54 protein-coding genes (2 of these 54 only partly in view) are annotated in these 56,405 nt (G+C 71.0%); 28 read left to right on the top strand and 26 right to left on the bottom strand.

What is annotated here, in order from left to right; genetic code table 11:
• The 4 genes in view from BGO46_RS11595 to BGO46_RS11580 are tightly spaced (at most 50 nt apart) and all read right to left on the bottom strand, a layout consistent with a single transcriptional unit that may run on beyond the window.
• Window positions 1-123: the beginning of a hypothetical protein gene (locus BGO46_RS11595; protein ID WP_292673758.1), read on the bottom strand. It extends 627 nt beyond the left edge of the window; the window shows 123 of its 750 coding nt (coding positions 1-123); it begins with the start codon at window positions 121-123; the stop codon falls past the left edge of the window.
• Window positions 120-1,358, bottom strand: a complete 1,239-nt coding sequence (locus BGO46_RS11590) for an amidohydrolase (protein WP_292673761.1) — start codon at window positions 1,356-1,358, stop codon at window positions 120-122. Before BGO46_RS11590 ends, BGO46_RS11595 begins: the two co-directional genes overlap by 4 nt.
• Before the next feature lie 43 nt (window positions 1,359-1,401).
• Complete coding sequence (locus BGO46_RS11585; RefSeq protein WP_292673763.1) at window positions 1,402-2,436, bottom strand: LacI family DNA-binding transcriptional regulator; 1,035 nt, start codon at window positions 2,434-2,436, stop codon at window positions 1,402-1,404.
• Window positions 2,437-2,486: 50 nt separating this feature from the next.
• Window positions 2,487-4,154, bottom strand: coding sequence for a glycoside hydrolase family 13 protein (locus tag BGO46_RS11580; protein ID WP_292673766.1), 1,668 nt, complete (start codon window positions 4,152-4,154; stop codon window positions 2,487-2,489).
• Window positions 4,155-4,276: 122 nt separating this feature from the next.
• On the opposite strand from BGO46_RS11580, the gene BGO46_RS11575 reads away from it, so the two are divergent.
• From BGO46_RS11575 to BGO46_RS11565, 3 genes are all read left to right on the top strand, one after another.
• Window positions 4,277-4,795, top strand: coding sequence for an adenine phosphoribosyltransferase (locus BGO46_RS11575; protein WP_292673769.1), 519 nt, complete (start codon window positions 4,277-4,279; stop codon window positions 4,793-4,795).
• Window positions 4,796-4,978: 183 nt separating this feature from the next.
• The gene (locus BGO46_RS11570; RefSeq protein WP_292673772.1) at window positions 4,979-6,436 is read left to right on the top strand and encodes a chromosome partitioning protein; all 1,458 of its coding nucleotides are present in this window, start codon (window positions 4,979-4,981) and stop codon (window positions 6,434-6,436) included.
• Window positions 6,437-6,696: 260 nt separating this feature from the next.
• Complete coding sequence (locus tag BGO46_RS11565; RefSeq protein WP_292673775.1) at window positions 6,697-8,190, top strand: nucleobase:cation symporter-2 family protein; 1,494 nt, start codon at window positions 6,697-6,699, stop codon at window positions 8,188-8,190.
• 9 nt (window positions 8,191-8,199) lie between these two features.
• Here BGO46_RS11565 and BGO46_RS11560 read toward each other — a convergent pair whose 3' ends face one another.
• The 4 genes from BGO46_RS11560 to uraD form a co-directional block, all read right to left on the bottom strand.
• Complete coding sequence (locus tag BGO46_RS11560) at window positions 8,200-10,611, bottom strand: hypothetical protein (protein ID WP_292673778.1); 2,412 nt, start codon at window positions 10,609-10,611, stop codon at window positions 8,200-8,202.
• 74 nt (window positions 10,612-10,685) lie between these two features.
• Entirely contained in the window at window positions 10,686-11,879 is a 1,194-nt protein-coding gene (gene hpxO / locus BGO46_RS11555; protein WP_292673781.1) for an FAD-dependent urate hydroxylase HpxO, read from the bottom strand.
• 63 nt (window positions 11,880-11,942) lie between these two features.
• Entirely contained in the window at window positions 11,943-12,263 is a 321-nt protein-coding gene (gene uraH, locus BGO46_RS11550) for a hydroxyisourate hydrolase (RefSeq protein WP_292673784.1), read from the bottom strand.
• Between the two features lie 3 nt (window positions 12,264-12,266).
• Entirely contained in the window at window positions 12,267-12,764 is a 498-nt protein-coding gene (gene uraD / locus BGO46_RS11545) for a 2-oxo-4-hydroxy-4-carboxy-5-ureidoimidazoline decarboxylase (protein WP_292673787.1), read from the bottom strand.
• 127 nt (window positions 12,765-12,891) lie between these two features.
• Between uraD and allB the strand changes: the two genes are divergently transcribed.
• From allB to BGO46_RS11520, 5 genes are read left to right on the top strand one after another with little or no spacing between them, the layout of a single operon-like run.
• Window positions 12,892-14,253 (top strand): allantoinase AllB, encoded by a 1,362-nt coding sequence (allB, locus tag BGO46_RS11540; protein ID WP_292673797.1) that lies wholly within the window; start codon window positions 12,892-12,894, stop codon window positions 14,251-14,253.
• A complete protein-coding gene (locus BGO46_RS11535; protein WP_292673799.1) occupies window positions 14,250-15,335 on the top strand; it encodes an acetamidase/formamidase family protein in 1,086 nt (361 codons plus the stop codon). The genes allB and BGO46_RS11535 overlap by 4 nt, the downstream gene beginning before the upstream one ends.
• On the top strand, window positions 15,332-16,906 hold the full coding sequence (locus BGO46_RS11530; protein ID WP_292673802.1) for an AtzH-like domain-containing protein: 1,575 nt from the start codon (window positions 15,332-15,334) through the stop codon (window positions 16,904-16,906). Before BGO46_RS11535 ends, BGO46_RS11530 begins: the two co-directional genes overlap by 4 nt.
• Window positions 16,903-18,165, top strand: coding sequence for an alanine--glyoxylate aminotransferase family protein (locus tag BGO46_RS11525; protein WP_292673804.1), 1,263 nt, complete (start codon window positions 16,903-16,905; stop codon window positions 18,163-18,165). Before BGO46_RS11530 ends, BGO46_RS11525 begins: the two co-directional genes overlap by 4 nt.
• Window positions 18,162-19,553, top strand: coding sequence for a Zn-dependent hydrolase (locus BGO46_RS11520; protein ID WP_292673806.1), 1,392 nt, complete (start codon window positions 18,162-18,164; stop codon window positions 19,551-19,553). Before BGO46_RS11525 ends, BGO46_RS11520 begins: the two co-directional genes overlap by 4 nt.
• Window positions 19,554-19,611: 58 nt before the next feature.
• Here the strand turns inward: BGO46_RS11520 and BGO46_RS11515 are convergent, their stop codons facing one another.
• A complete protein-coding gene (locus BGO46_RS11515; protein ID WP_196323523.1) occupies window positions 19,612-20,229 on the bottom strand; it encodes a TIGR00730 family Rossman fold protein in 618 nt (205 codons plus the stop codon).
• Between the two features lie 93 nt (window positions 20,230-20,322).
• Between BGO46_RS11515 and BGO46_RS11510 the strand changes: the two genes are divergently transcribed.
• Window positions 20,323-21,690: an amidohydrolase family protein gene (locus BGO46_RS11510; RefSeq protein WP_292673808.1), complete on the top strand. Its 1,368-nt coding sequence runs from the start codon at window positions 20,323-20,325 to the stop codon at window positions 21,688-21,690.
• A 389-nt stretch (window positions 21,691-22,079) separates the two neighbouring features.
• Here BGO46_RS11510 and BGO46_RS11505 read toward each other — a convergent pair whose 3' ends face one another.
• Genes BGO46_RS11505 through BGO46_RS11480 form a run of 6 tightly spaced genes read right to left on the bottom strand, consistent with a single transcriptional unit; the run spans window position 22,080 to window position 29,336 of the window.
• Window positions 22,080-22,973, bottom strand: coding sequence for an ABC transporter permease subunit (locus BGO46_RS11505; protein WP_292673810.1), 894 nt, complete (start codon window positions 22,971-22,973; stop codon window positions 22,080-22,082).
• Window positions 22,973-23,788, bottom strand: coding sequence for an ABC transporter permease subunit (locus BGO46_RS11500; protein ID WP_292673813.1), 816 nt, complete (start codon window positions 23,786-23,788; stop codon window positions 22,973-22,975). The genes BGO46_RS11505 and BGO46_RS11500 overlap by 1 nt, the downstream gene beginning before the upstream one ends.
• Before the next feature lies 1 nt (window position 23,789).
• Complete coding sequence (locus BGO46_RS11495) at window positions 23,790-24,611, bottom strand: ABC transporter ATP-binding protein (protein ID WP_292673815.1); 822 nt, start codon at window positions 24,609-24,611, stop codon at window positions 23,790-23,792.
• 4 nt (window positions 24,612-24,615) lie between these two features.
• Window positions 24,616-25,722 carry an ABC transporter substrate-binding protein gene (locus tag BGO46_RS11490; protein WP_292673817.1) on the bottom strand — a complete coding sequence of 369 codons (1,107 nt, stop codon included), beginning with the start codon at window positions 25,720-25,722 and terminating at the stop codon, window positions 24,616-24,618.
• 45 nt (window positions 25,723-25,767) lie between these two features.
• On the bottom strand, window positions 25,768-28,536 hold the full coding sequence (locus BGO46_RS11485) for a molybdopterin cofactor-binding domain-containing protein (protein WP_292673819.1): 2,769 nt from the start codon (window positions 28,534-28,536) through the stop codon (window positions 25,768-25,770).
• Window positions 28,533-29,336, bottom strand: coding sequence for an FAD binding domain-containing protein (locus BGO46_RS11480; RefSeq protein ID WP_292673820.1), 804 nt, complete (start codon window positions 29,334-29,336; stop codon window positions 28,533-28,535). Before BGO46_RS11480 ends, BGO46_RS11485 begins: the two co-directional genes overlap by 4 nt.
• 125 nt (window positions 29,337-29,461) lie before the next feature.
• Here BGO46_RS11480 and BGO46_RS11475 point away from each other — a divergent pair, with 125 nt between their 5' ends.
• From BGO46_RS11475 to BGO46_RS11455, 5 genes are all read left to right on the top strand, one after another.
• Window positions 29,462-30,667, top strand: a complete 1,206-nt coding sequence (locus BGO46_RS11475) for an XdhC family protein (RefSeq protein ID WP_292673823.1) — start codon at window positions 29,462-29,464, stop codon at window positions 30,665-30,667.
• On the top strand, window positions 30,631-31,239 hold the full coding sequence (locus tag BGO46_RS11470) for an NTP transferase domain-containing protein (RefSeq protein ID WP_292673826.1): 609 nt from the start codon (window positions 30,631-30,633) through the stop codon (window positions 31,237-31,239). The genes BGO46_RS11475 and BGO46_RS11470 overlap by 37 nt, the downstream gene beginning before the upstream one ends.
• A 9-nt stretch (window positions 31,240-31,248) precedes the next feature.
• Window positions 31,249-31,554, top strand: coding sequence for a nucleotidyltransferase domain-containing protein (locus tag BGO46_RS11465; protein WP_292673829.1), 306 nt, complete (start codon window positions 31,249-31,251; stop codon window positions 31,552-31,554).
• On the top strand, window positions 31,544-31,891 hold the full coding sequence (locus BGO46_RS11460) for a HepT-like ribonuclease domain-containing protein (RefSeq protein ID WP_292673832.1): 348 nt from the start codon (window positions 31,544-31,546) through the stop codon (window positions 31,889-31,891). Before BGO46_RS11465 ends, BGO46_RS11460 begins: the two co-directional genes overlap by 11 nt.
• A gap of 200 nt (window positions 31,892-32,091) precedes the next feature.
• Window positions 32,092-32,523, top strand: a complete 432-nt coding sequence (locus tag BGO46_RS11455) for a DUF1761 domain-containing protein (RefSeq protein WP_292673833.1) — start codon at window positions 32,092-32,094, stop codon at window positions 32,521-32,523.
• Between the two features lie 180 nt (window positions 32,524-32,703).
• Here BGO46_RS11455 and purQ read toward each other — a convergent pair whose 3' ends face one another.
• Together purQ and purS are read right to left on the bottom strand one after the other, a co-directional pair.
• Complete coding sequence (gene purQ, locus BGO46_RS11450; RefSeq protein WP_292673834.1) at window positions 32,704-33,411, bottom strand: phosphoribosylformylglycinamidine synthase subunit PurQ; 708 nt, start codon at window positions 33,409-33,411, stop codon at window positions 32,704-32,706.
• Window positions 33,408-33,653 (bottom strand): phosphoribosylformylglycinamidine synthase subunit PurS, encoded by a 246-nt coding sequence (gene purS, locus BGO46_RS11445; RefSeq protein WP_292673836.1) that lies wholly within the window; start codon window positions 33,651-33,653, stop codon window positions 33,408-33,410. Before purS ends, purQ begins: the two co-directional genes overlap by 4 nt.
• A 254-nt stretch (window positions 33,654-33,907) precedes the next feature.
• Between purS and BGO46_RS11440 the strand changes: the two genes are divergently transcribed.
• From BGO46_RS11440 to BGO46_RS11420, 5 genes are all read left to right on the top strand, one after another.
• Window positions 33,908-35,188 carry an ABC transporter substrate-binding protein gene (locus BGO46_RS11440; protein WP_292673837.1) on the top strand — a complete coding sequence of 427 codons (1,281 nt, stop codon included), beginning with the start codon at window positions 33,908-33,910 and terminating at the stop codon, window positions 35,186-35,188.
• 154 nt (window positions 35,189-35,342) lie between these two features.
• A complete protein-coding gene (locus BGO46_RS11435; protein ID WP_292674242.1) occupies window positions 35,343-36,380 on the top strand; it encodes a sugar ABC transporter permease in 1,038 nt (345 codons plus the stop codon).
• Window positions 36,377-37,279, top strand: a complete 903-nt coding sequence (locus BGO46_RS11430; RefSeq protein ID WP_292673839.1) for a carbohydrate ABC transporter permease — start codon at window positions 36,377-36,379, stop codon at window positions 37,277-37,279. The genes BGO46_RS11435 and BGO46_RS11430 overlap by 4 nt, the downstream gene beginning before the upstream one ends.
• A 28-nt stretch (window positions 37,280-37,307) precedes the next feature.
• A complete protein-coding gene (locus BGO46_RS11425) occupies window positions 37,308-38,789 on the top strand; it encodes a GH1 family beta-glucosidase (protein ID WP_292673841.1) in 1,482 nt (493 codons plus the stop codon).
• A gap of 9 nt (window positions 38,790-38,798) precedes the next feature.
• Entirely contained in the window at window positions 38,799-39,812 is a 1,014-nt protein-coding gene (locus tag BGO46_RS11420) for a LacI family DNA-binding transcriptional regulator (protein ID WP_292673845.1), read from the top strand.
• 6 nt (window positions 39,813-39,818) lie between these two features.
• Here the strand turns inward: BGO46_RS11420 and BGO46_RS11415 are convergent, their stop codons facing one another.
• The 4 genes from BGO46_RS11415 to BGO46_RS11400 form a co-directional block, all read right to left on the bottom strand.
• Window positions 39,819-40,697 carry a VOC family protein gene (locus tag BGO46_RS11415; protein ID WP_292673848.1) on the bottom strand — a complete coding sequence of 293 codons (879 nt, stop codon included), beginning with the start codon at window positions 40,695-40,697 and terminating at the stop codon, window positions 39,819-39,821.
• Between the two features lie 52 nt (window positions 40,698-40,749).
• A complete protein-coding gene (locus BGO46_RS11410) occupies window positions 40,750-42,105 on the bottom strand; it encodes a solute carrier family 23 protein (protein ID WP_292673850.1) in 1,356 nt (451 codons plus the stop codon).
• A 135-nt stretch (window positions 42,106-42,240) separates the two neighbouring features.
• Window positions 42,241-43,203: a phosphoribosylaminoimidazolesuccinocarboxamide synthase gene (locus BGO46_RS11405; RefSeq protein ID WP_292673852.1), complete on the bottom strand. Its 963-nt coding sequence runs from the start codon at window positions 43,201-43,203 to the stop codon at window positions 42,241-42,243.
• A gap of 104 nt (window positions 43,204-43,307) precedes the next feature.
• Window positions 43,308-43,652 carry a hypothetical protein gene (locus BGO46_RS11400; protein WP_292673854.1) on the bottom strand — a complete coding sequence of 115 codons (345 nt, stop codon included), beginning with the start codon at window positions 43,650-43,652 and terminating at the stop codon, window positions 43,308-43,310.
• A gap of 66 nt (window positions 43,653-43,718) precedes the next feature.
• Here BGO46_RS11400 and BGO46_RS11395 point away from each other — a divergent pair, with 66 nt between their 5' ends.
• Complete coding sequence (locus BGO46_RS11395; protein WP_292673855.1) at window positions 43,719-44,339, top strand: PadR family transcriptional regulator; 621 nt, start codon at window positions 43,719-43,721, stop codon at window positions 44,337-44,339.
• Entirely contained in the window at window positions 44,336-45,844 is a 1,509-nt protein-coding gene (locus BGO46_RS11390) for a DHA2 family efflux MFS transporter permease subunit (RefSeq protein WP_292673857.1), read from the top strand. The genes BGO46_RS11395 and BGO46_RS11390 overlap by 4 nt, the downstream gene beginning before the upstream one ends.
• A 196-nt stretch (window positions 45,845-46,040) precedes the next feature.
• On the opposite strand, the gene purD is transcribed toward BGO46_RS11390, so the two are convergent.
• Complete coding sequence (gene purD, locus BGO46_RS11385; RefSeq protein ID WP_292673859.1) at window positions 46,041-47,321, bottom strand: phosphoribosylamine--glycine ligase; 1,281 nt, start codon at window positions 47,319-47,321, stop codon at window positions 46,041-46,043.
• 323 nt (window positions 47,322-47,644) lie between these two features.
• On the opposite strand from purD, the gene BGO46_RS11380 reads away from it, so the two are divergent.
• Together BGO46_RS11380 and BGO46_RS11375 are read left to right on the top strand one after the other, a co-directional pair.
• Entirely contained in the window at window positions 47,645-48,013 is a 369-nt protein-coding gene (locus BGO46_RS11380; protein ID WP_292673861.1) for a sterol carrier family protein, read from the top strand.
• A gap of 130 nt (window positions 48,014-48,143) precedes the next feature.
• Window positions 48,144-48,512 carry a potassium transporter Trk gene (locus BGO46_RS11375; RefSeq protein ID WP_292673863.1) on the top strand — a complete coding sequence of 123 codons (369 nt, stop codon included), beginning with the start codon at window positions 48,144-48,146 and terminating at the stop codon, window positions 48,510-48,512.
• 287 nt (window positions 48,513-48,799) lie between these two features.
• Here BGO46_RS11375 and BGO46_RS11370 read toward each other — a convergent pair whose 3' ends face one another.
• Window positions 48,800-49,399: a zinc-binding alcohol dehydrogenase gene (locus BGO46_RS11370; RefSeq protein ID WP_292673866.1), complete on the bottom strand. Its 600-nt coding sequence runs from the start codon at window positions 49,397-49,399 to the stop codon at window positions 48,800-48,802.
• A 73-nt stretch (window positions 49,400-49,472) separates the two neighbouring features.
• Here BGO46_RS11370 and purM point away from each other — a divergent pair, with 73 nt between their 5' ends.
• The 3 genes from purM to BGO46_RS11355 all read left to right on the top strand — a co-directional run bounded on the left by purM (window position 49,473) and on the right by BGO46_RS11355 (window position 53,651).
• Window positions 49,473-50,594: a phosphoribosylformylglycinamidine cyclo-ligase gene (purM, locus tag BGO46_RS11365; protein ID WP_292673869.1), complete on the top strand. Its 1,122-nt coding sequence runs from the start codon at window positions 49,473-49,475 to the stop codon at window positions 50,592-50,594.
• Between the two features lie 26 nt (window positions 50,595-50,620).
• Entirely contained in the window at window positions 50,621-52,102 is a 1,482-nt protein-coding gene (purF, locus tag BGO46_RS11360; RefSeq protein WP_292673872.1) for an amidophosphoribosyltransferase, read from the top strand.
• A gap of 196 nt (window positions 52,103-52,298) precedes the next feature.
• Entirely contained in the window at window positions 52,299-53,651 is a 1,353-nt protein-coding gene (locus BGO46_RS11355; RefSeq protein ID WP_292673874.1) for an MFS transporter, read from the top strand.
• 89 nt (window positions 53,652-53,740) lie between these two features.
• Here BGO46_RS11355 and BGO46_RS11350 read toward each other — a convergent pair whose 3' ends face one another.
• Window positions 53,741-54,307 (bottom strand): DJ-1/PfpI family protein, encoded by a 567-nt coding sequence (locus tag BGO46_RS11350; protein WP_292673877.1) that lies wholly within the window; start codon window positions 54,305-54,307, stop codon window positions 53,741-53,743.
• 127 nt (window positions 54,308-54,434) lie between these two features.
• Between BGO46_RS11350 and BGO46_RS11345 the strand changes: the two genes are divergently transcribed.
• The gene (locus BGO46_RS11345; RefSeq protein ID WP_292673879.1) at window positions 54,435-55,205 is read left to right on the top strand and encodes an IclR family transcriptional regulator; all 771 of its coding nucleotides are present in this window, start codon (window positions 54,435-54,437) and stop codon (window positions 55,203-55,205) included.
• A 23-nt stretch (window positions 55,206-55,228) separates the two neighbouring features.
• On the opposite strand, the gene BGO46_RS11340 is transcribed toward BGO46_RS11345, so the two are convergent.
• Window positions 55,229-55,411: a DUF3073 family protein gene (locus tag BGO46_RS11340; protein ID WP_292673882.1), complete on the bottom strand. Its 183-nt coding sequence runs from the start codon at window positions 55,409-55,411 to the stop codon at window positions 55,229-55,231.
• Between the two features lie 180 nt (window positions 55,412-55,591).
• Here BGO46_RS11340 and BGO46_RS11335 point away from each other — a divergent pair, with 180 nt between their 5' ends.
• Window positions 55,592-56,113, top strand: coding sequence for a universal stress protein (locus BGO46_RS11335; protein ID WP_292673884.1), 522 nt, complete (start codon window positions 55,592-55,594; stop codon window positions 56,111-56,113).
• Between the two features lie 197 nt (window positions 56,114-56,310).
• Here the strand turns inward: BGO46_RS11335 and BGO46_RS11330 are convergent, their stop codons facing one another.
• Window positions 56,311-56,405 carry the 3' end of a PadR family transcriptional regulator gene (locus BGO46_RS11330; protein WP_292673887.1) on the bottom strand. Its footprint extends 529 nt past the window's final position, so the window shows 95 of its 624 coding nt (coding positions 530-624); its start codon lies off the right edge, out of view — the gene reads right to left on this strand; it ends in the stop codon at window positions 56,311-56,313.

Raw genomic sequence — 56,405 nt, 5'->3', positions numbered from 1 at the left:
CGTGAGCGCGATCGCGAGCGTCACGATGACGGCGATCAGCAGGATGCCCGCGATGACACCCAGCACGATCGGCGTGCGCGACCCCTGCGTGTCGCCGGTCTCCTCATCCCAGCCGCCGCTCACGCGAGGAACTCCCGTGCCGCCACGACGAGCGCATCGACGCCGTGCTCGATCGTCGGGTGCAGGACCGGTGCGAAGTACGGCGAGTGGTTCGTCGGGATCTCTTCGTTGACGGCTCCGCGTGCGAGCGCGTCGGCGTACTGCTGCGGGTCGAGACCGCCCCAGAACCAGAAGACGAGCGGCACACCGGCTTCGCGCGCGAACCACGAGACGTCCTCGCTGCCCGTGAACATGCCCGGGTCGATGACGGTGCCCTCGCCGAAGGCGCGATCGAACGCCGCGGTCAGGCGCGCCGTGGCATCCCGATCGTTGATCGTCGGCGGCAGCGAGTGATCGATCGTGATGACCGGCTCGGCCTCGGCGCCGGATGCCGCAGCCTCGGCCCGCACGATGCGCTCGACGCGCGCCATGACGTCGACCCGCGCGGCGTCGTCGGGGTAGCGCAGGCTCAACTCGAGCGTCGCGTCGGCGGGGATGATGTTGTTCTTCAGGCCCGCGTGGATCGATCCGACGGTCACGACCGCCATTTCGCGCGGGTCGACCTCGCGCGAGACGACCGTCTGCAGGCGCATGACGGTCGCCGCCGCCATCACGACGGGGTCGATCGTGGCGTGCGGCCGCGAGCCGTGGCCGCCGCGGCCGAGCAGCTTCACCGTCAGGCCGTCGCTGGCCGCCATCTGTGTGCCGGGACGCACGCCGATCGTTCCGGCAGGCAGCGGGGTGAGGTGCTGGCCGAGCACGATGTCGGGCTTCGGGAAGGCATCCAGCACACCGTCTGCGATCATCGCCTGCGAGCCGGCGCCGTACTCCTCGGCGGGCTGGAAGACCGCGACGACGGTGCCCGACCACTCGTCGCGCGTAGCGAGCAACTTCTCGAGTGCGCCCAGCATCGCGGTCACGTGCATGTCGTGGCCGCACGCGTGCATGACGGGGACGTCGGTGCCGGCCGGGTCGACTCCGCGCGCCGTGCTCGCGTAGGCGAGCCCGGTCTGCTCTTGCACGGGCAGGCCGTCCATGTCTGCGCGCAGCCACACGACGGGGCCGTCGCCGGTCCCTCCTGTGCCTGTCGAAGGGTTGCTGATGCTCGTCACGACGCCGGTGCGGCCGAGGCCCTCGACGTAGGACAGGCCCAGCGCGTCGAGCTCGCGCGTGATGACGCCGGCCGTCCGTGTCTCCTGGAACGACAGTTCGGGGTGTCGATGCAGGTCGATGTACAGGGCCTCGAGATCGATGCTCATGCCCTCGACCTTACGGGGAACCACCGCGCTCGCTCGGTTTTCGCTACGACGAGCGCGGTGGCGCGGTCGTGCCGCGCACGACGAGCTCGAAGGGGAGGGATGCCGGGGCATCCGGCACCGGGGCCAGCACGTGGGCATCCTGTGACGTGCCGTCGAGGGCCGCCAGGATCGCCTCGCCCGCGCGCTGCCCCTGTGTGTGCGGGAACTGGTCGATCGTCGTGAGGTCGAACAGCTCCGCGAGATCGTGCCCGTCGACGCCGATGACCGACAGGTCGGTGGGCACGGCGAGGCCCAGCTCACGCGCCGCGGCGAGCACGCCGTAGGCCATCTCGTCCGACGCGGCGAAGATCGCCGTCGGCGGGTGCGGCCCGGTGAGCAGGTCGTGTGCGACGCGCTGAGCGCCCGCCACCGTGAAGTCGGCGTCGGCGAAGGGAGCGGATGGCAACCCGGCATCCGCCATCGCCTGCTCGAAGCCGCGGCGCCGCCGCGTGGGGATGTCGAGCACGGTGTCGGCGCCGGCCGGAGGCGTGTTGCCGATGAGGGCGATCTCGCGATGTCCGAGCGCGAGCAGGTGCTCGGTCGCAACCCGGCCGACGGCGGTGTCGTCGACCCGCAGCGCCGCGATCTCGGCGCGCGGCACACCGAGACCCAGCACCGGGATCGGCAGCGCGCGCAGGTGCGCGACCTCGGCATCCGCCAGCAGGATCGACAGCACGATCAGTCCGTCGACGCGGCCGCGCCGCAGCGACGTCTCGAACAGGTGCGCCCGCTGCGCCGGGTCGTCGGTCACGTTGTACAGCGTGAGGTCGTAGCCGCGCGCCGCGAGCGTCGCCGAGATGCCGTCGAGCACCGTTGCGAAGAACCAGCGGTCCATGAGCGGCACCACGACGCCGACGTTCTCGGCACGACCGGATGCCAGCGACGACGCGGTCGCCGATGCGACGTACCCGAGCTCGTCGGCGGCGCGCCGCACTCGTTCGCGCGTCGCGGCCGAGATCCGACCGCGCCCGCTCAGAGCCCGCGACGCCGTCGCCGTCGAGACCCCAGCCGTGCGGGCGACGTCATCGAGGCTCGTCACGTCGGTCCTCCGCTGGTCGGTCTGCGTCCCTCAGGTCTCGTCAGCTCTCGTCAGCTCTCGAGCAGCCAGACAGCGGTGTCGACCGGCAGCTCGGCCCCTTCGAAGGGCTCGCTCGCCACGAGGACCGTGCCCGCGTCCTGCAAGGGTAGCGGCACCGGCGTCGTGCCGACGTTGGCCACCACGATGACGCGGCCGTTGCGGAACGCCAGCACGTCGTCGCCGTAGCCGTCGAGCCACGTGAGCGCGCCCGCACCGAGGTTCTCGCTGCGACGGGTTGCCAGCAGCGTGCGGTACAGCCACAGCGTCGACTCGGGGTCGTCCTCCTGCGCGTCGCGAGCGAGCGTCGCCCACTCGGCGGGCTGCGGCAGCCAGCTCTCGCCCGTCGCGTTGAAGCCGTAGGCGGGGGCATCGGCCGTCCAGGGGAGCGGCACGCGGCATCCGTCACGGCCATAGCGCTCGCCGTCGGTGCGGAACCAGGTCGGATCCTGCCGCGACTCGGCGGGCAGGTCGATGACCTCGGGCAGCCCGAGCTCTTCGCCCTGGTAGAGGTAGGCCGAACCGGGCAGCGCGAGCATGACGGCCGTCGCGGCGCGGGCGCGGCGCAGCCCCACCTCGGGGATCGGCTGGCCGGGCGAGTCCGGTCCGATGCCGTGACCCTGCGGGTTCTCGGCCGTCAGCGCGAGGCGCGACGCGTGCCGGACGACGTCGTGGTTGGACAGGACCCACGTCGCGGGGGCGCCGACGGCGGGGAAGGCGCGCAGCGACTCGGAGATCACCTCGCGGATCGCGGGGGCATCCCACTCGGTCATGAGGTACGGAAAGTTGAACGCCTGGTGCATCTCGTCGGAGCGCACCCACTCGGCGGTGCGGTCGACGGTGGGAAGCCATGCCTCGGCGCACAGGGCGCGGTCACCGTCGTACTCGGCGAGCACGCGGTGCCAGTCGCGGTAGATCTCGTGCACGCCCTCCTGTCCCCAGTACGGGACGTCGTCGTCGGAGCCGCCCATACTGTCGGCATCCACCGCGGGAAGGTGGTCGGGCAGACCATCGGTCTTGACGAGGCCGTGCGCGACATCGACACGGAAGCCGTCGACGCCGCGGTCGAGCCAGAACCGCAGGATGCCGCGGAACTCCTCCTGCACCTCGGGGTTGGACCAGTCGAAGTCGGGCTGGCTCGTGTCGAACAGGTGCAGGTACCACTGCCCCGGCGTGCCATCGGGGTTCGTCGTGCGCGTCCACGCGGGGCCGCCGAAGACCGACTCCCAGTTGTTCGGGGCCTCGTTGCCCGCGGGGCCGCGGCCGTCGCGGAACAGGTAGCGCGCGCGGGCGGCGCTGTCGGGGGCGGATGCCAAGGCTTCTTGGAACCACACGTGCTGGTCGGAGCTGTGGTTGGGGACGAGGTCGACGATGATGCGGATGCCCCGGGCGTGCGCCGCCGCGAGCATCTCGTCGAAGTCGGCGAGCGTGCCGAACAGGGGGTCGACGTCGCAGTAGTCGGCAACGTCGTAGCCGGCATCCTTCTGCGGAGAGCGGTAGAAGGGGCTCAGCCACACGGCGTCGACGCCCAGGGCGCGCAGGTCGTCGAGGTGCGCGGTGACGCCGGGCAGGTCGCCGATGCCGTCGCCGGACGCGTCGGCGAACGACCGGGGGTAGATCTGGTAGATCACGGCGGTGCGCCACCACTCGGAACCCGGGTGGGTCTCGCTGAGCTCTGGCACGGGGGAAGGCTGGGGGGAAGTCAGCTGCGACGTCATGCGCTCCAGCGTAGCGCAAGCGCTTGCGCATCGGGTGTTCTCTTCTCGTGAACTTCGCTTCTTTGCTCGCGGCGTAGGGTGGGGCGGTGACCTCAGAGGCCCTCGCGCGCGCCGAATCCCTCATCGCGACCATTCCCGATTTCCCCGAACCGGGCATCCTGTTCCGCGACATCTCGCCCCTGCTGGCCGACGCGGCGGCCCTGCGCGCGGTCGTGGATGCGCTCGTCGAACCCTTCGCCGACTCGTTCGACGTCGTCGCGGGCGTCGAAGCGCGCGGCTTCATGCTCGCCGGTGCCGTCGCGATCGCCGCGGGAGTCGGCATGGCCCCGATCCGCAAGGCCGGAAAGTTGCCGCGCCCTGCGGCATCCGTCGAATACGCCCTCGAGTACGGCACCGCCGCGATCGAGATGAGCGACGACCTTCCGCGCGGCACGCGCGTGCTGCTCGTCGACGACATCCTCGCGACCGGCGGCACCCTGCGCGCCGGTCAGCGCCTGCTCGAGCAGCTCGGACTCGTGCCCGCCGGCACCGCCGTGCTCATGGAGCTCGCCGACCTCGGCGGCCAGGCCGTCTGCGGCCCCGTCCACGCGGTCTTCCGCATCTAGACAGCTCACACGCGCGCGCCGCTGCGGCGCGGCACGGCGCGGGATGCCGGGTCGGCAACCGCCCCGATGCGATACTCAAAACGCTTCGCGCATCCGCCGATCGCGCCCGATCGCGCCCGATCGCGCCCGAGAACGCCCGGCACCACGCGCCAACGCTTGACACCGCCCGACAGAAAGGGTCCCGTGGGAACCGCCACCTTCGAACCCACCGTGCACTTCACCTCGAACACCGTGGCCCAGATCCACGTCGCGGGAGAGGTCGACGAGGTCTTCGCCTCGACCGAGGAAGGCCTGCGCGAGCGCATCGTCGAGTCGATCCGGCTACTCGCCGCGTCGGCGGGCGAACCGGTGACGGCCACCGTCGTCGAGGGCGACCTGCGCTGGCCGCTGATCGTGCACCCGGATGGCAGCTTCATCGAGGCCACCGTGCTCGCCGAGACCGAAGGCGGCGAGCCCGCGTCGGCGCCGCGCCGCATCCGCACGGGTGAAGTGCCGATCATCACGCAGAGCGAGCAGGATGCCCCTGTCGCGGCCGACCCGGCGCCGGCCGCCGTCGCCGAGTCGGCACCGGTCGCCGCCACGCCCGCGCCCGTCGCCGCCACCCCGGCCCCCACCCCCGAGCCGACCCCGGCCCCGCTGCGCAGCGACCCGGCCCGCAGTGACCTCGCGCGTCGCGAGAGCGCGCACCGCGATCCGATCCAGCGCGTCACGCCGACCGTCGAGGATCTGCTCAACTCGCGCACCGACCGCGCCAAGCCCCGTGCCACAGAGGGCTGGCAGGGCACCGTGCGCCGCGCGACGGGCGGAGCGATCTCGCCGCGTCCCGGCAAGGCCGAGCAGTCGCGGCTCGATCGCGAACGCATCGTGCAGCGCCGGCTCGACGCTCCGCGCACGATCGTCGTGCTCAATCCGAAGGGCGGTGCGCATAAGACGACGTCGACGCTCCTGCTCGCGGCCACTTTCGGAACGCAGCGCGGCGGGGCGACCCTCGCGTGGGACAACAACGAGACCCGCGGAACGCTCGGCTGGCGCGCGCAGAACGCGCCGCACCACAGCACTGCGGTCGACCTGCTCGAGCACCTCGACCAGTTCACCGAGCCGAGCCAGGCGAGCCTCGCCGCCCTCGACACATACGTGCGCACGCAGGTCGATGCGCGATTCGACGTGCTGGCATCCGATGAGGATGCCGCGGCATCCTCTACGATCGACGCCGCCGCTTTCGACCGTCTGCACGGTGTGCTCTCGCGCTACTACCGCCTGCTGATCGTCGACACCGGCAACAACATGCGCGCCTCGAACTGGGTCGCCGCCGTCGCGGCGGCCGATCAACTCGTGATCGTCTCGACGGTGCGCGAAGACACCGCGGCGAGTGCCGCCTGGCTGCTCGACGGACTGCGCGAGAAGGGCTTCGACCGCAAGATCGATGAGGCCGTCACGATCCTCGCGGCGCCCTCGGCCAAACCCGACCGCAAGCTCGCCGAGCGCCTGGAGCGTCACTTCGCGCAGGTCACCGCCGGCGTGGTGCACGTCCCGTTCGACCCCGCTCTCGTCGACGGCGGCCCGATCGACTTCGACGCACTCTCGCCGCAGACGCGGGATGCCTGGCTCACCGTCGCCGCGGCGATCGCGCAGCGGCTGTAGTTCGCGCCGGCGTTCGGCGGCTGTAGCTCGCGCCCGCGTTCATCCGTCCCATGTTGTCGCTGCCGCGTGCATGCAGCGACACTTTCGGCCGGGTGAACGCGCCCGCGCGCGGTTTTCGGGCTTGTTTCGGCCGGTAAAAGCTGTGCGACAGGCGCGCGCGGCTCCTTCCGCGCGCTGACCCGGCACCCCTAGAGTCACGGCAACAGCGACGGCGCGAGCGCGTCGGTGCGGCGCCTCCGCTTCGAACGAGAGGGATGCCGATGACCGACACCGCTGAGAAGTCCGCCCCCGCGACAGCGCGCGGAGAGAACACCGTCGACACGATCCCGCCGCTCGCGCGGCTGTTCCCGCTCGGCCTGCAGCACGTGCTCGCCCTGTACGCAGGCGCCGTCGCCGTGCCGCTCATCGTCGGCGGCGCGCTCGGGTACAGCTCGGCCGACTTGGCGTTCCTCATCAGCGCCGACCTGTTCATCGCCGGCATCGCGACGATCGTGCAGTCGGTCGGGTTCTGGCGGTTCGGCGTGCGCCTGCCGCTCATGCAGGGCGTCACCTTCGCTGCGGTGGGCCCGATGATCGCGATCGGGCAGCAGCACGGCATCACGACGATCTTCGGATCGGTGATCGCCGTCGGCCTGTTCATGATCCTGATCGCGCCGTTTTTCGCGCAGCTGCTGCGCTTCTTTCCGCCGATCGTGACCGGCACGGTCATCCTCATCATCGGTCTGTCGCTCATGCGGGTCGCCGCCGGCTGGATCATGACCGGCTCGACAGCCGACGCGCCCGGGGCCCCGCCGCTGAACGTCGCGTTCGCGTTCGGCACCCTGCTGTTCATCGTGCTCGTCGAGCGGTTCGCGCCTGCGGCCCTCGCCCGCGTCTCGGTGCTGCTCGGCCTCGTCGTCGGAACGGTCGTCGCTCTCTTCGTCCCCGGCATGGTCGATTGGTCGGGGGTGACGGATGCCGCATGGTTCGCGGTCGTGACACCGTTCCACTTCGGGCTGCCGACCTTCGAGGTCTTCTCGATCCTGTCGATGCTCGTGGTCGGCATCGTCATCATGACCGAGACGACGGGTGACATGATCGCCGTCGGCGAGATCGTGGACAAGCCCGTCACGCGTCGTCAGCTCGCCGACGGCCTGCGGGCCGATGGCCTCGGCACGCTGCTCGGCGGGATATTCAACACGTTCCCGTACACGGCGTTCGCGCAGAACGTGGGGCTCGTCTCGCTCACGGGCGTGCGATCGCGCTACGTCGCGACGATGGCGGGCGCGATCCTCGTGGTGCTCGGGCTCATCCCGAAGGTCGCGGCTCTCGTCGAGGGCGTGCCGCGCGCCGTACTCGGCGGTGCCGGCATCGCGCTGTTCGGGATGGTCGCCGCCAGTGGCATCCGCACCTTGACCAAGGTCAAGTTCAACAACAAGAACGTGCTCGTCGTCGCGCTGTCGGTCGGCATCGCGCTGCTGCCGACCGTCACCCCCACGATCTACGACGAGTTCCCGGACTGGTTCCAGCTGATCTTCGATTCCGGCATCTCGGCGGGCGCGATCGTCGCGATCCTGCTCAACCTCGTCCTCAACAGTGACGAAGTGCGGGCCACGCAAGCGAACGAGCCGGCCCTCGGCGCCTACGACGCCGTGCGCGGGCCGGCCGCTGCGGCGCTCACGCACCCGGATGCGCAGGGCACCGGGCTGATCCCGACCCACGTGCTGGAGGAGGATGCCGCAGGGAAGTTCGACGAGCTCGACGAGAAGCCGTAGCGACCCGCGTCACACCTCGAGGTCGCGTCGCACGGCCGCCGCGATGCGCTCCGCGGCAGCCGGGTGCGCCGCCGCGAGCGCGGGGAGGCCCGCGATCGGATAGCCCGCGTGCAGCCACGCACGTGCCGTGTCGTCGATCGACAGCGCCGCGGGCGCCGCCTCATCCCCGGGCGCGGGATCGTGTGCGGCGCCGCTCGAAGCGCCGCGCCCGGTGCCCGACAGCACGGCCCTGGCGTCACGCACCGCGGTCAGCGCACGCTCGCGGCGCAACGGGTCGCGCACGTGGGCGGCGCGCAGCGCGTGCTCCACGAGTTCCGCGGCGCGGACGGCATCGCCGTGGCGTGCGGCCAGGTCGGCCAACATGGTGAGCGACGGGGCATGCTCGCCGCGGCGCAGGTCGAGGATGCCCGTGTCGAGGATTTCGCGCTGCGCGGGCGAACGCTCACGGGGCTCGATGCGCAGCACGGCCGCCACCAGCAGTGCGGGAGCCGCGGCATCCCAGCGCCCGATCGTGCCCGCGCGCTCCTCCCGCGCGGCCGCCTCTGCGACCGCTCGCACGTCGGCGTCGCGGGCGCCCAGCAGCACGGCAGCAACCTCTGCGATTGGCCGGGCGCGCGCTGCGGCGGGAACGCGCGACACCGCATCGCGGGCCGCGTGTGCGGCCGCCCGTGCCGTGGCTTCGACGCCCGCCGCGTCGAAGACGGCTGCCGCTTCGGCCAGCGCGACCGATTCGCCGCGAGCGCGCGTGCGGCGTTCGAGCGAGCTCGCGTGGTGTGCGGTCCGCGCCCGCTCGAACGTGCCGCGCGCCGCGCGGACGGCGAGCGGGGCATCCGGAGAGACGACACGCGCCGCGCTGAGCAAGGCGCCCCGCGGCGGAATCGCGTCGTCCGCGGCGATGCGATCCAGCGCGCGCCCCGCCGCCAGCGTCGCATGCTCCAGGTCGGCTACGGCAGGTGGCTCGGCATTGTCGCCGTCGCGTTCGGCACCGCCCGCCAGCAGCCGTGCGATCGCAGCGAGGGCCGCCACATCGTCAGTCGTTGCGAGCGCGTCCACGGCGGCGTCGCCTGCAACCGAGTCGAGCACGAGGGCGGACCACCGCGAACACTCCGCAGTGCGCACCGCGAGCCGGGCCGCGGTGTCGGCGAGCCCGACCGCGCGATGCGCGGCATCTGCCACCGCTGCCAGTTGCGTGCGGGCATCGCGCGCCGCGGCCACCGCACCGCGGTGGTCGCCGGCCTGCGCGCAGGCGACGGCGATCGTGGCGTAGGTCGTCGCGGCGAGGACCTGCTCGTGCTCGCGTGCCGACCGGAACTGTCGCGACCTCAACCCCTCGACGCTCGTCGGTCCCGGTGGCGCGGCGAAGGCCCGCTCGATCAGCGCCCGCGCCTGCCCGGCCCGCGCGAGGGCGGACTCGGGCGAAAGGTACAGGGCCGTGCCGGCGACCGCCTGCGCCGTGCGCAGCAGGGCCCCGACGGGGGCGTCGGGCGCAGCAGACCCTGCAGGCACGACGGCCGTCGCCGCGACGCCGGCGTCGATCGCGGCGCCGGCCCCGGCCGCAGCAACGGCGGCAGCGACAGCACTAGCCCCGGCTGCAGCAACGGCGGCAGCGACAGCCCCGGCGCCAGCGTCAGGACCGTCCGGGCCTGCCGGGCCGATCTGCACCAGGGCATCCGTCACGATCTCGTCCGCGCGGGCGTCGCCGATCGCCGCAGCGGCGCGCGCGACGTAGGCGAGTTCGATCGCGACATCGGTGCGCACGCCGCGGGCCAGCGCGACGGCTCGTTCGGTGTCGCCGAGCAGGGCGACGACGGGGGCAAGTCGCCGCGGCACCGCGCCGTCGCCGGCGTCGAGGCGGCTCGCCGCGATCAGCAGCGCGGCCAGATCCTCGAGGTCTCGAGCCGAGCGCGCGCTCGCGGCGACGACGGCGGCACCAGCCCACAGCTGATCCCGAGCGGCATCCGGATGCCGCGACTCGAGCGTCCGCGCGCGCCGGGCATCCGTCAGCAGCCGCACGGCGGCGCGTCGCTCTGACCGTCGTGACAGCATGCGCACGGCGAAGTCCTGCGACAGCGCGTACTCGGGCGCGCGATCCCAGCCCCACTCGATCCGCGCCGCCCAGATCGCCGCGTCGAGCGCCGACCGGAACGGTGCGAGCGCGCGTTCGCGCACGCGCGTCTTGCGCTCGGCGCCGTCGGCGAGTGGCCCGACGTGCAGATTGCGGACGACGCGGGCGCGCGCGTCATCGCCGCGCAGCTCCCACGAAGCGGCGCCGACAGCGATGTCGGGGGTGCTGGCCGCCGGCAGCAGCGCCGTGACCTTCGCGACCGAGCGCCCGATGAGGCGGGCAAGATCGGATGCCGAGAGCGGAGCCCCCGCAGCAGCCAGCAGCCCCGCCAGGTGCGCGCCCGTGCGCGTGCGCATCAGGGCGTCGAGTGCCTCGTGCGCGCGTGGTGCAGACGCGCGGGAGGGAGCGGGGGGTACCGTGGCTCTTCCGTTCAGCTGGTGCGCAAACCGCCGCCGAGATCGACGGGGGTGCCGTCGATGTTACCGACGATCCCGCGGATGATGCCCACACCGTCGGCGCCGCGCAGACTCTCGTACCAGGCCTCGGTCGCCGCGACGTCGAACGCGTGCGTCTCGTAGCCGCGCTTGCGCGCCCGCAGCACGAGGTCGCCCGCGCGCTCCGCGCGCACCTGTTCATAGCGCTTCAGGGTGTCTTCGACGCTCACGGTGTTCGTCGCGAAGGCGATGCCGAGCGCGAAGGCATCCTCGAGCGCCGAGCACGCGCCCTGCCCGATGTCGGGCGCCGTGTTGTGCGCGGCATCGCCGAGGATCGCGACGCGCCCCTTCGCCCACGTCGGGAACGGTGTGATGTCCCAGATCTCGACGCGATTGAGGGATGCCTCGGGATCGATGGCATCCAGCAGTGCCTGCACGCCGGGCGCCCAGCCGTCGAACGCCGCCCGCAGCGGTGCGACGCCGTCGGCGCGGTCGTGGGCGAGCCCTGCCGGCTGCGGCACGTCGAACCAGAAGTAGAACCGGTCGCCTGCGACGGGCATGACCGCCGCGCGCTTGCCGTCGGCGACGTAGGTGGTCCACGCGGTGGCGCGGCCGATCGCGGCATCCGCCGGGATCAGCCCGTTGAAGTTGGTGTATCCGGAGTACTCGCGCACGATCTCGGGCGCCCCCTCGGGCTGCACGTAGTCGCGCGTGATCGAGCGAGCGCCATCGGCGCCGATCAGCAGGTCGCCCGTGTCGGTCGTGCCGTCGGCGAAGGTCACGGTGACGTGCGCGCCGTCGTCGGCGATCGCCACGACCTGGCGCCCGAGGTGGATGCGGTCCATCCCGACGCGCTCCATCAGCAGCGCCTGCAGGTCGGCGCGCGCGACGGGGTAGGGCTTCTGCCCCGACATCGCCGTGACCGGCGCGAGCGAGAAGTCGCACATCGTCTCACCGGTGTGCCCGTCGAGGTAGACCATGTCGGCCATGTCGCCGCCGAGCGCCGCGACTTCCGCGCCGACGCCCAGCCAGTTGAGCACCTTGACGCCGTTGGACCACAGCGACAGCGCCGCGCCGACCGGCTTGTTCTCACGCATCCGGTCGTAGATCACGACCTCGTGTCCGAGTCGTGCCAGCGCGATGCCCGCGCTCGTCCCGCCGATGCCCGCGCCCACGATGATGACCTTCACATCCGCAGGCTACGGATGCTGTGTCACCGTCAGGTTTCGTCGCGCTACCGGGGCGTTACGCCGTCACGACCCGCGATACGTCGAGTACGCGAACGGGCTCAGCAGCAGCGGCACATGGTAGTGCGGACGGTCTGCGACGGTGAACGCGACCGTCACCGACGGGTAGAAGGCCTCGATGCCCTGCGCCGCGAAGTACGGCCCGGTGGCGAACGTCAGCGTGTAGTCGCCCGACTCCAGGGCATCCGGACCGAGCGCGAGCCGGCCGTCGGCGTCGGTCTGCCCCGACGCAAGGGCGGCGCCGTCGGGGCCCGCCAAAGTCACCGCGACACCCGTCGCGGGCACACCCGCGGTCGCGTCGAGGATGTGAGTCGTCAGGTGGCTCATGTGTCAGTCCTCCAGGCTCGCGCGCAGGCGCAGCAGCGCGATCTGGCGCAGCTGATCGCGCGCCTCGGCGGCTTCGGCGGCTTCGTCGTTGCCGAGGCGGCGGCGCACTTCGGACAGCATCTCGTCGGCGCTGCGGCCCGCGGCGCGGATGAGGAACACCCGCCCGAACCGGGCCTCGTAGTCGGCGTTGGCCTGCGCCATGGCATCCGTCGTCGACGCGGATGCCGTCGCCATCGCCGCCTGCTCGCGGGTGCTCGCGGCAGCTTCGGCCCCCGACCCCGCGGGCTTCTGCCCGATCCGCGGGTGGTGGGCGAGCGCGGCATCGAGGTCGGCGTCGGTCCAGCCGCGGGCGAGTGCGTCGGCGCGCGCGGTGACCTCGTCGACCGAGGCGTACGGACGCGCCGCGACGATCGCGTCGACCCACGCGGGAACCGCCGCCCACACCGCGGCCGTCGCAGCGGCCGTCTCGCGATCGGCCGCGTTGAACTCGTCGAGCTGCATGGACCGAACGTACCCCCGCCGCGTTTCCGGGCCGTAACAGCCGCGAGCGAAACACGCGGGAAACGCGGGCTGGGTACCGTCGTGATCCACAGCCCGAACCGGGGCTGCAGCGCACCGGGAGGTCCACGTGTCGGAACTGGTGGTCCGTGCCGCGCGGGCCTGGATCGACGGCGCCTTCCGTCCGGCCGAGGTCGTCGTACAGGGCGGCGTCATCGTCGACGTGCGGATGCCCAGCGGTGCCCCGCGCGGCGCCGTCGAAGTGCCCGAAGACGCGGCCCTGCTCCCCGGTCTCGTCGACTCGCACGTGCACGTCAACGAACCCGGCCGCACCGAATGGGAGGGCTTCCGGTCGGCGACGCTCGCCGCGGCCGCGGGCGGCGTGACGACCCTCGTCGACATGCCGCTCAATTCGATCCCGCCGACGACGACGACGGAGGCCCTCGAGATCAAGCGGGCGGCGGCCGCGGCATCCGCCTATGTCGACATCGGGTTCTGGGGCGGCGCCGTCCCGGAGAACCTCGGTGCGCTCGGGCCGGTCCACGACGCGGGCGTGTACGGGTTCAAGAGCTTCCTCGCGCCGAGCGGCGTCGACGAGTTCGGGCACCTCGACCGCGACCAGCTCGACCGGGCGATGGCCGAGGTCGCGGCGATCGGCTCGCGCCTGATCGTCCACGCGGAAGACCCCGACCTCCTTTCCGGCGACGGGTCGCTCGGGCGCGGCTACGCGGCCTTCCTCGCGTCGCGCCCGCCGGCGAGCGAAGAGGCCGCGATCGACGCCGTCATCGCCGCCGCGCGGCGCCACGGCGCACGCGCCCACATCCTGCACCTGAGTGACGCGCGCGCTCTTCCCGCGATCGCCGCCGCCAAGGCCGACGGCGTCGACCTCACCGTCGAGACCTGCCCGCACTACCTGACGATCACCGCCGAGCAGATCCCCGACGGCGCGAGCGAGTTCAAATGCTGTCCGCCGATCCGTGAAGCGGGCAACCAGGACCTGCTGTGGCAGGGCATCCTCGACGGCACGATCGACGCGATCGTGAGCGACCACTCGCCCTCCACCGTCGACCTCAAGCGGTCGGGCAACGGCGACTTCGGCCTCGCATGGGGCGGCATCGCGGGCCTGCAGGTGGGGCTCTCGGCCGTCTGGACCGAGGCGCGCCGCCGCGGCATCCCGCTCGACACACTCGTGCCGCTGTTCACGACCGGTCCCGCGCGCGTCGCGGGGCTGACGGGCGTCGGCGAGATCGTCGTCGGCGCGCCCGCGCACCTCACGGTGTTCGGCCTCGACGACACCCTGCGCATCGAGGCGCGCGCCCTACAGCACCGCAACCCCATCTCGGCCTACGACGGCAAGGTCCTCACCGGACGCGTGCGCCGCACGTGGCTGCGCGGGCAGAGTGTGTACGACGCGAGCGAAGGCGGCGCCGGCGAGGCGCCGTGGCTGAGGCGCCCACCGGCGGGCCGCCTCCTGTCGAGAGGAACGGCGTGAGCGAGATCCTGCAACCCGGAATCGGGCCCATCCCCGGTGATCACTACGTCGCCGCGTCGCCGCAGACGGTGCTGTGGGGAAGGCTTCCGTGCGAGACGGATGCCCCGGTGCTGGCCGTTCCGGCCGGGGCGACCGTCACGTTCGACACCGTCAGCCACGAAGGCATGCTCCCTGATCAGGGGCAGGATCCGCTCGGCTACTTCACGGGTCATGGGGTCGCCGCCGAGGCGGTGCTCACCGATGCGATCGAGATCGCGGCATCCGTCCCCCGTGACGCGGTCGCCGACGGGCCGCACGTCGTCACGGGTCCCGTCTTCGTTGAGGGAGCGGCACCCGGCGACCTGCTCAAGATCACGGTCATCGAGCTCGCGCCGCGCGTGCCGTACGGCGTCATCTCGAACCGGCACGGCAAGGGGGCGCTGCCCGGCACGCTGCCGCGCGGCCCCGAGAACGTCAGCGTCTTCACGCCGGTGGCCGGCGGCGCGGGACGCCTGCCGCTCGTCGAGTGTGGCGAGCGCGTCGTGGGCTTTCCGCTCGCGCCGTTCCTCGGCACGATGGGCGTCGCCGTCGCGGGGCCGGAGCGTCCGCACTCGGTGCCGCCCGGCTCGCACGGCGGCAACATCGACATCAACCTTCTCGTGGAGGGCGCGGTCCTGTACCTGCCCGTGCAGGTGCCGGGCGCCCTCGCGTATGTCGGCGACCCGCACTTCGCACAGGGTGACGGCGAAGTCGCGCTGACGGCGCTCGAGGCGTCCCTGCGCGCGACACTGCGCTTCGAGGTCGTGCCGCGCGACGAGGCTCTCGCCGCCTTCGGCGAGGTCACCGGTCCCCTCGTGCGGACCGGCGAGTACCTCGTGCCGACGGGGCTCGACCCTGACCTCAACGAGGCGATGCGCAAGGCCGTGCGCGCGGCGCTCGACCTGCTCGCCGCCCGGTACGGCATGGCCGAGCACCTCGCCTACGCGTACCTGTCGGCGGCCACCGACTTCGACATCTCGCAGGTCGTCGACATCGTGTGCGGCGTGCACGCCCGCATCCGCGAGGCCGATTTCGCCGACGTCGCGAGGGCGGGCGACGCGTGACCGAGATCCCCGCCGACCTGCGGGCGGCCTTCGACGCGTACGAGGCCGCCATTCTCGCGAACGACCTCGATGCGCTGGATGCCGCGTTTGCGCCCGGCGCCGACACGATGCGCGGCGACGGAGCGGGCCTGCTCGTCGGGCACGACACGATCAGCGCGTTCCGCGGCCTGCGCGGCGGAGTTCCGCCTCGCACGATCGAGCGCATCGAGTACCGCCCGCTGGCAGACGACGTCGCGCTGCTCGTGTCGGTCTCGCGCTTCCGCGGTGGCGGCACGGGACTGCAGACGCAGGTCTGGGAACGCCTCGACGGGCGCTGGCTCATCACAGCCGCCCACGTCACGCCGCGCGCGCAGGCCCTCGACCGGTCGGTCTGGCGGTCGGTCGGCGACCCGCTGTTCCAGGGCGCGTGGGACGGTCCGCTGGAAGGTCTCACCGTCGCCGTCAAGGACCTCTTCGCCATCAAGGGCTACCGCATCGGCGCGGGCAACCCCACCTACCTCGACTCGGCGCGTGCCGAAACGACGACGGCTCCGGCGGTGGCCGACCTGCTCCGCGGCGGAGCGTCGCTGCGCGGCATCGCTCGCACCGACGAGTTCGCCTACTCGATCGCGGGCGACAACGCGCACTACGGCACCCCGCCGAACGCAGCCCTCCCGGGCGCGCTGCCCGGCGGCTCCTCGAGCGGACCGGCGACGGCCGTCGCGACGGGCCAGGCTGACGTCGGCCTCGCGACCGACACCGCCGGCAGCGTGCGCGTGCCCGCGTCGTACCAGGGGCTGTGGGGTCTGCGCACGACGCACGGGCTCGTGCCGAGGCAGGGCCTGCTGCCCCTTGCGCAGAGCTTCGACACCGTCGGCTGGCTCACGCGCGATGGCGCGACCCTGCAGCGCGTCGCAGACTGGTGCCTCAGCTACGACGGGTCGGACTCGACCGAGTCGGTCTTCGGCGAGTCCGGCGCCGACCTGCCGTGGCGCTTCGTCATGCCGGCCGAGGCCCTGGATGTCGCGGATCCCGCCACGCGCGCCGCGTTCGAAACCTTCGTCGCGGCATCCGCTCTGCCCGTCGAGACCGCCTCGATCGGCGACCTCGATGATTACCTCGTGCCGTTCCGCACGGTGCAGGGCGCGGAGGCTTGGCGCAACAACGGCGACTGGCTGCGCGCGCATCCGGGCGCCACGGGCCCGGCCGTCGCCGAGCGTTTCCGTGCGGCCGCCGCCGTCACGGCGGCCGACGAGGCCGCCGCCCGCGCCGCCCTCGCTCCGCTGCGCGCGCGGCTCACCGACCTCGTGACGGATGCCGTGCTGATCCTGCCGACCGCGCCTGGCCCCGCCCCCGCGCGGACGGCCGGCGGCGAGGGCATCGACGCCGTACGTCAGGCCACGCTGCGGCTCACGACTCCCGCCGCCGTCGCGGGGCTGCCCGCCCTGTCGGTGCCGCTGCTGACGGTCGCCTCGCCCCTTGGCCCCGCCCCCGTCGGCGTCTGCCTCATCGCACGTGCCGGGACTGACATCGCCCTCGTGCGGCAGGGCCTCGCCCTGCACGCCCTCACCACCGGAACGGAAGCACCATGACCACCGTCATCCCCGGCCCTGCAATCCCCGGCCCTGCTATCCCCGGCCCTGTGGACCCGCCCGCACGCCTGCTGATGGGCCCTGGCCCCATCTCGGCCTACCCCAGCGTCCTGCGCGCGATGTCGGCACCGCTCGTCGGGCAGTACGACCCGTTCATGACGACCGCGATGGCCGAGACGCAGGAGCTCTACCGGGGCGTCTGGAACACCGCCAACGACGCGACCCTGCTCATCGACGGAACGAGCCGCGCCGGCATCGAAGCCGCCATCGTCTCGCTCGTGCGGCCCGGCGATCGTGTGCTCGTGCCCGTCTTCGGGCGGTTCGGGCACCTGCTCGCCGAGATCGCCGAGCGCGCGCAGGCCGAGGTGCACACGATCGAAACGGAGTGGGGGCAGGTGTTCCCGGCATCCGTCATAGAAGAGGCGATCATCCGCGTGAAGCCGACCCTGCTCGCCCTCGTGCAGGGCGACACGTCCACGACGATGAACCAGCCGCTCGAGGACATCGGCGCGATCTGCGCCCGCCACGGAGTCCTGTTCTACTCCGACGCGACCGCGTCCCTCGGTGGCAACGCGTTCGACGCGGATGCGTGGGGACTGGATGCCGCGACCGCCGGCCTGCAGAAGTGCCTCGGTGGGCCGTCGGGCTCGTCGCCGATCACGCTGTCGGAGCGCGCGGTCGACGTCATCCGCTCGCGCGGGCGCGTCGAGGCGGGCATCCGCGAGGCGGGCGACGTCGCGGCATCCGACTTCGTGCTCTCGAACTACTTCGACCTCGGCATGATCCTCGACTACTGGGGGCCGCGGCGGCTCAACCATCACACCGAGGCGACGAGCATGCTGTACGCGGCGCGCGAGTGCGCGCGCGTGCTGCTGCTCGAGGGGCGCGACGAGGTCATCGCCCGGCACGAGCTCGCCGGGCGCGCGATGCTCGCGGGTGTGCGGGGCCTCGGCCTCGGCGTCTTCGGCGACGTCGCGCACAAGATGAACAACGTCGTCGCTGTCGAGATCCCGGAGGGCGTGCCGGGGGATGCCGCGCGTTCGGCACTGCTGGAGGACTTCGGCATCGAGATCGGAACCTCGTTCGGGCCCCTGCACGGACGCGTCTGGCGCATCGGGACGATGGGCTACAACGCCCGCAAGGACGCCGTGCTCACGACGCTCGCGGCGCTCGAGGCCGTGCTGCGGCGGTTCGGGGCAGCCGTGCCCGCGGGCGGCGGTGTCGAGGCGGCCGCAGACATCTACGCGGCGGCCGCGTGAGCGCGTCATCTCGCCTGCTCACCGCGTCGCCGGACGCCGTCGCGGCAGCCGCGCGCCGCGTCATGGCGCGGTGCGACGAGCTCGCCCGCGTCACCGCGACGCCCGGGCGCATCGAGCGCGTCTACCTCTCGCCCGAGCACGCCCGCGTCAACCGCCTCGCCGCCGAGTGGATGCGCGAGGTCGGCATGCGCACGTGGCAGGATGCCGCGGGCAACCAGGTCGGGCGGATCGACGCCGTCGGTGACGACGCTTCCGGTGGTCGAGTGCCGTCGCGCAGCGACGCCTCCCCCGGTGGTCGAGTGCCGTCGCGCGGCGACGGTGTATCGAGACCATCCGACGCCCCCGCGCTGCTGCTCGGGTCGCACCTCGACACGGTCATCGACGCGGGCCGGTTCGACGGCATCGCGGGCGTGCTCATCGCGCTCGAGGTCGTACGGCTGCTGCGGGTGCCGACCGAAAACGGCTGGGCCTTGCCACTGCTGTTCCCGATCGAGGTCGTCGCCTTCTCTGATGAGGAGGGCACCCGGTTCGGCAAGGCGCTGCTGGGCTCGTCGGCGGTCGCCGGCTCGTGGAACGACGCGTGGTGGACGCTGACGGATGCCGAAGGGGTGAGCCTGCGGCAGGCGTTCCTTGAGTTCGGGCTCGACCCCGCGCGTATCGGCGAGGCGGCCCGCCGCCCCGACGAGCTCGTCGCCTACCTCGAGGCCCACATCGAACAGGGACCCGCGCTCGACCGCGCCGGGGAGCCCCTCGCGGTCGTGTCGTCGATCGCGTCGGCGCGCCGGTTCCAGCTCGTCGTCGAGGGTGAGGCGCGGCACGCCGGTGGCACTCCCTACGACATGCGCCACGATGCCCTGCTGGGCGCAAGCGAGGCGGCGCTCGCCGTCGAGCGCGTCTGCGCCGCGGAGCACCACATCATCGGCACGGTCGGCCGGTTCGAGGCCTTCCCCGGTGCCGTCAACGTGATCCCCGGCGAGGTGCGGTTCTCGCTCGATCTGCGCGGCGAGTTCGACGGCGAACGCGACCGCGTGTGGGACGTGCTCTCGCGCGACCTCGACGAGATCATGGGCCGCCGCGGACTGCGCTGGTCGGCCCGCGAGGTGCACAGCGCCCCGGCGGTGTTCTGCGCCCCTCTGCTGCAGGACGTCGTGGCCGCCGGCATCCGTGCGACCCTGCCCGTGCGCTCCGACGCGGCGCCCGTGCTGTTCAGCCCGGCCGGCCACGACGGCATGGCGCTCGGTGCGATCACCGATGTGGGGATGCTGTTCCTGCGCAACCCCGACGGCATCAGCCATCACCCCGACGAGTTCGTGTCGGCGGGCGATGTGGCCCACGGCATCCGCGCCCTCGCCGAGTCGATCCTGCACCTCGCCGCCGAGCCGCGCTGACCCGCCGCGCCGCGCTGACCCGCCGCGCCGCGCTGACCCGCCGCGCCGCGCCGCTGCGTCAGGGACGCACGGGAAGCGACAGCGCGCCGGTCATCTCGGCGCCGGGCGAGGCCTCGCTGCGCGCCGGGGGCACGTAGTCGCGCAGCCGCGCGAGGGCCTCGCCGGCCTCCGTCGCCACGACGAGCATGTCGGTGTAGCGCGGGTGGGTGAAGCCGCGGTCGCGCATGTTCCCGACGAACGCGAGCAGCGGGTCGAAGTAGCCGTCGATGTTGAGCAGGCCGACGGGCTTGGTGTGGATGCCCAGCTGCGCCCACGTCCACTGCTCGGTGAGCTCCTCGAGCGTGCCCGGCCCGCCCGGCAGGGCCAGGAACGCGTCCGCCCGGTCGGCCATCATCATCTTGCGCTCGTGCATCGTGTCGACGATGACGAGCTCGGCGATGTTGTGGTTGACGGCCTCGCGCGCCTGCAGTGCGCGCGGGATGACGCCCGTGACGTGTGCGCCGGCTGCCACCGCGGCATCCGCCACCGTTCCCATGAGCCCGACATGCCCGCCGCCGTAGACGAGATTCATGCCGGCGCGACCGATCGCGGTGCCGACCGCGCGCGCGGCGTCGACGTAGATCGGGTCGAACCCCGGCGAGGATCCGCAGAAGACCGTGACTGTGAACCGTCCCATGCACCGACGCTAGAACCCTCGTGTTTCCGGGGTGTGCCTGCGTGTTTCCAGGCCGTGACAGCGCGGAAACATCGCCCGGATACCGTGACGAGCATGTCTCTCCTCGTCACCCACGCGCGTCTCATCACGATCCCCACCGGCACCGCCGACCCCGGGTACATCGAAGACGGCTGGATGCTGATCGAAGACGGCCGCATCGCCGCGATCGGCTCGGGAACGCCGGATGCCACGGCCGACGAGACCCTCGATGTCGCGGGCGCCTTCGTCGCGCCCGGCTTCGTCTCGAGCCATTCGCACCTGTTCACCAGCGGCCTGCGCGGCCTCGGCGTCGCCGACACGCTCTACGGCTGGTGCGACGCGATGCTAGGCACGACCGCCCACATGACGCCCGAGCAGCTGTACTGGTCGACGCTGCACGGATCGCTCGACTTCCTGTCCAACGGCGTCACGACGGCGTACAACTTCACCGACCCGCTGCAGGCGTGGGAGTCGATGGTCGACGGTAAGCGCACGGGCACCGCGGGCATCCGCGGACTCGAGTACCACTACCGGCAGGCCGACGGGACGCTCGACGCGGGCATCCGCTTCGTGGATGCCTCGGGCATGGACGTCACGGTCGGCAGCTCCGACGAGGTGTTCGACCGCTTCGCCGCCGAGGTCGCGCACACCCGCGCGATGGACGCCGACTTCGCCCTCGGATCGTCGATCATGGGCCAGGTGCAGTGGTCGCCGCATCCTGAGGCCGCCGAGTTCGAGGTCGAGGCGATGCGTCGCTACGGCGTGACGAACCAGGCGCACTTCCTCGAGTCGCCCGAGGCGGTCGAGCACCAGCAGTCCAAGTTCGCGCTGTATCGGGATGCCGGGGCGCTGGGCCTCGGGCTCATGTTCGGCCATTTCATCCAGACGACCCCCGAGATCATCGCCGAGTCGGTCTCAGGTGGCGCCTCGATGTCGTGGCAGCCGGCATCCAACGGTCGCCTCGCGTCGGGCGTCGCGCTGGTGCCCGAGATGCTCGAGATGGGCATGAAGGTCGGTGTCGGGCTCGACGATCAGGCGTGCACCGACGTGAGTGACCCGTGGCAGAACATGCGCATGGGCATCTACATGCAGCGGGCACGCACGAAGGATCCGTTGTCGATGATGCCCGAGCTCATGCTGCGCCTGCACACCCTCGGCGGAGCCGAGATCATGGGCGTCGACGACCGCGTCGGATCGCTCGAGGTGGGCAAGTTCGCCGACTTCGTCGTCGTCGACCCGCGGATGCCGGATGTCGGGCCGCTGTGGCATCCCGTCCGCTCGTACGTGCTCGCGATGAGCCCCCGCAACCTCAAGGCCGTCTACGTCGGCGGCCGCCTCGTGAGCGAGAACGGGGTGTCGACCAACCCGCTGGCCGCCGAGGCGTCGGCGAAGGTGCACGAGCTGCCCGCATCCGTGATCCCCCTCCGCGGCCACCCGCACTGAGCGGCGCCGCGGCTCGCGCGGCTGGCGCTCGGGGCTGGCGCGGGGGCGCCCGCGGCATCCGTCCGCCCGCGCTGGGTGGCTCCGCGGCATCCGCCCCGCCCCGCCCCGCCCCGCCCCACCGTGTCCCACTTACGGCAGAGCATGTCCCACTTTCTGCTGGCTCAGGGCGGCAGAAACGACCATAAGTGGGACATGCTTCAGGCTAACCGCGCATCCACCGGGGTCCGCTCCAGCATCCGCCCGCAGAACCATGTCCCAAAAAATGCTGGTTCAGCGAGCCGAACCCAACCATTTTTGGGACATGGTCTGCGATAAGTGGGACATGCCCGGCTATAAGAGGGGCCAGGGGGCAAGGCAAACAAAGGGGCAGGGGCGAAGGGGGACCAGGGTCAGCGCGCCATGCCCATGCGGGTCAGGATGATGTTCTCGACGATCTGCACGAGGTTGTACAGCAGCAGCGTGATGATCGTGATCAGCGCGATCGACGACCACAGCTGCGCGAACTGCGCCTGCGCGTTGAACTTCAGGATCGACCCGCCGATCCCGGCGCCCGTCGACAGCCACTCGGCGAGCAGAGCACCGGTCACCGCGCCCGGCACCGACACGCGTGCGGCCGCGAAGATCGACGGCAGCGCTCCAGGCAGGTTGACCTTGCGCAGCGCCATGAAGCGTCCCCCGCCGAACACGTGCACGACGTCGAGGCTCTGTCGGCTCGCGCGGCTCAGCCCGAACAGCACGTTCGCGAGGGCGGGGAACAGCACGACGATGGTGCCGATGACGGCGACGGATGCCGTGGTGCCGCGCCCCGTCATGAGGATGATCACCGGCGCGATCGACACGAGGGGGATCGTCCGCAACAGCAGGACGAGCGGCATGACGCCCGCCTCGACCGCCTTCGACAGGCTGAATGCCACGGCCAGCACGATCGCGACGATCATGCCGACGACGAACCCGAGTGACGAGTCCGCGAGCGTCTGCCCGACGAGCGGGAACAGCTGCGCGCGGTTCGCCTCGGCGTTCGGCGATGTGAAGAGGAACTCCCACACATCCAGCGGGCCCTTCGCGATGTACGGCGAGATCCCTGTGAGGCTGACGACCGCCTGCCACAGGAGCAGCAGCACGACGATCGTGATCCCGGCGTTGCCGAGCGAGCGCAGCACCGTCTTGCGCAGCGCGCGCCGGCGTTCGATGCGCAGACGCGCCTGCGCCGCGGCATCCGCTGCCACGGCCAGCTGGACGGTGGCTCCGGCGGTGACCGGATCGAGAGTCGCACGCGGAGACATCAGGCCGCCTTCCCCGCCACGCCCGCAACCCAGGGAGTGACGAGCTTGATCACGAGGCCGAACAGGCCGTACGCGGCGAGGGCGAATACGGCGCACAGCAGGAACACCGACCACACACCCGCCGAGTCGAGCTGACCCTGCAGGCGGATGAGCGTCGGCCCGACCCCCGCCGTGATCGAGCCGAGGTACTCGCCCAGCACGGCGCCGAGGAACGCGGTCGGCACGGCGATCTGCAGGGCGTTGAGGATCGCCGGCAGCGCCGCGATCAGCCGCACTTTGCGCAGCTGCGTCCAGGCGCCGCCGCCGTAGACGCGGACGACGTCGAGGGATGCCTTGTCGGCGGAGGTGAAGCCGAGGATCGCCCCGACGACCGTCGTGAACACGCAGACGAGCGCCGCGAGGAAGATCGCCGTCGCCGACGGGTCACCGGGGTTCTTCGCGCCACCCAGCACGACGACCGAGATGCCGCCGACCGCGACGATCGGCAGGCAGTAGGTCACGACGGCGATCTGGGTGACGACGGTCTCGGTGCGCGGGAAGACGAGCACGAACGTCGCGAGCACGAGCGCGATGCCGTTGCCCCACAGATACCCGATCGCGGCGGCCGTGATCGTCGGCTGGAACACGCTCCACGCGCCCGCGATGTTGCCCTGGATGAACAGCCAGTCGAAGACCGCGTACGGCGAGGGGACGGGCGTGAAGGTCGTGCCCTCCTGCTGCTGGAACGCGAGCAGCGAGAACAGCCACCACGCGATGATCAGCCCGACGCCGCCGAGTGTCGCGGCGAGCCAGCCGGGAATGCGAGCCTTGGTCACCTCACGCCTCCGCTTCGGCGTGCCCGTCCGCACCGAACAGCAGCTCGGATGCCCGGTCGACGAGCGCGTGGAACTCGGGCGTGCGCATCATCTCGGGCGTGCGCGGGCGCGGCAGGTCGACCTCGATGATCTCTTTGACCCGGCCGGGACGCGGCGACATGACGGCGACGCGGTCGGCGAGGAAGATGGCCTCGCTGATGCCGTGGGTGACCAGCAGCGTCGTCGCGGGCTTCTCGGTCCAGATGCGCAGCAGCTCGAGGTTGAGGTTCTGGCGGGTCATGTCGTCGAGCGCGCCGAACGGCTCGTCGAGCAGCAGCACCGAGGGCTTGAGCACGAGGGCGCGCGCGATCGAGGCGCGCTGGCGCATGCCGCCCGACAGCTGCGCGGGCTTCGCGTTCGCGAAATCACGCAGGCCCACGAGGTCGATGAGCTCGTCGACGTACGCCTTGTCGACGGGGCGACCGGCGACCTCGAACGGCAGCTCGATGTTCTTGCGAATGCTGCGCCAGGGCAGCAGCGCGTGGTCTTGGAAGGCGATGCCCAGCTCGCTCTTCGCGCGCAGCTGATCGGGCGTCTCGCCGTCGACGAGCGCCGTGCCGTCGGACGGGTGGTCGAGAGCCGCGAGGATGCGCAGGATCGTGGACTTGCCGCACCCCGACGGGCCGAGCAGGGCCAGGAACGACCCCTTATCGGTGTGCAGGTCGGTGTTCTGCAGCGCCTGCAGCGACCTGCCCCCGCGCAGTGTGAACGACTTCGATACTCCGGAGATCTGGATGCCGGTGCCCGCGAGAGCACCGGCATCCAGGGTTTCTGCCATGGTCATGTTGTTACGGGAGGTACGACTTCAGGTCGGGGTTCTCGGCGTAGATCTCGTCGATGATCGTCGTGTCGAACAGCTGGTCGGCCGTGAGGTCCCAGCCCGAGGCGGCGAGCGACGCGAGGGTCTGCGTCTTCAGGTCGTCCGAGATCGTGAACAGGCCGTTCGCCTCGGTCTCCTCCGTCGAGATCAGCTTCGCCTGGGCCTCGACGCCGGCCGCGACCTTGTCGGGGTCGAGGTCGCCGAAGGTGAGGTCACCGGCAGAAGCCGACTCGTTGTAGTACTTCGTCACGAGCGCGACGGTGTCGTCGACGGGCTGCGTGAAGGCATCCGTCCAGCCCTTGATCTCGGCCGTCAGGAACGCCTTGATGAGGTCCTTGTTGTTCGCGAGGTAGTCGTCGGTGACGGCGTACGACTCGGCCACGTAGGGCAGGCCGTTCTCGGCGTAGGCGAGGTTCGTGACCTCGTAACCGGCCATCTCGACCGTGATGGCCTCGTTGGTCAGGTACGCCATGAAGCCGTCGACGTCACCGTTCATGAGCGGCGTCGGGTCGAAGTCGACCGGGACGATCGTGAGCTGGTCCTCGCTGATGCCGTTGGCGGCGAGCAGGGCCTTGAAGACCGAGGCGTTCGAGTCCTGCACGCCGATCTTCTTGCCGATGAGGTCTTCGGGCGTCGCGATGTTCGCGCCGTCCTTCAGCGACAGGATCGTGAACGGGTTCTTCTGGAACGTCGTCGCGATGATCTTCAGCGGGGCATCCTGCTCGGCCACTGCAGCGCCGACGGAGGCGGCGTCGCTGAGGGCGAACTGGACCGATCCGGAGAGCAGCTTCGCCACGCCTGTGTCGGGGCCGGCGACGCCGAGGACGTCGGAGAAGCCCGCCTCGTCGTAGTAGCCGTTCTCGTAGGCGTAGAACTCGCCGGCGAACTCCTCGTTCTTGATCCAGGAGTACTGGACGCTGATCTCACCGAAGTCGGCGGAGGCGCCCGCGTCGCCCGAGGACGACGCGGCGGGGTCGGCCGACGTGGATGAGCAGGCGGACAGGGCGAGCGCGGCGGCGGCCGCCAGCGCGAGGACGATTCCGCCGCGGCGGCGGATGGTGTGAGGTGCGGGCATCGGGTCTCCTTGAGTGCTGTTGGTGCTCTCGTGACCCTAGGTCGCTCACGTTTCGGGCGGCCGTTCGGTGGTGTTTCCGGGATGTGACGCCTTCCCGAGACGCCACACGCGGTCGCGGCTGAAGGGCTGCGTGAAGGGGCGGATGCCCAGGGCGCGGGCGATCGCGTTGCCGATCGCGGGCGCCACCGGGTTGTACGGCGACTCGCTCATCGACTTCGCGCCGAAGGGGCCCAGGTCGTCGCTCGTGTCGGCGAAGTACACCTCGGTCTCGGGCACGTCGGCGAACTGCGGCACGCGATACGTGCGGAAGATGGGCGTCGTGACCTTGCCCTGGGGCGAGACCATGACCTCTTCGTACAGCGCGCTGCCGATGCCCTGCGCGACGCCGCCCTCGATCTGGCCGCGGCACTGCGCGGGGTTCATGACGAACCCGGCATCCGCCGACTGGATCGACTGCAGGATGCGCACCGTGCCGGTCGTCGGATCGACCGCAACACGCACGGCGTGCACGTTGAACGCGAGTGAGCGCTGCTCGCCGAGCTCGCTGCCGTCGGCCGTCAGCTCGCCGTCGGCGCACAGCTCGGCGAAGCCGACGACCCCTGCGGGCGTCTCGACCCCCGTCGAGGTGAGCGAAGCGGATGCCTCGTCGGTGCCGGTCAGGGCTGCCGCGCGCTCGCGCATCCGCCGCGCGAGCGTCAGGCACGCGGCATGCAGGGCCTTGCCGGCGACGGTGATGCCGGCAGAGGCGAACGCGCCGGTGTCGTGCGCGACGGCATCCGTATCGGCGTGCCACAGCTCGATGCGGTCGAAGTCGGCGGCGAGATCGGTCGCCCCGATCTGGCGCAGGACGGTCGTTGTGCCGTTGCCGAACTCGGCCGTGCCGGCCCGCAGCAGGTACGTGCCGTCGGCGCGCAGCGTCGCGGTGGTGTGCGCGATGTGGCCGAACGGCGCCATCGTCGCGATCATCGCGGCGGCCACGCCCTCGCCGACGAGCCAGCCGTCGGGGGCGACGGCGCCGTTGCCGCGCGCCAGGGCGTCCTGCGCGAGGTCGAGGCACTGGTCGAAGCCGTAGCTGCCCCACACGAGGTCGTCGTGCCCGGGATCGTCGCCAGGGCGGATCGCGTTGATCCGCCGCAGGTCGAAGGGATCGATCCCGAGCCGCTCGGCCAGCATATCCATCGCTGATTCGACGCCGAGCACGACCTGCCCGAGGCCGTATCCGCGGAACGCGCCGGACGGGATGTTGTTCGTGTAGACGACCTCGGCATCCACGCGCTTGAGCGGCACGCGGTAGATCGTCGTCGACTCGGCGAGCGAGTGGAACATGACGCCGCGCGAGTGGTTGCCGTAGGCGCCGGTGTCGCTCAGCAGGTCGATCTGCATCGCGGTGAGCGTGCCATCGGCATCCGCCCCGAGCGTGACGGCGACGCGCATCGGGTGCCGCACGGCGGCGCGCAAGAACTCGTCGCTGCGGGTGAACTCGTACGCGACCGGGCGCCCCGTGCGCAGCACCGCGAGGGCGACGAGGTCTTCCGTGAAGATCTCCTGCTTGCCGCCGAAACCGCCGCCGAGCCTGGCCGCGTGCACGCGCACGCGGTCACGCTCGAGGTCGAACAGGCGCGCGATCTCGTCGCGCGCGAGGAACGGCACCTGCGTCGACGAGCGGATGACCAGGCGCCCCTCGTCGTCGAGCCAGCCGACCGAGCCGTGCGTCTCGAGCTGCGCGTGCGTCACGCGTGAGGTCTGCCACGTGCCGGTGACGGTCACGGCGCTTGCGGCGAGGGCGGATGCCACGTCGGGCCCATCGTGCACGCTCGCGATGACGTTGCGGTGCGCCTCGTCGACGCGGTCGTCCGGCGTGCGGTCGGGGTGGATGAGGGGCGCGCCCGGCATCCGCGCCTCGTCGGGGTCGAAGACGGCCGGGAGCACGTCGTAGGTGATGTCGACGAGGCGGCACGCGGCATCCGCGGCTTCGGCCGTCTCGGCGACGACCGCGACGACGCGCTGGCCGATGTAGCGCACGACGTCGTCGAGCATGCGGGTGTCGTCGGGGTCGTCGGTGCGGTGCTCGTGGCGACCCGACGAGTAGCGCACCTGCGGGACGTCCTCGTGCGTGAAGACGGCGACGACGCCGGGCACCGCGCGGGCGGCAGTGGTGTCAATCGCGGTGATGCGCGCGTGCGCGTGCGGGCTCGCGACGACGCGCAGCACGAGCGCATCCGTCGCGGGGTGATCCGGCGGCAGATCGAACGTGAACGGCTCGCGGCCCTGCACGATGCGGCGCGCGGCCTCGGGGCGGGCGGAGGTGCCGACGCGCTGCGGGGCCGCCGTGGCCGGCGTCGTCGTCGCCGGTTCGACCCGCGGCCCCGTCTCGCGCACCTCGCCGAGCACCGACGCGCGGATCGCCTCACGGATCGGCCGATAGCCCGTGCAGCGGCAGAGGTTGCCCTTCATGCGGCGGTCGAGGTCGTCGAGATCATCGCCGCACAGGGTCGAGGCGGTCACGGTCATGCCGGGGGTGCAGAATCCGCACTGGAAGCCGAAACCGTCGGCGATCGCCTCTTGCACGGGGTGCAGCTCGTCGGCGGGTGCGAGGCCGGCGGCCGTCGTGACGGCGTGGCCCTCAACGCGCACGGCGGGGATGAGGCACGAGTGCACGGGCACCCCGTCGAGCAGCACCGAGCATGCGCCGCAGTCGCCCGCGTCGCAGCCCTTCTTGACCTCCGTGTGGCCCGTCTCACGCAGCAGGGTCCGCAGGCACTGGCCCGCGCGCGGGTCGGCCTCGACCGGCTCACCGTCGACGTCGAAGATCATGCGAGCTCCGCCCGGATGCGTCTTGCGAGCTCGACGCTGACCGCCCGCCGCCAGTCCGCCGCCCCCAGCGGGTCGGTGTAGTAGCCGGGGGCGGATGCCACGGCATCCGCCAGTTCTGCTTCGGCAGGCAGTTGCGCGAACCGCAGCACCGTCGGCGTCGCCGTTGCGGCGGTGACGGTGAACACGCTGGCGCCGTCGGGGTCGACGCGGCCCGTCACGACGGCGCCGGAGCGGCCGTGCTCGGCGAGGGCGATCTTGCGCAGCAGGGCGCGCGAGGCGAGTGCGTGCGCGGGGATCTCGACGGCGCGCAGCACTTCGCCGGGGGTCAGGAGGGTGGTGCCGTTGCCCGTGATGAGGTCCGCTACGGGCATCCGCTTCTCGCCGTCGCCTGACCAGACGACGGCGTCGGCGTCGAGCGCGACGCACAGCGAGACCATCGCTGCGGCGGCGAAGGCGCGGCAGATGTTGCCGCCGACGGTCGCGGTGTTCCAGATCTTGAAGGATGCCAGGAGGGCGTTCGCGGCGGCCGGCACGAGTTGGGCGGCGGGCCAGTGCGCGGGTGCGTGCGCGGCCCACGCGACGAGGTTCGCGATCGTGCAGGTCGCCGCGATGCGCAGTCCGTCGGGGGTCTCTTCGAGGTCGCGCCAGCCGAGACCGGTGACGTCGACGAGACCCGTCGTGGCGGGCTGCGGCTCGCTCATGATCCACGTGCCCCCGGCAAGGAAGGCCTCGCCGGGGGCCAGCCGCAGATCCTCACGAGAGCGGGCGACGCGGTACGCCTGCACCGACGTGATGTCCATGTCGCCTTGCCTCCGGATCGCAGTCTTGCTCGCTGTCGCGCCCGATCGAGTGAAACAGGCCCCCGTTTCGAGGGTGTTTCACGGGCGCAACACGGCCGCAATCCGCGGCGCATACCGTGAGGGACATGCGCGAGATCCTGCCTGTTGCGTCGCGGTGGGCCCGCGACGGGCGCCCGTTCGCGATGGCGACGGTCGTCGGTGTCGCCGGCAGCGGACCGCGCGAAGTCGGCGCGAGCATGGTCGTCTCAGCGGACGGCGAGGTGTTCGGCACGGTCTCGGGCGGATGCGTCGAGGGTGCCGTCTACGAGCGCTGCCTCGAGGTGCTCGCGGGCGCCCCCGCTCTCGTGGACCGCTTCTCGTACAGCGACGCTGACGCCTTCGCGGTCGGGCTCACGTGTGGCGGCACGATCGATGTGCTCGTCCGCGCCGTGCCGCCGGGCAGCGCCACGGCGGCAGATGTGCAGCTGCTTGCGGCGCGCGAAGAGGCGGCGATCCCCACGCGGTACACGCTCGTCACGGCGGGGGATGACCTCGGCCGGGGGAGCGTCGCCGACGGCGAGGCGGGCGAGAGCGTGCGCGGCGATGCGGTGCAGCCCGTGAAGGATGCCGTGACGGTGCACGTCGGCGTTCCCGGCCAGCTCATCATCGTCGGTGCGGTCGAGTTCGCCGTCGCGCTTGCGCGCCTGGGCACGGCGATGGGGATGAAGGTCGCCGTCGTCGACCCCCGCCCGGTGTTCGCGACCGCCGCGCGCTTTCCGACCGCGGAGGTCATCGTCGACTGGCCCGATCGCTATCTGAAGACGCAACCGCTCGGCGCACGGACGGCTGTATGCGTCTTGACGCATGATCCGAAGTTCGACGTGCCCGCGCTGCGTGCCGCGCTCGCCGCACCCGTCGGCTACGTCGGTGCGATGGGCAGCAGGCGCACGCACGACGACCGCCTGCGGAGACTCGCCGCGGCTGGCGTCCCCGAGACCGCCGTCGCGCGACTGCGCTCGCCGATCGGACTCGATCTCGGCGGTCGCACGCCGGAAGAGACTGCACTGTCGATCCTCGCTGAGATCGTGGCCGACCGCCACGGCGCCAGCGGTGGTCGCCTGTCGGGGTTGCCGGGGGCTGTGCACGCCGATGCGGCCGAGCGGGCCGCCGCCGCGCGCGCCGGGGCATCCGACGCTGCCACGGTGGCCGCGCTCGCGTCCGCACCCGCAGCGCCCGCCGCACCTGGACACGCGACCGCCGCGCCCGTCCCCGCCGACGTCGCAGCGGCGGAGGATGTGAACATGCCGTCCGCGGCATGCGCCTGGATGTCCGACGCTCCGGCGCTGCCGTGACGGTCTGCGGCATCGTCCTCGCCGCCGGCGCGGGGACGCGCTACGGCGGGCCGAAAGCGCTCGCGCGAAATGCGGAGGGCACACCGTGGGTGGCCCGCGCCGTCGACACGCTTGTCGAGGCCGGGTGTGCACCCGTGTTCGTCGTCCTGGGCGCGCGCCGCGACGAGGCAACGTCGCTGGTGCCGCGCGTGGCGACGATTGTCGCGGCCCCGGAGTGGGCCGATGGCCTGTCGGCGTCCGTGCGAGCGGGGCTCGCCGCGGCATCCGCCACCGCTGCGCGGGCGGCACTCGTCATCCCCGTGGATGTGCCCGAGCTGCCGGCATCCGCCTGTGCGCGTGTCATGGCGGCGCCGACCGCGGATGCCCTGCGCCAGGCCGTCTACGACGGCGGGGTCGGGCACCCCGCGCTCATCGGCCGCGACCACTGGCAGCCGGTCGCCGCGCAGGTGAGTGGCGACCGCGGCGCGGGAGCGTACCTGCGCGCGCATGGCGCGACGCCCGTCGAGTGCGGCGACCTGTGGCACGGCCGCGACGTCGATCGCGCCGAACCACAGATCGCCTCGTGTCAGTAGTCTGAAGTCATGACGGGACTGGCCACGCTCGATCGTGAGGCGATCGCGCGCGCCTGCGAACAGCACGGTGTCGCCCGTCTGCGCGTGTTCGGGTCGGCGACAACGGATCGCTTTGACTCAGCGACGAGCGACCTGGACTTCCTCGTTGACTTCCTCCCGGGCGCCCGGCGAGGCATCCGCCCCTACCTCGCTCTGAAAGAGGATCTGGAACGTATCTCTGGGCGGCCCGTCGACCTGTTGGAAGCACCGGCTGTGCGCAATCCCTACTTCGCTCGACGCGCGTTCAGTGAGGCCGTCGACGTCTATGCGGCCTGAGACGGCAGCCCTTCTCTGGGATGCGCTGGACGCGGCACGGTCCGCGATCGGTTTCCTCGACGGGATCACGAGGGATGCATACATCGCCGACCTGATGCGCCGACGCGCTGTGGAACGCGAGTGTGAAATCACCGGCGAGGCGCTCGGCAAGCTCCGTCAGACTGACCCCGCGTCGGCCTCGCGGGTGCCGGGGCTGAAAGAAGCCGTGGGCCTGCGCAACGTCCTCATCCATGGGTATGCCGAGATCGTCGACGAGCGCATCTACGACACCGCTGTCGAGGACCTGCCTGAACTGATAGCGGTGCTCGCGAGTCTGTTGGCTGAAGCAGATCGGTAGTCGCCGCCCGGCCCGGTGACGCCACCCGCGGGCGCTGCGCCGGCTGATCCCTGGCGCAGCCTCGCCTGATGAGCTTGTCCCACTTTGCGCAGAGCATGTCCCAAAAGTGGTCGCTCCGGTGCCCCAGAACCAGCCATAAGTGGGACATGGTTCTGGCATCCGGTCTGCGCTCACGGGTAGCCTCAGCGCAGGAGGCCACGATGATTCCCGAGATCAACTACTGGGCTGTGCTGATCGCGACGATCGCCGCGATCGTGATCGGCTCGATCTGGTACACGCCGAAGGTGTTCGGCGACCGCTGGAAGCGCTGGGCTGACGTGAAGGACCCGCAGACCTCCGCCGAGGCGTGGCTGCCGATCCTCGTGTCGATCGCGCTCGCATTCCTGCTCGCGTGGGTGCTCGCCGGCTCGGTCGCGATCGCGTGGCACTTCTACGGCGGCAGCTACTTCTCGTCGGCGATCGTGACGGGACTCACCCTGTGGGCGGGCTTCACCGCCGGCCGCCTCATCACGCACGAGGTCTTCATGGGTCGCCCGTCGCAGCTGACGATCCTCAACGTGAGTTACGAACTCGTGCTCGTCGTGGTGATGTCGGTCATCATCGGCGTCTGGCCGCCCGCCGGCACCGTCTGAACTCCGGATGCCCGGGCGAGCGCCGACTGCGCGTTCGCGCCGAGCGGCCGCGGCGCTTGCCGACTGCGCCGGTTCGCGCCGAGCGCGCCGGTTATCGCGCGGGCATAGCCGGCGCGCTCGGCACCAAGCAGCGCACTCGACGCGGATACCCGGGCGAGCCCGGCCCGCGCCGCCCCGGGGTCAGGCCGCGGCGGCGGCGAGCGAGGCGATCGCCGAGCTGAAGAACGGCAGGCCGTCCACACCCGAGCGCATCGCGGCGGCCGTGTTCGGGCCGAAGCCCGGCTCGACGGCGTGCTCGGGGTGCGGCATGAGACCCACGACGTTGCCTGCCGGGTTGGTGAGGCCCGCAATGTCGTCGAGCGAGCCGTTCGGGTTCACCCCGACATAGCGGAAGGCCACGAGCCCCTCGCCCTCGATCTGCGCGAGCGTCTCGGCCGAGCAGATGTAGCCGCCGTCCGCGTTCTTCAGCGGGATCGTGATCTCCTGCCCGACCTCGAACTGCGAGGTCCATACCGTCGACGCGTTCTCGACGCGCAGGCGCTGGTCGCGGCGGATGAACTGCTGGTGCGCGTTGCGGATCAGGCCGCCCGGCAGCAGATGCGCCTCGACGAGCATCTGGAAGCCGTTGCAGATGCCGAGCACGGGCATGCCCTTCGCGGCGGCATCCTTCACTTCGGTCATGATCGGCGACAGCGCCGCGATCGCGCCGGCACGCAGGTAGTCGCCGTAGCTGAAGCCGCCCGGCAGCACGAGCGCATCGACACCCTCGAGGTCGTGCGAGCCATGCCACAGCGCGACCGGCTCGGCGCCCGCGAGACGGATCGCGCGCTGCGCGTCGCCGTCGTCGAGGGAACCGGGAAAGGTGATGACGCCGATGCGGGCGGTCACTCGACGACCTCGATGCCCACGACGTCCTCGATGACCGAGTTCGACAGGATCTCGTCCGCGAGGGTCTTGACGGCGGCGAGGGTCTCTTCCGAGGCATCCGCAACCGTCAGTTCGAACCGCTTGCCGATGCGGACGCCCTCGAAGCCCGCGTGACCCAGGCGCGCCAGCGCGCCGGCGACGGCCTTCCCCTGCGGGTCCAGCAGCTCGGCCTTGGGCATGACGTCGACGACGATGGTGGGCATGTGAGGCTCCGGTCAAGCGGGAAAAGGATGCCGCACCAGTCTACGGGGCGGCCGAGGGGGATGCCCGATCGGCCGGTCGCGGCGGCGCGAAACTCTCGTTATCGAAGCGTGACCTTTTCGTGGGAGCGCTCCCTTGCATTCGTGGGAGCGATCCCATAGCGTGAGTCATGTTCGGTGAGAGCGCTCCCATGGGAGGGGGCGCAGTCCTGGCCGAACCTCGCACCCACGCACCACACACCACAAAGGAGTGACACGTGAACACACGCGCACTGCGTCGCATCGGCCTCATCGCCGGCGTCGCCACCACCTCCGCCCTCGTGCTCGCCGGCTGCGGCGGCACCAGCGGCGGCGAAGCGACGACCGACCCGAACGAAAAGGTCGAGCTCACCATCGCGACGTTCAACGACTTCGGCTACACCGACGCGCTGCTGGCGGAGTACACCAAGCTCCACCCGAACGTGACGATCGTCCACAACAAGGCTGCGACGTCCAACGACGCGCGCGCCAACTACTTCCAGAAGCTCGGCAAGACGGGCCTGGCCGACATCGAGGCGATCGAGATCGACTGGATGCCCGAGGTCATGAAGTACGCCGACCTGCTCGCTCCCGTGCCCGACGACCTCAAGGGCCGCTGGCTCGATTGGAAGGAAGAGGGCGCGACCGACGCCGACGGCAACCTCATCGGCTACGGCACCGACATCGGGCCCGAGGGCGTCTGCTACCGCTCCGACCTGTTCGCTGCTGCGGGCCTGCCCACCGACCGCGACGAGGTCGCCGCTCTTCTCGAGGGCGACTGGTCGACCTACTTCGAGCTGGGTGACAAGTACACCGCAGCCACCGGCAAGGCCTTCTTCGACTCGGCCGGCGGCACCTACCAGGGCATGGTGAATCAGCTCAAGGCGGCATACGAAGACCCGTCGACGGGTGAGATCACCGCGACGACCAACAGCGACGTCGAGGACATCTACAACGAGGTCCTGGATGCCAGTGCCACGCAGTCGGCCCACCTCGGTCAGTGGTCGGACGACTGGTTCGCGGGTCTGTCGAACGGCGCCTTCGCCACGATGCTGTGCCCGGGCTGGATGCTCGGCGTCATCTCGGGCAACGCGCCCGACGTGACCGGTTGGGACATCGCCAACGTGTTCCCGAACGGCGGCGGCAACTGGGGTGGTTCGTACCTGACCGTTCCCGCCAACGGCGCGAACGTCGCGGCGGCCCAGGAGCTCGCCGACTGGCTGACCAGCCCCGAGACGCAGATCATGGCGTTCGAGAACGCGGGCACCTTCCCGAGCCAGAACGACGCTCTGACCTCCGACACGCTGCTGAGCTCGACCAACGAGTACTTCAACAACGCACCGGTGGGCCAGATCCTGACCGACCGCGCCAACGCGGTCACGGTCTCGCCGTTCAAGGGTGAGTTCTACTTCCAGATCAACGACGCCATGCAGAAGGCTCTGACCCGCGTCGAAGACGGAACGCAGGACAAGGCGACGTCGTGGGCCCAGTGGGTCTCCGAGGTCGACGCCATCAAGTAACCGGCCGACAGGACGATGAGTGCGGGCCCGGGGGACCCCGGGCCCGCACACTGTCCCGACTGCGATGATCCAAGGAGAAAGAGTGAACACCTCCAGCACCACCCCGGCAAGCCGGAGCAGCGCTGCGAACGGGGCGGAACGGCGCACCCGACGCATCGGATTCGGCGGCGGGCTCAGCTCGTGGGACCTCAAGCTCTCCCCGTACCTCTACATCTCGCCGTTCTTCATCCTGTTCCTGATCGTGGGACTATTCCCGATCGGGTACACCGCGGTCATCTCCTTCATGGACTGGGACCTGGTCCGCAACTCGGGCACTTTCATCGGGTTCGACCAGTACGCGACCGTCATCAGTGACCCGAAGTTCTGGGTCGCGCTGCGCAACACGTTCAGCATCTTCCTGCTGTCGTCGGTTCCGCAGCTGATCGCCGCGATCTTCATCGCCGCGATGCTCGACCAGAACATCCGCGCGAAGACGTTCTGGCGCATGGGCGTGCTGCTGCCCTACGTCATGGCGCCCGTCGCCGTCGCGCTGATCTTCTCGAACATGTTCGGTGACCAGTACGGCATCATCAACACCTGGCTCGGCGCGATCGGCATCGAGCCGATCAAGTGGCACTCCAACGCGTTCGCGAGCCACATCGCGATCGCCACGATGGTCAACTTCCGCTGGACGGGCTACAACACCCTGATCCTGCTGGCCGCGATGCAGGCCATCCCGCGCGACTACTACGAAGCGGCGACTGTCGACGGTGCCGGCAAGGTGCGCCAGTTCTTCGCCATCACGCTGCCGAGCCTGCGACCCACCCTCATCTTCGTCATCATCACCTCGACGATCGGCGGTCTGCAGATCTTCGACGAGCCGCGCATGTACGACCAGTTCGGCACGGGCGGCGCCAACTATCAGTGGCTGACCATCACCCTGTGGCTCTACGACATCGGTTGGGGCCAGTGGAACTTCGGTCGGGCCGCCGCGCTCGCGTGGATCCTGTTCCTCATCATCCTCGCCATCGGGCTGATCAACCTGCTCATCACCCGTCGCCTCGTCCGCGACGAAGGATCTCGCAGCAGCCTCACCCGCGCGCAGATGCGTGCCGCGCGACGGGATGCCAAGGCATCCGTCGACGCCGATCGGGCTGCGCTGCGCACCAACAATCCCGCCCGTACCAACGAGACGACGGAGGCAGTGCGATGAGCGTCCTCACCGAACGACCCGCGGCAGCCGAACCCGAAGCCCGCAGCGCAGCGCGCAAGCGCCCCCGGCACGTGAAGGGCACCCGCCCCGGCTGGTTCGTGTACGCGTGCCTGGGCGTCGTGATGCTCGCGAGCGTCTTCCCGTTCTACTGGTCGCTGCTGATCGGGTCGGGCGACTCGTCCACGATCCGCGACCCCAACATGTCGTGGATCCCCGGCGGCAACTTCTTCGCCAACGCCGCGAAGGTCATCAATGATCCCGCCGTCAATTTCTGGGTTGCGCTCTGGAACTCGATCGTCAGCTCGGGCCTGATCGCCCTGTCTGTGGTCTTCTTCTCCACACTCGCCGGCTGGGCGTTCGCGAAGCTCAAGTTCAAGGGATCCAACGTGCTGCTGGTCTTCGTCATCGCGACGATGGCCGTGCCGATGCAGCTCGGTGTCGTTCCGCTGTACATCCTGTTCAGCGACCTCGGCTGGACCGGTCAGCTCGGTGCGATCATCGTTCCCGCGCTCGTCAGCGCCTTCGGCGTGTTCTGGATGACGCAGTATCTGCGTCAGGCCGTGCCCGATGAACTCATCGAGGCCGCGCGCGTCGACGGTGCCAGCTCGTTCCGCACGTTCCTGACAGTGGGTCTGCCGGCCGCGCGTCCCGCGGCGGCGATGCTCGCGCTGTTCACGTTCGTCTCGGCGTGGAACAACTTCTTCTGGCCGTTCATCGTGCTCGACCGCCAGAACCCCACGCTTCCGGTCGCACTGTCGCTGCTGCAGTCGAACTACTTCGTGGATTACTCGATCGTCCTCGCGGGCGTACTGCTGGCCACCGTGCCGCTACTGATCCTGTTCGTGTTCGCAGGAAAGCAGCTGGTCAGCGGCATCATGCAGGGCGCAGTCAAGGGCTGACGCCCGGCTGCGGTACGGAAGGACCACCATGTCTCAGACGCCTCGCCCGTTCGGCTCCGACTTCCTGTTCGGAGCAGCCACCGCGGCGTACCAGATCGAGGGCGCCGCCTTCGAAGACGGACGCACCGCCTCCATCTGGGACGCGTTCAGCCGCGTTCCCGGCGCCGTCATCAACGCCGACAACGGCGATGTCGCGTGCGACCACTATCACCGCTACGCCGACGACGTGGCGCTCATGGAAGACCTCGGGCTCGACACGTACCGCTTCTCGGTGTCGTGGTCGCGCGTGCGCCCCGATGGCGGTGCGGTCAACCAGAAGGGCCTCGACTTCTACAAGCGGCTCGTCGACGAGCTTCGTGATGCCGACATCCTGCCGTGGCTCACGCTCTATCACTGGGACATGCCGCAGGCGATCGAAGAGCGCGGCGGCTGGACCGTGCGCTCGACCGCCGAGCAGTTCGTCGAGTACGCGCTCTCGGTGCACGACGCGCTGGGTGACCGCGTCACGAACTGGACGACACTCAACGAGCCGTGGTGCTCGTCGTTCCTGAGCTACACCGCCGGCATCCACGCTCCCGGCCGCTACAGCGTGACCGACGGCGTGCTCGCCGCCCACCACCTGCTGCTCGGGCACGGCACGACGGTGCGCGAGCTGCGCGCACGTGACGCGGCGCTTGACCTCGGCATCACGCTGAACCTCACGGTTGCCGAACCCGTCGATGCGGCTGTGCCTGCCGACCTCGACGCGGCCCGCCGCATCGACGGCCAGTTCAACCGCTGGTTCCTCGACCCGATCTTCCGCGGTGCGTACCCGGCTGACACGATCGAGGACATCCGTGCCGTCGCCCCCGAGGCGATCGAGGCGCTGGATGCCGCGACGCTGCCCGGCGACCTCGAGACCATCTCGACGCCGCTCGATGCACTCGGCGTGAACTACTACCACGGCGAGTACGTCGGCGGTACGCCCGACGCGAACCCGCCGCTGCCGGGCGACGCGCCGACCGACCGGCCGGCGAACTCGCCGTTCCCGTCGCACGAAGGCATCCACTGGCACGAACGCGGCCTGCCGCGCACCAACATGCACTGGGAGGTCGACCCCGGTGGTCTGACGACCCTGCTGGAGCGCGTGTGGCACGACTACGCGAAGGACGCCGGCACCTCGCTGTACGTCACCGAGAACGGTGCTGCCTACGACGACGTGCTGGTCGGAGAAGGGTCGGATGCCCGAGTCCACGATGTCGATCGCGTCGCGTTCCTGCGTGGCCACCTCGGCGCGATCCTCGACGCGGCCGATGCCGGCGTCGACGTGCGCGGCTACTTCTACTGGTCGCTGCTGGACAACTTCGAGTGGGCCTGGGGCTACGAGAAGCGGTTCGGCATCGTGCACGTCGACTACGACACTCAGCAGCGCACGCTCAAGGACAGTGCGGTGGAGTATCGTCGGGTCATCGCCGCGCGCGCGATCGACGTGCCTGAGGCATCCGTCGCCCTGGAAGACGCTCAGAGTTAGGCCGCCGCTGTGACCATCGACACGCCGCGCACGACAGCGACGATCGAAGAGGTCGCAGCTGCCGCGGGGGTTTCGCGCTCCACCGTGTCGCGCGTCGTCAACGGCTCGACCTCGGTCAGCCCGGCGGCCCTCGAGGCGGTGCAGCGTGCGATCGCCGACCTCAACTATGTGCCCAACCGCGCGGCACGCTCCCTCGCGAGTCGGGCGACGATGGCGATCGCGCTCGTCGTACCCGAAGACACCACCAGGTTCTTCGGCGACCCGTTCTTCGCGGCCGTCGTGTCGGGCATCAACGCGCGGCTGAGCCGCTCGGACTACGTGCTGAACCTGATCATCGCGAGCGACGACCCGCGCGACAAGGCGGGCGCGTACGTGCGCAGCGGCGCCGTCGACGGTGCTGTCGTGGTCAGCCACCACACGAGCGACACGTTCATCGATCGCATCGCCGCTGCCGTGCCCGTCGTCTACGGCGGTCGCCCCGTGCGCGAGCGCGAGCGCGACTACTACGTCGACGTCGACAACGAGGCCGGCGCGTACCTCGGGACCAAGCACCTCATCGACCAGGGTCGCCGCCGCATCGCGAGCATCTGCGGGCCGCTCAGCATGCCCGCCGGCGTCGACCGCGTCGACGGCTACCGCCGGGCGCTCGCCGAGGCGGGGCTCGAGTCCGGCCCGATCGAAGACGGCAACTTCACCGCCGACGGCGGGTCGGCGGCGATGCAGCGGATCCTCGACACGGGCATCCCCTTCGACGGACTGTTCGTCGCGAGCGACCTCATGGCACGCGGCGCACTCGCCGTGCTCGGGCGCGCCGGCATCCGCGTGCCCGAGGATGCCGCGATCGTCGGCTTCGACGACTCACCCGTGGCCACCGCGGTGCGGCCGAACCTGACGACGGTGCGCCAGCCCTCGCACGAGCAGGGCGAGAGGATGGCCGACGTGCTGCTGTCGCTGCTCGCCGGCGGCGACCCGCCGCACGTGACGGTACTCGACACGTCGCTCGTGGTCCGCGACTCCGCCTGAGGCTGGCTAGACGACCGCGGCGTGCAGGGCGTTGTTCCACGGGTCGGCGAAGCTGACCGTGCGACCGTCGTCGCGCACCTGGATGCCATGGTGCGCAAGCCGCTCCGACAGGGCGCCGAGCCCGTCGGCATCCGGCAGGGTCAGATCGACACGGCCCAGGCCGAGCGCGGGCATCCGCGGACCTGCACCGCGCGAGTTCCAGACGTTCATCGCCATGTGGTGGTGGTATCCGCCGGCGCTGACGAACAGGGCCGAACTGCCGAGGGATGCCGTGGCGTCGAACCCCAGCGCGTCGACGTAGAAGGCGCGGGCGGTGGCCACATCGCCCACCGACAGGTGCACGTGGCCGATTGAGGCGGCATCGGCTGCGAGCGCACCGGCGAGCGTCTGCTCGCTGAGGTGCTCGCTGAGGAACGCGTTCGGGTCGAGGTAGAGCGTGCCCATCTCGACCTGGCCGTGCGTCCACGACCACTGTGAGCGGTCGCGATCCCAATACAGCTCGATGCCGTTGCCCTCCGGATCGGTCAGGTAGAACGCCTGGCTGACGAGGTGGTCGGCGCTGCCGGTAAAGGTCTGCGGAGCGCGCTGCGCGACGCTGTACAGCGCCGCCGCGAGCGCCGACTGCGACTCGAACAGGATCGCGGTGTGGAACAGTCCCGCCGACCCCGGCACGGCGTGGCGCAGCGCGGGCTCGTGCTGCAGGATCACGAGCGGGCGGCCGGCGCGGCCGAGCGTGACGGTGCTGCCCGTGGCATCCAGGATCTGCAACGTCACGACGTCACGGTAGAACGCCGTCTGCGCGTCGAGGTCGCCGACGAGCAGCGTCACGGCGCCCATCGTGGTGGCCGGGGCAAGGCGGGCGGATGCCGGTGCGGGAGCATTCATGTGTAGCTACAACTAAATTGTGGAGCGTTCTGTTCCCGCACCCGCACGCGGCTCAGCCGACGTTCTCGGGGTCGCCGCCGAGGGCGCCGATCGGGACGATGGGGCCGCCGTCGTCGGCGCCGGTCTTGCGCGCTCGCGCGATCGCGTTGCCCGCGTGGTAGATCACGAGCGCCGCGACCGTCGCGAGCACGATCGCGCCGAAGCTCAGGTCACCGAGGTTCATCGTGAAGCCCGCGATCGCGATGACGAACGCGACGGCGACGGTGTACTGGTTGACGGGCCGCGAGAAGTCGACCTGGTTGTCGACCCAGATCTTGATGCCGATGACGCCGATGAGGCCGTACAGCGCCGTCGTCACGCCGCCGAGCACGCCGCCGGGCATCGCGAAGATGACGGCGCCGACCTTCGGCGAGAACGCGAGCAGGATCGCGAACGTGCCCGCCACCCAGTACGCGGCGGTCGAGTACACGCGCGTCGCCGCCATGACGCCGATGTTCTCGCCGTAGGTCGTCGTGCCCGATCCGCCGCCGAGGCCCGCGAGGGTCGTCGCGACGCCGTCGGCGAGCAGCGCGCGGCCGGTGCGCTTGTTGATCGAGGCGTCGCCGGTCATCGTCGCGACGCCGCGCACGTGGCCGACGTTCTCGGCGATCAGCACGAGGATGACGGGCAGGAACATCGGCAGCGCACCCCACGCCGCCGCGTCACCGAACGCCGGCAGGTGGAACTCGGGCAGGCCCACCCACGCGGCATCCGCCACACCGCTCCAGTCGATGCGACCCGTGAAGGCGGCGACGAGATAGCCGACGACGACCCCGAGGAAGATCGAGACGCGGCCGAGGAATCCGCGGAACAGCACCGCGAACAGGATCGTCGCGACGAGCGTGATGGTGCCGAGCAGGGCATCCTGCTGGAAGTTCTGCCACGCGACGGGCGCGAGATTGAGGCCGATCAGTGCCACGATCGCACCGGAGACGACCGGCGGCATGAGCTTCTCGATCCAGCCCGTGCCGGTCGCCTGCACGAGGAAGCCGACGCCGGCCAGCAGGATGCCCGTGACGAAGACGCCGAGCAGCGCACGCGAGATCTGCTCGGGGGAGTCGAGCGGGGCGCCGCCGCCGGGGCCGAGCGCGAGGATCGGCGCGATGAACGCGAACGACGACCCGAGGTAGCTGGGCAGGCGGTTGCCGGTCAGGATCAGGAACAGCAGCGTGCCCAGGCCCGAGAACAGCAGTGTCGTCGACACGGGGAAGCCCGTCAGCAGCGGCACGAGGAAGGTCGCGCCGAACATCGCGACGACGTGCTGCGCGCCGATCGCGATCGTCGACGGCCAGCCGAGCCGCTCGTGCGGCTTGACGACGGCGCCGGGTGCGACGGTGCGGCCGTCTCCGTGCTGGGTCCAGATGGGCATGCGGGTGCTCCTCGACGTTCGTGGGATGACTGGCGTCAGCGTAGCTGGGAGTCACCTGTGTGCGCGGGATGCGCGCCGGGGTCGGGCGTGCGCGGGCGCGTCGGCTCCGCGGCGGGTGCCTGCGACGGCCGGGGCTCAGGCCGTGAGCTTCTCGAGCAGCTCGCGGTACTTGTCGGCGGTGCGGGTGACGATCTCGGTGGGCAGCTCGGGCGGGGTGCCCTGCTTTTCCCAATTCGCGGCGAGCCAGTCGCGGACGATCTGCTTGTCGAAGCTCGCCATGCGCTCGGCGGGAGTGGTTCCGGATGCCCACGCCGTGGCATCCCAGTACCGCGACGAATCGCTCGTGAGCACCTCATCGGCGAGGGTCAGCACGCCGTCGGCGTCGATGCCGAACTCGAACTTCGTGTCGGCGAGGATGAGCCCCGCCTTCTCGGCGGTCGCGGCGGCGCGGCGGTAGATCTCGAGCGACAGGTCGCGCAGCTCGGCCGCGCGCTCGGCTCCGACGAGCTCTTCGGTCTGCGCGAACGAGATGTTCTCGTCGTGCTCGCCCATCGGGGCCTTGTACGCGGGCGTGAAGATCGGATCGGGCAGACGGCCGCCATCGTTCAGCCCGGCCGGCAGCGGGATGCCGCAGACCGTCCCGGACGACTGGTACTCCTTCCAACCCGACCCGGTCAGGTAACCGCGCACGACGCACTCGACCGGCAGCATCTCGAGGCTGCGCACGACCATCGCACGACCGACGACGGATGCCGGGATGAGATCGCCCGCGAGCGTGTGCGACGCCGCGAGGTGATTCGGGATGCGCCGGCCCCCGTCGGCGCCGGCGAGCTGGTCGAACCACCACAGGCTGAGCGTCGTCAACAGCTCGCCCTTGCCCGGGATGCCGGGGGACAGCACGTAGTCGAACGCGCTGACGCGGTCGCTCGCGACGACCAGCATCCGCCCCTCGACGGGCTCGAGGGTCGCCTCGACAGCCTCGGGGGTCGCGGGCGCGGGGGGCACTGCGGGCTCGGGCGTCGCGGGCCGGTAGAGGTCGCGCACCTTGCCGGAGTACACGTGGGTCCAGCCGGGCAGGTCGAGAGCAGCATCCGTCACCCGTCCATTATCCGCGAGACCGCAGCGGTGCACCGAGACTGCACCCCGGCTCAGCAGTCTCGGTGCACCACTGAAGTTTCGCGGTCGGGGCGGCGGGGTGGCGCTCAGCCGCGCGGGGTGATCGCGTCGACGAACGCGAGGGCTTCGCGCATGAGCGAGTCCCACTGGGATGCCTCGGCCATTCCCACGAACGCCCACTCCTTCATCGGGCGCTCACGCATCACGACGCGGCGCGCGGCCCCGCTCGCCTCGAGCTCGTCGACTCGCTCGCGGGGGAGTTTGAGCATGAGCGCGGACTCGTATCCGACGCACGCGAAGACCTTCCCGCGCACGCGCACGCCCTCGACGCCGAACATCGGGCCGAGGTCGACGTCGTCGCGTGAGGCGAGCAGCCGCTGCACGATCGGATCGAAGACCGCGTGAGCGCGCGCTTGAGCGTCGGCATCCATGCGAACACGCTAGTGCTCGAGGGCCCGCGGGCGTATAGTCCATCTGGACTAATCGAGCCGGAGTAAATGATGAAGGATGCCGCCTGCCGCCTCACGCCGCTCGGCGCGATGGTGCTCGCGCTGCTGCGCGAAGACGACATGCATCCCTACGAGATGATCCGCCTGCTGCGCCAGCGCCGCGACGACCGCATCGTCCCGATCACGAACGGCACGATGTACCACACGGTCGCGCGGCTCGAGAAGCAGGGCCTGCTCGCCGAGGTCGGCGTCGACCGCGACGGCAATCGCCCCGAGCGCACGACGTACACGCTGACGGATGCCGGTGATGCGGCACTCGTCGACTGGGTGCGCCGTGAGTTGGCGACCACGGATCACCCCGCCGAGTTCCGCGTCGCGCTCGCCGAAGCGCACAACCTGCCGCGCGAAGACGTGCTCGAGTTGCTGCGCGAGCGGCTCGCAGGCGTCGCCGCCGACCGTGACGCCCACGGCGCGGCGCTCGCCGGCGCGCTCGCCGGTGGCGTCTTTCCGCAGTACCTCATCGAGGTCGACCGCCAGCACGCGCTGCTGGAGGCCGATCACACCTGGCTCGCCGCGTTCATCGAGCGGCTCACCGACCCGGCGTTCGTGTGGGGATCCCACGCGGCGACCGACCGTTATCTGGCACACAGAGAGGCCGCACGGCAATGACTGACCCTTCGACCACCCCCTCGACAGGCTCGGGGACCAGTCCGACAAACTCGGGGACCACCACGACGAGCGAGCGCAGCCCGTGGCCGGCGCTGTGGGCGCTCGTCATCGGGTTCTTCATGATCCTCGTCGACACGACGATCGTCTCGGTCGCGAACCCCGCGGTCAAAGCGGCGCTCGACCCGAACACCAACAACCTCGACAACGTCGTGTGGGTCACCTCGGCGTACCTGCTCGCCTACGCCGTGCCGCTGCTGATCACGGGACGCCTCGGCGACCGGTTCGGCCCCAAGCGCGTCTACCTCGTGGGCCTCGTGATCTTCACGCTGGCATCCCTCGGATGTGGTCTGTCGGGCACGCTCGAGATGCTCATCGTGTGGCGCGCGGTGCAGGGCCTCGGGGCATCCCTCATGACTCCGCAGACGATGGCCGTCATCACCCGTACCTTCCCGGCGACCCGCCGCGGCGCCGCGATGGGACTGTGGGGTGCGACAGCGGGCGTCGCCTCGCTCGTCGGCCCGCTCGCCGGCGGCCTGCTCGTGGACGGCTTCGGCTGGGAGTGGATCTTCTTCATCAACCTTCCGGTCGGTGTCATCGGCTTCGTGCTCGCCTGGATCCTCGTCCCCAACCTCGAAACGCACCCGCACCGCTTCGACGTCGTCGGCGTCTTCCTCAGCGCGGTCGCGCTGTTTCTCATCGTCTTCGGGCTGCAGGAGGGCGAGCACTACGACTGGGCGCCCTGGGTGTGGACGATGATCGCGGGCGGTGTCGTCGTCATGGCCGCATTCATCTGGCAGCAGGCGAAGACGAAGAGCGAGCCGCTCGTGCCGCTCGAGCTGTTCCGCGACCGCAACTTCTCCGTCGCCAACATCGGCATCACCACGGTCGGCTTCGCCGTCACGAGCATGTCGCTGCCGCTCATGTTCTTCACGCAGTTGGCGCGCGGACTGACGCCGACCGAGTCGGCGCTGCTGCTGATCCCGATGGCGGTGCTCTCGGGCGTCCTCGCGCCGCTCGCCGGCAAGCTGCTCGACCGCGTCGACCCGCGCGTTCTGCTCGTGCCCGGACTGCTGCTGACCGCGATCTCGCTGCTCTGGTACGTGCTGCTGATGAACCCCGACACCGAGATCTGGATGTTCCTGCTGCCGTCGGCGCTCATGGGAATCGGCCAGGCGGGCATGTGGGGTCCGCTCGCGACGACCGCGACCCGCAACCTCGGTCCGCGCCAGGCGGGAGCCGGCGCCGGCATCTACAACACGACCCGCACGATGGGGTCGGTGCTCGGCTCGGCGGCGATCGCCGCGTTCATGCAGAGCCGGCTCGAGGCGAACCTGCCCGGCGCCGCAGACGCCGGCGGCGACTTCGGATCGGGTCAGCTGCCCGATTTCGTCGTGAGCGGGTTCTCGGATGCCATGGCGCAGGCGACCCTGCTGCCCGCCGCCGTCCTGCTCGTCGGCGTCGTCGCGGTGCTGTTCATGCAGCGGCCCGCGCACCTGGTGCGCTGACGCGGGCGGGCTGGCGGCCGCTGGCGCGGCGGGCCGCTGGCGCGGCGGGCGCGACTGCGGCGCGCTGGCACGCGCTGGCGCGGCGAGAAACCACTTCTGCGCGAGAAACCACGGGAGCGCGCGTTTCTCACGCAAGATGTGGTTTCTCGCGGCGCGCGGAGGTGCGGCCGCGCGGGCGCCGCGGGCGCGGGCGGCCTCAGCCCGCGACGCGGGCGGCGATGTCGGTGCGGAAGTGGCCGCCCTCGAGGGTGATCTCGCCCAGCGCGGCATAGGCGCGCTCGCGGGCCTGCGCGAACGTGTCGCCGACCGCGACGACGTTGAGCACGCGGCCGCCCGTTGCGATGAGGTCGCCGTCCGGGGCATCCGGCCCCGCCGTTGCCGCGTGCGCCAGGTGCACGCCGGGGACGGATGCCGCGGCACGCAGCCCCTCGATGGGTCGGCCGGTCTGCGGAGCCTCGGGGTATCCCTCGCTGGCGAGCACGACCGTGACGGCGGCGGTGTCGGCGAAGGTTGGGGCCGGCTCGTCCTCGAGGTAGCCGCCCGCGGCGGCCAGCAGCAGCCGCGACAGCGGCGTCGTCAGCCGCGGCAGGACGACCTGGGTCTCGGGGTCACCGAAACGGGCGTTGAACTCGATGACCTTCACGCCCTGCTCGGTGAGGATGAGTCCGGCGTAGAGCAGTCCGATGAAAGGTGTGCCCTCGGCATCCAACTGCTTGATGACCGGCTCGGCGACCGTGCGCGTCACCTCGTCGACGAACGCCTGTTCGCTGCCAAAGCGGTCGGCCAGCCACGGCAGCGGCGAGTAGGCGCCCATGCCGCCGGTGTTCGGGCCCGCGTCGCCGTCATAGGCGCGCTTGAAGTCCTGCGCGGGGCTGAGTGCGCGGACGGTGTCGCCGTCGCTCACGAAGAAGAGCGACACCTCCGGGCCGGAGAGGAACTCCTCGACGAGCACCGGGCCGGTCGGCAGGTAGGCGTCGGCGTGCGCGAGCGCGGCGCCGCGGTCGTCGGTGACGACGACGCCCTTGCCGGCGGCGAGACCGTCGGCCTTGACCACGTAGGTGGCGCCGTACTCGTCGAGCGCGGCCGCGACCTCGGCGCGCGTCGTGGCGCGCGTCGCGCGGCCGGTGGGCACGCCCGCGGCATCCATGATGCGCTTGGCGAAGGCCTTCGAGCCTTCGAGCTGCGCCGCGGCGCGCCCCGGGCCAAACACGGGGATGCCGCGCTCGCGCAGTGCGTCTGCGACGCCCGCGACGAGCGGAGCCTCGGGGCCGATGATCACGAGGTCGATGTTCTCGTCGTTGGCGTAGTCGGTGACCTGCGTGGGGTCATTGGCGTCGAGCCGCGCGACGAGCGTCGCGTCGGCGGCGATGCCGGCGTTGCCGGGGGCAGCGAACAGCTCGTGCGAGGCATCCTCCGCCTTCAGCGCGAGGAGGATGGCGTGCTCGCGAGCACCGGAACCGAGGACGAGAATGCGCACGCCGCCAGCCTACCGACGGCGGCCGCGCCCTGCCCGGCTGTGCCCGCCCTGCCCGCGCTGCCGGGCGCCCTACCCGCGCTGCCGGGCCCATCTCCGCGCTGCCGGCGCATAACTCAGGCAGATCGGGGGTGCAACGCCCGTTTCTGGGCCCGCGGGGCCCGTTCTGCCTGAGTTATGGTCCGGCGGGCGTTCGCAATTCAGTCTCGTTGCCGGCGCCGGCGGCGCTCCGCAGCGGAATTCCGCGGGGCGCCGCCGCCGCACAGCTCGCACAGACTGAATTACGGACGGGCGAGGCGGGAGACGGCTCGCGCTAGCGTGGAGGCATGGCGCGCAACATCTCCACCGAGGACGGCCGCGCGTCCCTCGCCGCCGTCGCCGCCGCGCGCGGGTCCGACGCCGCGCCGGCGCGCACCGACCTTGCGACCGCCGTGCGGTACCTGCTGCAGCTGCTCGCCGAGAAGGCGCCGGGCAACACCGTCGAGGTGCGGGTGCCGCCGTTCGGCGCGGTCCAGGTCGTCGAAGGCCCGCGGCACACCCGCGGCACGCCGCCGAACGTCGTCGAGACCGACGCCGCGACCTGGATCGCCCTCGCCACCGGCGAACAAACCTGGTCGGATGCCCTGGCCGCCGGCCGCATCCTCGCGTCGGGCACCCGCGCAGACCTTGAGTCGCTCCTGCCGCTGCGCCCGTGACGCCTCCGGGCCCGCGACGCGGCCGCGCCCATGACGCCGCCGCACGCGTGACGTTGCGGCGCCCGCGTGGCACAGCGTCCCGCAGGCTTCGCGGGACGCTGTCCGGTTCCCACAGTGGGACAATGGGAGTGTGAGCGAGTCGACCCAGCACCACATCGAGTCCGCGCAGCTGCGGCGCAGTCCGCGCTACGCGATCTTCTTCGTGCTGGGCGCAGCCCTCGGCATCCTGGCCGCGCTGATCCTCACGTTCGCGTTCGACGGCACGGCCGAGAAGAGCCCCTCGACGCAGGTGCTGTACTCGACCTCGCAGGTGTTCGGGTTCCTGTGCCTCGTGTGCATCCCGATCGGACTCGCCCTCGGCGGCGTCGTCGCGCTGATCCTGGACCGCCGGTTCGCGCGCCGCGCGCGCGAGGTGCGCGTCGACCACGAGCGCATCGAGGTCGACTACCCCGCCGATGCGGCTGCCCCCGCACCGGCGGCTTCGCCCGACGAGGCGTGAGCCGGGGCATCCCCCTGCGTCACAGCAAGTGGGCGCACTGAGGGGCATCCCCTGCGCGCCACAGAACTGCGCCACAGAAGTAGGTGGCGCAAATGACCACTTGGGATGCTCTGAACTAGGCATTTGCGCCACCTGTTTCTGAGAGCCGCAAAGAAGTTGGCGCAAACAGTGGTTTGGGATGCCTGGAAGCACCTGTTTGCGCCAACTTCTCGGCGCCCGCCGCGCGCGCAACCTGCCCCGCGGCGCGCCCCACCACGCACAGCCGCGCGCGCCGCGCGCCCCACCCCTCAGGCGATGTCAGCGATGACGGGCGCGATGGCCGCGTCGAAGGCCACCACGTCGCTGCGCAGGCTGTCGGTGACGGCGACGGTGAGCGCGCCGATCCACCAGATCCCGCGCTGGGTCAGCGGCAGCACCTGCACGTTCAGCTCGAACGAGTGCGCGCGCCGCCCGGCCTTGCGCTCATGCTGCGCGATCGCGCTGGCGTAGGCACGGTACGACGCGCCCGTCCCGAGGCTTGCGCGGTAGCGCTCGTGCGCAGAGCGCGCGTACTCCACGGCGGCGTCGCCGTGCGGGGCGATCTCGGCGGCGAGCTCGTCGAACCCCTCGACCGGAAGGGCTACCACCATGTCGAAGCCGTCGATCAGCTCGAGCGGCACGGGCGAGGGGTGCGCCTGCGGCTCGACCGTCATGTCCCAGTACGCGCGCCACTGGCGCTCGAGCGTCGGGCGGTCGGCCCACTCGCCCGCGGCGCCGACGGGAGCTCCGCGCAGCGCGGGCAGCTCTTCGGGCTGACGGACATCGAGCGCCTGGCGCAGGTACAGCGCCACCAGGACAGGCAGGCCGGCGTCCTCACGCACGACCCACTCCGGCCCTCCCGCTGACATGTCGCCCATCCTAGGGAACCCGGGCGCGCCCGCGCCGGGCAGAACCCCGCGCGCGGGCCGGTAGGCTGTCGGTGTGGCCCAGTCCCCACAGAATCCCTATACCGAAGCCGGCGTCGACACCGCGGCGGGAGATCTCGCCGTCGAGTTGATGAAGTCGGCCGTCCGGCGCACCCACGGTCCTGAGGTCCTCGGCGGCGTCGGCGGCTTCGCCGGGCTGTTCGACGCCTCGGCGCTGCGCGCGTACGCGAAGCCGCTGCTGGCGACCTCCACCGACGGTGTCGGCACGAAGGTCGCGATCGCGCAGGCGATCGACAAGCACGACACGATCGGCCAGGACCTCGTCGGCATGGTCGTCGACGACATCGTCGTGGTCGGTGCGCGTCCCCTGTTCATGACCGACTACATCGCGTGCGGCAAGGTCTTCCCCGAGCGCATCGCCGACATCGTCCGCGGCATCGCGACGGGCTGCGAGCTCACCGGCACGGCCTTGGTCGGCGGCGAGACCGCCGAGCACCCGGGCCTGCTCGGCGTGAACGACTACGACGTCGCGGGCGCTGCGACGGGCGTCGTCGAGGCGGACGCCGTGCTCGGCGCCGAGCGGGTGAACGAGGGCGACGTCGTCCTTGCCCTGGCATCCAGCGGCCCCCACTCGAACGGCTACTCGCTCATCCGCCACATCGTCAGCGGCAACGGCATCACCTACGGGGCGGATGCCGCGGACTTCGGCCGCACCTGGGGCGAAGAACTCCTCGAGCCGACACGCCTGTACACGCGTCCGCTGCTGCGCCTGCTGTCGCAGGTTCCGGATGCCGTGCACGCGCTCAGTCACGTCACCGGCGGAGGCATCGCGGCGAACCTCGCGCGCGTGCTGCCGCAGGGCACCTGGGTCGACCTCGACCGCTCGACCTGGTCGCCGCCGCCCGTGTTCCGCGTGCTCGCTGACCTCGGCTCGCTGCAGCTCGAGCAGACCGAGGGCACCTGGAACCTCGGCATCGGCTTCCTCGCGGTCGTCTCGGCAGCGCAGGCGGATGCCGCGGCATCCGCCCTCACAGCCGAAGGCATCGCGACCTGGCAGGTCGGCGTCGTGCACACCGGCACCCTGCCGGTCGACGCGCACGGGCACTATGAGCAGGGCGCGAAGGGCGTCGACGGCGGCGCCGTCCGCCTGGTCGGCAGCTACGCCGCGGGCAACTGAGCGCAGAAACGGAACAAGCAACACCAATGTGCGGAATCGTCGGCGTCGTCGGTCACGGGAACGTCAACCAGGAGATCTACGACTCCCTCCTGCTGCTGCAGCATCGCGGGCAGGACTCGACCGGCATCGCGACCGCCGAGCGCGGCGGGGTGTTCCACATGTTCAAGGCCAAGGGCCAGGTGCGCGAAGCGGTCCGCACGCGCGACATGCGGGCGCTGCTGGGCAACATCGGCCTCGGCCACGTGCGCTACGCGACGAAGGGCACCGCGTCGAGCGAAGAAGAGGCGCAGCCCTTCTACGTCAACGCGCCGTACGGCATCGTGCTCGTGCACAACGGCAACCTCACCAACACGCGTGAGCTCACCGAAGAGCTCTTCAGCAAGGATCGCCGCCACCTCAACACGAGCTCTGACACCGAGCTGCTCGTGAACGTCCTGGCGAACGAGCTGCAGGCATCCATCTCGGGCCTCGATCTCGACTCCGACCAGATCTTCCAGGCGGTCTCGCGCGTGCACGAGCGCGTCGAGGGCTCGTACGCCGCGATCGCCCTCATCGCCGGTTACGGCCTGCTCGCGTTCCGCGACCCCTTCGGCATCCGCCCGCTGATCCTAGGCACGCGTGCGGCGGTCGACGAGGAAGGCGCGCCGACCGGCCGCTATGAGTGGACCGTTGCATCGGAGTCGCTCGTGCTCGAGAACGGTGGGTTCGAAGTCGTCCGCGACGTCGAGCCCGGCGAGGCCGTCTTCATCGACCTCGACGGCACCCTGCACACGCGACAGTGTGCGACGGATGCCAAGCTCGTGCCGTGCTCGTTCGAGTACGTGTACCTGGCCCGCCCCGACTCGATCATGAACGGCATCTCGGTGTACGAGGCGCGGCTGCGCATGGGCGAGCGCCTCGCCGACACGATCGCGAAGTACACGCCTTCGGGGGCGATCGACGTCGTCATGCCGATCCCGGATTCATCGCGGCCCGCCGCGATGCAGGTCGCGCGCAAACTCGGCATCGAGTACCGCGAGGGCTTCTACAAGAACCGCTACGTCGGCCGCACCTTCATCATGCCGGGGCAGGCGGTGCGCAAGAAGAGCGTGCGCCAGAAGCTCAACGCGATGTCGAGCGAGTTCAAGGGCAAGAACGTGCTGCTGATCGACGACTCGATCGTCCGGGGTACGACCTCGAAGGAGATCATCCAGATGGCGCGGGATGCCGGGGCGCTCTCGGTCACCTTCGCCTCGGCCGCTCCGCCGGTGCGTTACCCGCACGTGTACGGCATCAACATGCCCTCGCGCCACGAGCTCGTCGCCCACGGTCGGACGATCCCCGAGATCGCGAAGGAGCTCGGCGCCGACTACATGGTCTACCAGGAGATCGACGACCTGAAGGCGGCGATCCTCGAGGGCGCCCCCGACGTCGAGGACCTCGACATGAGCTGCTTCGACGGCCGCTACGTCACCGGTACCGTCACCGACGAGTACCTCGCCTGGGTCGAGGGCACCCAGGAGAGCTGACCCCCGCGGGCCCCGCCCGGCCGACCCCGCGCTCCGCGCCCGCCCCGCACCATGTCCCACTCGCGGCAGACCATGTCCCAAAAATGGTTGTTCCCGGGGCATCCAACCAGCGTTTTTTGGGACATGGTTCTGTGAGGGCGGGCTGGCGGCGTGGGGGCGTCATTTGGGCGGGCTGCGCGGGCCTAGGCTGGTGAGAGTGACTGACACCCGCTCCCTGTGGCGCGGCAGATCCCTCGCGTTCGTCGGCATCGTTCTGGTGGCGTTCTCGCTGCGGTCCGCCGTCGCGTCGCTCTCGCCGATCCTTGCCGAGGTGCGCGCCGACTTCGACGTCCCGACGGGCATCGTCGGCCTGATCGGGGCGGCTCCACCTGTCTGCTTCGCCGTCTTCGGAATCGTCACCCCCGCGCTCGAACGACGCTTCGGACTCGAAGCCCTCGCGACCGCCTCGATGGTCGTCGCCGCAGCGACGATGGTCGTGCGAGCGCTCGCGGGCGACGCGATCGTTCTGCTGATCTCGACGGCCGTGCTGTTCGCAGCGGTCGGTGTCGGCAACGTCGTGCTGCCGCCGCTGATCAAGAAGTACTTCCCCGACCGCATCGGCATGATGACCGGCCTCTACTCGAGCCTGCTGGCGGTTGCGGCGTTCGTGCCGCCGCTGGTCGCGGTACCGGTGGCGGATGCCGCCGGCTGGCGCTTCTCGCTGGGGCTGTGGGCCGTCTTCGCGATCGCGGCGATCGTCCCGTGGGTGGCGCAGATCGCGGTGTTGCGGCGGCCGGCAGACGGGCCGACTGACACGTCGGCGGCCGCCGCGGGTGCGGGGGCGACCACCGGGGCATCCGTCACCGGCGATGCACCCGACGACGCGCCCGCCGGCGACGCCACCGGCACCGACCCCGACCTCACCCCGCACGCCCCCGGCGTCGAAGAGCCCGCACCCCAGGTGCTCGGGCGCCTGTTGCGCATCCCGCTGGCGTGGGCGCTCGCAATGACGTTCGCGATCTCGTCGGCGAGTGTGTACGCGTGCTTCGCGTGGCTGCCGGTCGTGCTCGTCGACATGTCGGGCGTCTCGCACGCCGCCGCTGGAGCCCTGCTGTCCCTGTTCGGCGCGATGGGGCTGCCGTGGTCGATCCTCGTGCCGATCGCGATCACGCGCAGCGACCGCATCGGCTACATCTACCTCATCGCTGTGGTCACGGGCCTCGTCGGCGTCGTCGGGATGGTGTTCTTCCCGACGACGGCGACGGTGCTCTGGGTCGTCCTGCTGGGCGTTCCGCAGGGACTGTTCCCCGCCGTGCTCGTCCTGATCCAACGCCGCACGCGCACGCACGAGGGCGCCGTTGCGCTGTCGAGCTTCAGCCAGAGCGGCGGCTACGCCATCGCGGCGATCTTCCCGATCGCCTTCGCCGCGCTGCACGAGGCGACCGGCGGCTGGGAGGCGGCGATCGGCTCGTTCGGGCTGCTGTTCCTGCTCGCGATCCCCGCCGGCATCATCGTCGCACGGACGAAGACCCTCGAAGAGGAGTGGGAGAAGCGCCACGGCGCCTGGTGAGCCGACCCGCCGCAGACGGACCAAGGTGGCGGATGCCCGGGGCATCCGCCACCCCCCCCTCACCACCGGGGTCGTGCCGCGGTCAGGGCTCAGGCGGGAACTTTCGCTGCCTCGAGCACCTCGAGGAACGCCTTCATCCACGTGCCGTTGTCGGGCCACGCGCGCGCCGTGACGAGGTTGCCGTCGACGACGCCGCCACCGCCCTCGAAGACGCCGCCGACCGTCGTGACGTCCACCGCGAGGGCGGGGTAGGCCGACGACGTGCGGCCCTCGAGGACGCCCGCCGCGGCCAACAGTAGCGGTCCGTGGCAGGTCGCCGCGACGGGGCTGTTCTCGGAGAAGAAGTGGCGCACGATCCGCTGGGCATCGGCGTCATTGCGGATGTACTCGGGGGCGCGGCCGCCGGGCACGACGATCGCGACGTAGTCCGCCGGATCCACGTCGGCGAACGCGACATCGGCATCCCACGTGTGCCCGAGCTTCTCGGTGTACGTGTCGAAGCCGTCGACGAAGTCGTGCACGACGAACTGCAGCTTCTTCTTGCTCGGGGCGCCGATGTGCACCTCGTATCCCGCCTCCTGCAGGCGGTGATAGGGGTAGAAGACCTCGAGGGTCTCGGCGGCGTCTCCGGTGAGGATGAGGATCTTGTCGGCCATGACGGGTTCCCTTCTGAAGCGGATCCGACGGCGATGTCGGATGCCACGAGCATGCGCCGCGGCGCGCGGCGGCGACCAGCGCGGTTCTCACGATGTGCGAAACACGCGCCGTGTTTAGACTGACGGCATGGCCTCAGAGCCCCGCGACGCGGCGGGCATCCGATCGGCGGAGCGGACGCTCCGCATCCTCGACGAGGTCGGCGGCGCGCCTGCGGGACTCACCGCGGCAGAGCTCGCCCGCACGCTCGCGCTGTCACCCGCGACGGTCTACCGACTGCTGTCGACGCTGCAGCGGCACGACTACCTCGCACGCACGGGCGATGCCCGCTACGTCTTGGGTCGCGCCGTCGACGGGCTCGGCCGCGCCGTGCGTGCACAGCTGGTCGCGACCGCCGATGTGCGCGCGGTGCTGGCGGGCATGCGCGACGCGGCGCACGCGCCCGCCTACCTGACGGTGTTCCGCGGCGACGACATCGCCGTCGCGCACGTCGCCGACTCGGCGGCGCATCCGCGGATCGGTCAGCTGCACGTCGGCTTCGCCGACGCCGTCCACGTGACCGCGTTCGGCAAGCTCATGCTCGCAGCGCGCGACGACGAAGGAGTGCGCCGCTACCTCGACCGGCACGGTGCGCCGGCGGTTGCGCGCGATTCCGTCACGGGAGAGCGCGAACTGCTCGAGCAGCTCGACGACGTCCGCGCCCTGCAACTGGCGGTCGAGGTCGAGGAGTACATGCCCAAGCTCGCGTGCATCGCCGCGCCCGTGCGCTCGCGCAGCGGCCGCGCGGTCGGCGCGGTGTCGCTGTCGACGAGCGCGGACGACTTCCGCTCGCGCGCGCACGAACTCGAGCGCATCGTGCGACGCGGCGCGTGGCACGTGTCGAGCACGCTCGAGGGCTGACGCGAGGTACGAGGGGCGGACGCTTACGCGGTTTCGAGCTTGTCCTCGTCCTCGTCGGCGTACTGGTCGGCCCACTTGTCGACGTACGGGTCCTCGTCGTGATGACCGAGCTCCTTCTCGAGAGCCGAGTAGTTCACGTTGTAGGTGTCGTACTTCAGTTCGCGAGCGATCTTGGTGTGCTTCGCCTTCTGACGGCCACGCCCCATGCGAGACCCCCTCATTTCTGAGTCACGGGCGGTGCGGCTGCGGTTGCGCACTCACCCGGTGCATTCACAATGCGTTTGCGAGCCGGCCTGAGGCCGGGAAGAGTAGCATTCAGGATAACACGGTGCCCTCGGAGCCTCGCGGATTCGGGTCGCACCGGCACCGAGCCAGTGGAGGATGTCATGGCGGACACCGAGCCCGATGCGGTCCCCGAGCACGCCGTCATCGTCGGCGCCGTGCCTGATCAGCCGGCACGCGTTCTGAAGGAAGCGGCCCGCTACGCCCGTCTGTTCGCCGCGCCGCTGATCGTCGCCCACGTCGACGTGACGCGCTTCGTCACGTACGAAGACCCCGACGGATACGTGCACTCCGCCCCGATCGACATCGACATCGCGGCCGGTGAAGCGCAACTGCGCGTCGTGACGGATGCCGCCGAAACGACCCTGGGCGCCATCGCGGGCCTGGAGTGGTCGATCGTCCAACTGGTGGGCGACCCGGCGCTGGCCATCAAGCAGCTCGCCGAGCGGTCGCAGGCCCGCCTGATCGTGGTCGGCACGCGCCGCCGCGGACTCGGTGAGTCGATCCGCGAGTTCTTCACGGGGTCGGTCGCCGCGCGCCTCGCGCACCGCCAGTCGCGCCCCGTGCTGGTCGTGCCGCTCGAAGAGCCCGCCGCCGACGACGAGTCCCTCTGGCCCGAGGGCTGACGCCGCGCGCGGCGCCCGCCCGGCGCGTTCATCCGTCCGGTTGTGTGGGGTGGGGGCATCCTGTGCCGCATGTTGGGACGGATGACGGCGTGGGTGCGGATGCCTGGCGGCGTTCATCCGTCCCGTTGTGTGGGGTGGGGCATCCGACCCCGCAGTTAGGGACGGATGAAGCGCCGGCGGCGAGCGGCCCCCCGGCGTCAGCCGCGCAAGGCGCGGGTGAGCGCGCGGGCTGCGTCGTCGAGCGTGCGGCTGAGGTCGTCGACGACGGATGCCGCGAGGGTGCCCCCGTGCG

Source organism: Microbacterium sp. 70-16 (assembly GCF_001898315.1).
Taxonomy (GTDB): domain Bacteria; phylum Actinomycetota; class Actinomycetes; order Actinomycetales; family Microbacteriaceae; genus Microbacterium.
The sequence above is the reverse complement of the archived record's forward strand: the minus strand, read 5'-3'. Positions and strand labels throughout refer to the sequence as shown.

Excerpts from the sequence above, each read along its gene's own strand:
- BGO46_RS11590 (WP_292673761.1), bottom strand. The coding sequence starts at position 1,358 with ATGAGCATCGATCTCGAGGCCCTGTACATCGACCTGCATCGACACCCC.
- BGO46_RS11565 (WP_292673775.1), top strand. The coding sequence starts at position 6,697 with ATGACCGACACCGCTGAGAAGTCCGCCCCCGCGACAGCGCGCGGAGAG.
- BGO46_RS11560 (WP_292673778.1), bottom strand. The coding sequence starts at position 10,611 with ATGCGCACGCGCACGGGCGCGCACCTGGCGGGGCTGCTGGCTGCTGCG.
- uraH (WP_292673784.1), bottom strand. The coding sequence starts at position 12,263 with ATGAGCCACCTGACGACTCACATCCTCGACGCGACCGCGGGTGTGCCC.
- uraD (WP_292673787.1), bottom strand. The coding sequence starts at position 12,764 with ATGCAGCTCGACGAGTTCAACGCGGCCGATCGCGAGACGGCCGCTGCG.
- BGO46_RS11525 (WP_292673804.1), top strand. The coding sequence starts at position 16,903 with ATGACCACCGTCATCCCCGGCCCTGCAATCCCCGGCCCTGCTATCCCC.
- BGO46_RS11515 (WP_196323523.1), bottom strand. The coding sequence starts at position 20,229 with ATGGGACGGTTCACAGTCACGGTCTTCTGCGGATCCTCGCCGGGGTTC.
- BGO46_RS11510 (WP_292673808.1), top strand. The coding sequence starts at position 20,323 with ATGTCTCTCCTCGTCACCCACGCGCGTCTCATCACGATCCCCACCGGC.
- BGO46_RS11505 (WP_292673810.1), bottom strand. The coding sequence starts at position 22,973 with ATGTCTCCGCGTGCGACTCTCGATCCGGTCACCGCCGGAGCCACCGTC.
- BGO46_RS11495 (WP_292673815.1), bottom strand. The coding sequence starts at position 24,611 with ATGACCATGGCAGAAACCCTGGATGCCGGTGCTCTCGCGGGCACCGGC.
- BGO46_RS11490 (WP_292673817.1), bottom strand. The coding sequence starts at position 25,722 with ATGCCCGCACCTCACACCATCCGCCGCCGCGGCGGAATCGTCCTCGCG.
- BGO46_RS11485 (WP_292673819.1), bottom strand. The coding sequence starts at position 28,536 with ATGATCTTCGACGTCGACGGTGAGCCGGTCGAGGCCGACCCGCGCGCG.
- BGO46_RS11480 (WP_292673820.1), bottom strand. The coding sequence starts at position 29,336 with ATGGACATCACGTCGGTGCAGGCGTACCGCGTCGCCCGCTCTCGTGAG.
- BGO46_RS11475 (WP_292673823.1), top strand. The coding sequence starts at position 29,462 with ATGCGCGAGATCCTGCCTGTTGCGTCGCGGTGGGCCCGCGACGGGCGC.
- BGO46_RS11470 (WP_292673826.1), top strand. The coding sequence starts at position 30,631 with ATGCGCCTGGATGTCCGACGCTCCGGCGCTGCCGTGACGGTCTGCGGC.
- BGO46_RS11465 (WP_292673829.1), top strand. The coding sequence starts at position 31,249 with ATGACGGGACTGGCCACGCTCGATCGTGAGGCGATCGCGCGCGCCTGC.
- BGO46_RS11460 (WP_292673832.1), top strand. The coding sequence starts at position 31,544 with ATGCGGCCTGAGACGGCAGCCCTTCTCTGGGATGCGCTGGACGCGGCA.
- BGO46_RS11455 (WP_292673833.1), top strand. The coding sequence starts at position 32,092 with ATGATTCCCGAGATCAACTACTGGGCTGTGCTGATCGCGACGATCGCC.
- purS (WP_292673836.1), bottom strand. The coding sequence starts at position 33,653 with ATGCCCACCATCGTCGTCGACGTCATGCCCAAGGCCGAGCTGCTGGAC.
- BGO46_RS11430 (WP_292673839.1), top strand. The coding sequence starts at position 36,377 with ATGAGCGTCCTCACCGAACGACCCGCGGCAGCCGAACCCGAAGCCCGC.
- BGO46_RS11425 (WP_292673841.1), top strand. The coding sequence starts at position 37,308 with ATGTCTCAGACGCCTCGCCCGTTCGGCTCCGACTTCCTGTTCGGAGCA.
- BGO46_RS11415 (WP_292673848.1), bottom strand. The coding sequence starts at position 40,697 with ATGAATGCTCCCGCACCGGCATCCGCCCGCCTTGCCCCGGCCACCACG.
- BGO46_RS11410 (WP_292673850.1), bottom strand. The coding sequence starts at position 42,105 with ATGCCCATCTGGACCCAGCACGGAGACGGCCGCACCGTCGCACCCGGC.
- BGO46_RS11400 (WP_292673854.1), bottom strand. The coding sequence starts at position 43,652 with ATGGATGCCGACGCTCAAGCGCGCGCTCACGCGGTCTTCGATCCGATC.
- BGO46_RS11395 (WP_292673855.1), top strand. The coding sequence starts at position 43,719 with ATGATGAAGGATGCCGCCTGCCGCCTCACGCCGCTCGGCGCGATGGTG.
- BGO46_RS11390 (WP_292673857.1), top strand. The coding sequence starts at position 44,336 with ATGACTGACCCTTCGACCACCCCCTCGACAGGCTCGGGGACCAGTCCG.
- BGO46_RS11380 (WP_292673861.1), top strand. The coding sequence starts at position 47,645 with ATGGCGCGCAACATCTCCACCGAGGACGGCCGCGCGTCCCTCGCCGCC.
- BGO46_RS11370 (WP_292673866.1), bottom strand. The coding sequence starts at position 49,399 with ATGTCAGCGGGAGGGCCGGAGTGGGTCGTGCGTGAGGACGCCGGCCTG.
- purF (WP_292673872.1), top strand. The coding sequence starts at position 50,621 with ATGTGCGGAATCGTCGGCGTCGTCGGTCACGGGAACGTCAACCAGGAG.
- BGO46_RS11350 (WP_292673877.1), bottom strand. The coding sequence starts at position 54,307 with ATGGCCGACAAGATCCTCATCCTCACCGGAGACGCCGCCGAGACCCTC.
- BGO46_RS11345 (WP_292673879.1), top strand. The coding sequence starts at position 54,435 with ATGGCCTCAGAGCCCCGCGACGCGGCGGGCATCCGATCGGCGGAGCGG.
- BGO46_RS11340 (WP_292673882.1), bottom strand. The coding sequence starts at position 55,411 with ATGGGGCGTGGCCGTCAGAAGGCGAAGCACACCAAGATCGCTCGCGAA.
- BGO46_RS11335 (WP_292673884.1), top strand. The coding sequence starts at position 55,592 with ATGGCGGACACCGAGCCCGATGCGGTCCCCGAGCACGCCGTCATCGTC.